This is a genomic window from Lacticaseibacillus salsurae, assembly GCF_045862175.1.
Classification (GTDB): Bacteria; Bacillota; Bacilli; order Lactobacillales; family Lactobacillaceae; genus Lacticaseibacillus; species Lacticaseibacillus salsurae.
This window is the reverse complement of sequence record NZ_BAAFZI010000016.1, coordinates 1-43,640: the sequence shown is the minus strand read 5'-3', so window position 1 is coordinate 43,640 and position 43,640 is coordinate 1. Positions and strand designations below refer to the sequence as shown.

General features: G+C 48.9%; 41 protein-coding genes and 2 pseudogenes. 21 read left to right on the top strand and 22 right to left on the bottom strand.

All coding sequences use genetic code 11. From position 1 onward, the window contains the following. The 3 genes and pseudogenes from ACKTSG_RS06740 to ACKTSG_RS06730 all read left to right on the top strand — a co-directional run. Positions 1 to 253, top strand: a 253-nt coding sequence (locus tag ACKTSG_RS06740) for a transposase (RefSeq protein ID WP_407891817.1), incomplete at its 5' end; no start/stop codon positions are given. Positions 254 to 434: 181 nt separating this feature from the next. Continuing rightward, positions 435 to 821, top strand: a pseudogene (locus ACKTSG_RS06735) (MGH1-like glycoside hydrolase domain-containing protein); the annotation flags it as partial. A 126-nt stretch (positions 822 to 947) separates the two neighbouring features. After that, positions 948 to 2,348 carry an LPXTG cell wall anchor domain-containing protein gene (locus ACKTSG_RS06730; protein WP_407893207.1) on the top strand — a complete coding sequence of 467 codons (1,401 nt, stop codon included), beginning with the start codon at positions 948 to 950 and terminating at the stop codon, positions 2,346 to 2,348. Positions 2,349 to 2,536: 188 nt separating this feature from the next. Here the strand turns inward: ACKTSG_RS06730 and ACKTSG_RS06725 are convergent, their stop codons facing one another. Next, the gene (locus ACKTSG_RS06725; RefSeq protein ID WP_407893203.1) at positions 2,537 to 4,375 is read right to left on the bottom strand and encodes a sensor domain-containing diguanylate cyclase; all 1,839 of its coding nucleotides are present in this window, start codon (positions 4,373 to 4,375) and stop codon (positions 2,537 to 2,539) included. Positions 4,376 to 4,531: 156 nt separating this feature from the next. Next, positions 4,532 to 5,986: an ABC transporter substrate-binding protein/permease gene (locus tag ACKTSG_RS06720; protein WP_407893201.1), complete on the bottom strand. Its 1,455-nt coding sequence runs from the start codon at positions 5,984 to 5,986 to the stop codon at positions 4,532 to 4,534. A 187-nt stretch (positions 5,987 to 6,173) separates the two neighbouring features. On the opposite strand from ACKTSG_RS06720, the gene ACKTSG_RS06715 reads away from it, so the two are divergent. Together ACKTSG_RS06715 and ACKTSG_RS06710 are read left to right on the top strand one after the other, a co-directional pair. After that, positions 6,174 to 7,289: a GGDEF domain-containing protein gene (locus ACKTSG_RS06715; protein ID WP_407893199.1), complete on the top strand. Its 1,116-nt coding sequence runs from the start codon at positions 6,174 to 6,176 to the stop codon at positions 7,287 to 7,289. Between the two features lie 144 nt (positions 7,290 to 7,433). After that, positions 7,434 to 9,611: a Tex family protein gene (locus tag ACKTSG_RS06710; protein WP_407893197.1), complete on the top strand. Its 2,178-nt coding sequence runs from the start codon at positions 7,434 to 7,436 to the stop codon at positions 9,609 to 9,611. 69 nt (positions 9,612 to 9,680) lie between these two features. On the opposite strand, the gene ACKTSG_RS06705 is transcribed toward ACKTSG_RS06710, so the two are convergent. Both ACKTSG_RS06705 and ACKTSG_RS06700 read right to left on the bottom strand, forming a co-directional pair. Further along, a complete protein-coding gene (locus tag ACKTSG_RS06705; RefSeq protein ID WP_407893195.1) occupies positions 9,681 to 10,553 on the bottom strand; it encodes an SDR family NAD(P)-dependent oxidoreductase in 873 nt (290 codons plus the stop codon). A gap of 13 nt (positions 10,554 to 10,566) precedes the next feature. Beyond that, positions 10,567 to 11,007: a MarR family winged helix-turn-helix transcriptional regulator gene (locus ACKTSG_RS06700; RefSeq protein WP_407893193.1), complete on the bottom strand. Its 441-nt coding sequence runs from the start codon at positions 11,005 to 11,007 to the stop codon at positions 10,567 to 10,569. A 111-nt stretch (positions 11,008 to 11,118) separates the two neighbouring features. Between ACKTSG_RS06700 and ACKTSG_RS06695 the strand changes: the two genes are divergently transcribed. The 3 genes from ACKTSG_RS06695 to ACKTSG_RS06685 all read left to right on the top strand — a co-directional run bounded on the left by ACKTSG_RS06695 (position 11,119) and on the right by ACKTSG_RS06685 (position 12,721). Beyond that, complete coding sequence (locus tag ACKTSG_RS06695; RefSeq protein ID WP_407893192.1) at positions 11,119 to 11,418, top strand: DUF2316 family protein; 300 nt, start codon at positions 11,119 to 11,121, stop codon at positions 11,416 to 11,418. Positions 11,419 to 11,427: 9 nt separating this feature from the next. Further along, a complete protein-coding gene (locus ACKTSG_RS06690; protein WP_407893190.1) occupies positions 11,428 to 12,009 on the top strand; it encodes a nuclear transport factor 2 family protein in 582 nt (193 codons plus the stop codon). Positions 12,010 to 12,118: 109 nt separating this feature from the next. Continuing rightward, a complete protein-coding gene (locus tag ACKTSG_RS06685; protein WP_407893188.1) occupies positions 12,119 to 12,721 on the top strand; it encodes an FMN-dependent NADH-azoreductase in 603 nt (200 codons plus the stop codon). 39 nt (positions 12,722 to 12,760) lie between these two features. Here the strand turns inward: ACKTSG_RS06685 and ACKTSG_RS06680 are convergent, their stop codons facing one another. Next, positions 12,761 to 13,195, bottom strand: coding sequence for a MarR family winged helix-turn-helix transcriptional regulator (locus ACKTSG_RS06680; RefSeq protein ID WP_407893186.1), 435 nt, complete (start codon positions 13,193 to 13,195; stop codon positions 12,761 to 12,763). 136 nt (positions 13,196 to 13,331) lie between these two features. Between ACKTSG_RS06680 and ACKTSG_RS06675 the strand changes: the two genes are divergently transcribed. Then, the gene (locus tag ACKTSG_RS06675) at positions 13,332 to 14,306 is read left to right on the top strand and encodes an amidohydrolase family protein (RefSeq protein ID WP_407893184.1); all 975 of its coding nucleotides are present in this window, start codon (positions 13,332 to 13,334) and stop codon (positions 14,304 to 14,306) included. 54 nt (positions 14,307 to 14,360) lie between these two features. Here the strand turns inward: ACKTSG_RS06675 and ACKTSG_RS06670 are convergent, their stop codons facing one another. After that, positions 14,361 to 16,178, bottom strand: coding sequence for an EAL domain-containing protein (locus ACKTSG_RS06670; protein WP_407893182.1), 1,818 nt, complete (start codon positions 16,176 to 16,178; stop codon positions 14,361 to 14,363). Between the two features lie 285 nt (positions 16,179 to 16,463). Here ACKTSG_RS06670 and ACKTSG_RS06665 point away from each other — a divergent pair, with 285 nt between their 5' ends. Further along, positions 16,464 to 17,000 carry a MarR family winged helix-turn-helix transcriptional regulator gene (locus ACKTSG_RS06665; RefSeq protein ID WP_407893180.1) on the top strand — a complete coding sequence of 179 codons (537 nt, stop codon included), beginning with the start codon at positions 16,464 to 16,466 and terminating at the stop codon, positions 16,998 to 17,000. Here the strand turns inward: ACKTSG_RS06665 and ACKTSG_RS06660 are convergent. The 6 genes from ACKTSG_RS06660 to ACKTSG_RS06635 all read right to left on the bottom strand — a co-directional run bounded on the left by ACKTSG_RS06660 (position 16,978) and on the right by ACKTSG_RS06635 (position 22,419). After that, on the bottom strand, positions 16,978 to 17,715 hold the full coding sequence (locus tag ACKTSG_RS06660) for an SDR family NAD(P)-dependent oxidoreductase (RefSeq protein ID WP_407893178.1): 738 nt from the start codon (positions 17,713 to 17,715) through the stop codon (positions 16,978 to 16,980). The genes ACKTSG_RS06665 and ACKTSG_RS06660 overlap by 23 nt on opposite strands. A 117-nt stretch (positions 17,716 to 17,832) precedes the next feature. Next, positions 17,833 to 19,824: an FtsX-like permease family protein gene (locus ACKTSG_RS06655; RefSeq protein ID WP_407893176.1), complete on the bottom strand. Its 1,992-nt coding sequence runs from the start codon at positions 19,822 to 19,824 to the stop codon at positions 17,833 to 17,835. Next, positions 19,824 to 20,621 carry an ABC transporter ATP-binding protein gene (locus ACKTSG_RS06650; protein WP_407893174.1) on the bottom strand — a complete coding sequence of 266 codons (798 nt, stop codon included), beginning with the start codon at positions 20,619 to 20,621 and terminating at the stop codon, positions 19,824 to 19,826. Before ACKTSG_RS06650 ends, ACKTSG_RS06655 begins: the two co-directional genes overlap by 1 nt. Before the next feature lie 124 nt (positions 20,622 to 20,745). Continuing rightward, positions 20,746 to 20,979: an ATP-binding protein gene (locus ACKTSG_RS06645; RefSeq protein ID WP_407893172.1), complete on the bottom strand. Its 234-nt coding sequence runs from the start codon at positions 20,977 to 20,979 to the stop codon at positions 20,746 to 20,748. Further along, positions 20,889 to 21,719: a sensor histidine kinase gene (locus ACKTSG_RS06640; RefSeq protein WP_407893171.1), complete on the bottom strand. Its 831-nt coding sequence runs from the start codon at positions 21,717 to 21,719 to the stop codon at positions 20,889 to 20,891. The genes ACKTSG_RS06645 and ACKTSG_RS06640 overlap by 91 nt, the downstream gene beginning before the upstream one ends. Next, complete coding sequence (locus ACKTSG_RS06635) at positions 21,712 to 22,419, bottom strand: response regulator (RefSeq protein ID WP_407893169.1); 708 nt, start codon at positions 22,417 to 22,419, stop codon at positions 21,712 to 21,714. Before ACKTSG_RS06635 ends, ACKTSG_RS06640 begins: the two co-directional genes overlap by 8 nt. 328 nt (positions 22,420 to 22,747) lie before the next feature. Between ACKTSG_RS06635 and ACKTSG_RS06630 the strand changes: the two genes are divergently transcribed. Continuing rightward, positions 22,748 to 24,208, top strand: a complete 1,461-nt coding sequence (locus ACKTSG_RS06630; RefSeq protein ID WP_407893167.1) for a 6-phospho-beta-glucosidase — start codon at positions 22,748 to 22,750, stop codon at positions 24,206 to 24,208. Positions 24,209 to 24,281: 73 nt separating this feature from the next. Here ACKTSG_RS06630 and ACKTSG_RS06625 read toward each other — a convergent pair whose 3' ends face one another. Beyond that, complete coding sequence (locus ACKTSG_RS06625) at positions 24,282 to 25,340, bottom strand: amidohydrolase family protein (RefSeq protein WP_407893165.1); 1,059 nt, start codon at positions 25,338 to 25,340, stop codon at positions 24,282 to 24,284. A gap of 193 nt (positions 25,341 to 25,533) precedes the next feature. On the opposite strand from ACKTSG_RS06625, the gene ACKTSG_RS06620 reads away from it, so the two are divergent. Continuing rightward, entirely contained in the window at positions 25,534 to 26,139 is a 606-nt protein-coding gene (locus tag ACKTSG_RS06620; RefSeq protein ID WP_407893164.1) for a TetR/AcrR family transcriptional regulator C-terminal domain-containing protein, read from the top strand. Positions 26,140 to 26,325: 186 nt separating this feature from the next. On the opposite strand, the gene ACKTSG_RS06615 is transcribed toward ACKTSG_RS06620, so the two are convergent. From ACKTSG_RS06615 to ACKTSG_RS06600, 4 genes are all read right to left on the bottom strand, one after another. Beyond that, positions 26,326 to 27,084: a sulfite exporter TauE/SafE family protein gene (locus ACKTSG_RS06615; protein WP_407893162.1), complete on the bottom strand. Its 759-nt coding sequence runs from the start codon at positions 27,082 to 27,084 to the stop codon at positions 26,326 to 26,328. Positions 27,085 to 27,173: 89 nt separating this feature from the next. After that, the gene (locus tag ACKTSG_RS06610) at positions 27,174 to 28,025 is read right to left on the bottom strand and encodes an aldo/keto reductase (protein WP_407893160.1); all 852 of its coding nucleotides are present in this window, start codon (positions 28,023 to 28,025) and stop codon (positions 27,174 to 27,176) included. A gap of 64 nt (positions 28,026 to 28,089) precedes the next feature. Further along, complete coding sequence (locus ACKTSG_RS06605; protein ID WP_407893158.1) at positions 28,090 to 28,509, bottom strand: MerR family transcriptional regulator; 420 nt, start codon at positions 28,507 to 28,509, stop codon at positions 28,090 to 28,092. A gap of 10 nt (positions 28,510 to 28,519) precedes the next feature. Next, positions 28,520 to 29,074 (bottom strand): TMEM175 family protein, encoded by a 555-nt coding sequence (locus tag ACKTSG_RS06600; protein WP_407893156.1) that lies wholly within the window; start codon positions 29,072 to 29,074, stop codon positions 28,520 to 28,522. Positions 29,075 to 29,239: 165 nt separating this feature from the next. On the opposite strand from ACKTSG_RS06600, the gene ACKTSG_RS06595 reads away from it, so the two are divergent. Together ACKTSG_RS06595 and ACKTSG_RS06590 are read left to right on the top strand one after the other, a co-directional pair. After that, entirely contained in the window at positions 29,240 to 29,860 is a 621-nt protein-coding gene (locus ACKTSG_RS06595; protein WP_407893154.1) for a flavodoxin family protein, read from the top strand. A gap of 18 nt (positions 29,861 to 29,878) precedes the next feature. Then, complete coding sequence (locus ACKTSG_RS06590; protein ID WP_407893152.1) at positions 29,879 to 30,535, top strand: NAD(P)H-binding protein; 657 nt, start codon at positions 29,879 to 29,881, stop codon at positions 30,533 to 30,535. Positions 30,536 to 30,900: 365 nt separating this feature from the next. On the opposite strand, the gene ACKTSG_RS06585 is transcribed toward ACKTSG_RS06590, so the two are convergent. Further along, a complete protein-coding gene (locus tag ACKTSG_RS06585; RefSeq protein ID WP_407893151.1) occupies positions 30,901 to 31,941 on the bottom strand; it encodes a zinc-dependent alcohol dehydrogenase family protein in 1,041 nt (346 codons plus the stop codon). 30 nt (positions 31,942 to 31,971) lie between these two features. Next, a complete protein-coding gene (locus ACKTSG_RS06580; protein ID WP_407893205.1) occupies positions 31,972 to 32,544 on the bottom strand; it encodes a DapH/DapD/GlmU-related protein in 573 nt (190 codons plus the stop codon). A gap of 107 nt (positions 32,545 to 32,651) precedes the next feature. Between ACKTSG_RS06580 and ACKTSG_RS06575 the strand changes: the two genes are divergently transcribed. Further along, positions 32,652 to 33,527 (top strand): LysR family transcriptional regulator, encoded by an 876-nt coding sequence (locus ACKTSG_RS06575; RefSeq protein ID WP_407893150.1) that lies wholly within the window; start codon positions 32,652 to 32,654, stop codon positions 33,525 to 33,527. An 838-nt stretch (positions 33,528 to 34,365) separates the two neighbouring features. Here ACKTSG_RS06575 and ACKTSG_RS06570 read toward each other — a convergent pair. Then, positions 34,366 to 34,698, bottom strand: coding sequence for a hypothetical protein (locus tag ACKTSG_RS06570; RefSeq protein ID WP_407893148.1), 333 nt, complete (start codon positions 34,696 to 34,698; stop codon positions 34,366 to 34,368). 169 nt (positions 34,699 to 34,867) lie between these two features. Here ACKTSG_RS06570 and ACKTSG_RS06565 point away from each other — a divergent pair. Both ACKTSG_RS06565 and ACKTSG_RS06560 read left to right on the top strand, forming a co-directional pair. Continuing rightward, positions 34,868 to 35,134, top strand: a pseudogene (locus ACKTSG_RS06565) (ABC transporter permease); the annotation flags it as partial. 133 nt (positions 35,135 to 35,267) lie between these two features. Then, positions 35,268 to 36,599 carry an RNA-guided endonuclease InsQ/TnpB family protein gene (locus ACKTSG_RS06560; RefSeq protein ID WP_407893146.1) on the top strand — a complete coding sequence of 444 codons (1,332 nt, stop codon included), beginning with the start codon at positions 35,268 to 35,270 and terminating at the stop codon, positions 36,597 to 36,599. 358 nt (positions 36,600 to 36,957) lie between these two features. On the opposite strand, the gene rpsD is transcribed toward ACKTSG_RS06560, so the two are convergent. Together rpsD and ACKTSG_RS06550 are read right to left on the bottom strand one after the other, a co-directional pair. Further along, on the bottom strand, positions 36,958 to 37,569 hold the full coding sequence (gene rpsD, locus ACKTSG_RS06555; RefSeq protein ID WP_407893144.1) for a 30S ribosomal protein S4: 612 nt from the start codon (positions 37,567 to 37,569) through the stop codon (positions 36,958 to 36,960). Positions 37,570 to 37,740: 171 nt separating this feature from the next. Beyond that, on the bottom strand, positions 37,741 to 38,223 hold the full coding sequence (locus ACKTSG_RS06550) for a GAF domain-containing protein (protein WP_407893142.1): 483 nt from the start codon (positions 38,221 to 38,223) through the stop codon (positions 37,741 to 37,743). 188 nt (positions 38,224 to 38,411) lie between these two features. Here ACKTSG_RS06550 and ezrA point away from each other — a divergent pair, with 188 nt between their 5' ends. The 4 genes from ezrA (at position 38,412) to ACKTSG_RS06530 (ending at position 43,466) form a co-directional block, all read left to right on the top strand. Continuing rightward, a complete protein-coding gene (ezrA, locus tag ACKTSG_RS06545) occupies positions 38,412 to 40,115 on the top strand; it encodes a septation ring formation regulator EzrA (RefSeq protein WP_407893140.1) in 1,704 nt (567 codons plus the stop codon). A gap of 144 nt (positions 40,116 to 40,259) precedes the next feature. Further along, positions 40,260 to 41,414, top strand: coding sequence for a cysteine desulfurase family protein (locus ACKTSG_RS06540; RefSeq protein WP_407893138.1), 1,155 nt, complete (start codon positions 40,260 to 40,262; stop codon positions 41,412 to 41,414). Between the two features lie 24 nt (positions 41,415 to 41,438). Next, the gene (thiI, locus tag ACKTSG_RS06535; RefSeq protein WP_407893136.1) at positions 41,439 to 42,656 is read left to right on the top strand and encodes a tRNA uracil 4-sulfurtransferase ThiI; all 1,218 of its coding nucleotides are present in this window, start codon (positions 41,439 to 41,441) and stop codon (positions 42,654 to 42,656) included. Positions 42,657 to 42,899: 243 nt separating this feature from the next. Further along, positions 42,900 to 43,466: a WxL domain-containing protein gene (locus ACKTSG_RS06530; protein WP_407893134.1), complete on the top strand. Its 567-nt coding sequence runs from the start codon at positions 42,900 to 42,902 to the stop codon at positions 43,464 to 43,466. Positions 43,467 to 43,640 lie beyond the last annotated feature (174 nt).

Sequence of the window (43,640 nt, the reverse complement as noted above, 5' to 3'; positions counted from 1 at the left end):
CTCAACTTTTGCACGGAACACTGCACGAGCCTTGATCACCGGTATTGCCTATAACCTGGTTCAGCTCTTTAAACAGCTCTTTGTCTCGGAAGACCGTCGTTCAACCATCTCCTCGCTACGGTTCAGTCTCTTTCACATCGCCGGTAGGATTACTTGGCACGCCCGTCGTGTGGTGATTCATCTTGCTTCTAACTATGTTTACAAGAACTGGTTTAGTCGGCTCATGGACGAAGTCCATCAGTTGGCGACCTGAACTGAATAACTGAATAGGTCGTGCGTCGAGCCGAAAACTGGGTCGGTCTGTTCGTGGTGCATCGATCACCAACTTCTCCGCTCAGTCAGTATTCGCAACGCTCCAAACGTTGCTTTCAGACCGGCCAGATGCGATTTCATGTCCCCAATACCGAGGTGAATAATCCAGGAATAAGTATAATTGGGATCCTACTGACGGTCAGTATTACGAAGTTGATAAGGACGGCAAGTTCTTTAAAGTGGATAGTATTGCTGGATTCTGGCCGTTGATTGCTGGGGTGGCAAATGAACAACAGGCGCAGTCTCTGCGAGATAAGCTTTTTGACCCAGATAAGTTTTATACTGATATGCCGTTTGCGGCCTTAGCCAAGGATGACAGTCGATACTCAACCACTGGGAACTACTGGAAAGGTGGCGTATGGGCGCCAACCAATTACATGGTGATTAAGGGATTGGATGCGGCAGGATTAAACGATGACGCGCAGAAAGGCGCTCAGCGATATATTGATGCCATAGATGAAGTTTTCAAGAATACAGGCACATTCTGGGAAAACTATGCCTCGACAAAGCAAGATGGCAAATATTTGCAAAATTCCTTAACGGAGACAGGTGGTTCTCAGCCTGTCCGTTCACCTTTATTAGACGGCGTGACTGTTGATCCAAATGGGTTGTACTTCTCTCCAGGGATAACATCTATGAGTGATCAGTCGGCGGCATCAGTGAAGAAAGATGACAAGACGACGAACATGGTCAAGTATGACTTTGTCGGCTGGACAGGTAACGGCCCAATTTCATTCATGATTGAGGATGTCCTAGGAATTACGCCGGATACTCCTGACGGACAGATCAATTGGGACCTGAAACGTCTTGATGAAAATGGTATCAAGCGTCTTGGGTTAGGCGAGTATGGTGACGTTAGTTTTGTCGCAACCAAACGTGATCGTGCAGATCAGGGAGTCTTTGTGACTGTTGATGGGAACGTCACTAAGGAATTTACCTTAAACGTCACTCTGGACGGAACGGTATACCATGTGCGGATTCCTGCTGGGGAATATCACGCAGTCGTGCCTTTAGGTTTCAAGACGGCAGTGTCTGTCACCAAAGATCAGCTTGCAGCGTCTGGTTATGATGAGAATGGTTTGCCATTGGTTAAGGCGGAGAGTAGCACTCAAGTGGCCACGCCGCTGTCAGTCACCAAAGAACAACTTGCAGCGTCTGGATACGATGAGAACGGTTTGCCATTGGTTAAGGCGGAAAGTAGCACCCAAGTTGGCACGCCACTCTCTGTCACCAAAGAACAGCTTGCAGCGTCTGGATACGATGAGAATGGTCTGCCATTGATCAAGACGGAAAGTAGCACCCAGGTTGGCACACCGCAGTCTGTCACCAAAGAACAGCTTGCAGCGTCTGGATACGATGAGAACGGTTTGCCATTGATCAAGACGGAAAGTAGCACCCAAGTTAGCACGCCCCTCTTTGTCACCAAAGAACAGCTTGAAGCCGCCGGATACGACGAGAATGGTTTGCCACTGATCAACACCGAAGTTAGCACGCCAGTATCAGTCACCAAAGAACAACTTGAAGCGTCTGGCTACGATGAGAACGGCTTGCCATTGATCAAGACTGAAGTTGGCACGCCAGTATCAGTAACCAAAGAACAGCTTGAAGCATCTGGCTACGATGAGAACGGCTTGCCATTGATCAAGACTGAAGTTGGCACGCCAGTATCAGTAACCAAAGAACAACTTGAAGCATCTGGCTACGATGAGAACGGTTTGTCATTGATCAAGACTGAAGTTGGCACGCCGCTCTCTATCACAAAAGAACAGCTCCAAGCCTCCGGTTACAACGAGAACGGCTTGCCGTTGATCAACATTGAAGTAGATACGCCACTTTCCACGACAACTGGGAAGCGTTTCGGCAATGATCTAGGTTCGAGCAAGGAAGACAAGCAAAGCGATACTGTTAAGTCTGGTGAGAATAGCAAATATCCATCAACCGGTAATACCTCCAATGCAAATATGGTCGTAACGGGTTTGTTAATGCTATTCGGAATTACATCAAGTGGATTTGCATTCAAGCGTAAGCATAACTAAATGCCGCAGAAATGCACGTAAAAGCCACAGGCAGGCGCCTGTGGCTTTTTTGAAGTTCTCGAATTTATGAATGGGTAGACTGAAGAGGATTCAGTGAAAAGTATGAAGCGGCAAACACTTATCTGTCGCGATATTTTGGCGTTCGAAATGAGAAAGCTGTGCCCCCGTGCTAAATTGGACCACCTTCTTTAGTTATGGTGCGGGTCGCTAGGTTTGTCAAAATAGTATCCTTGCACATGATCGATTTTCAATGATTCAGCCATGGCCAAGTCTTGCTTGGTTTCCACGCCTTCCAAAATGAAGCGCAAGTCATTTTCTGAGGCGATTTGCCGCCAGAACTTCACCCGTTCGGTCAATTGTTCGTCAGTGGTGGTTTTGCGCAAGTTTTGCATCGCAAATTTGATGCCGTTGATGTATGGCAAGCAGCTGCGCACCACTTCAAAGGAATTATCTGAGCCGACGTCGTCAATATACAACTTGATGCCAGCGGCGCGGTACACGGAACTGATCCGGCGCGTGGTTTGCGAATCGGTCAGATCCATGATCTCAACAGTCAGTGCTTCTGGACCTTCAGGGCTTTCCGCAAATTGGGTCAAGGCATCGGCGATTTCCAAGTCTTGGAATTGATCAGCGGTTAAATTCAAGTTGAAGCGGTGTAAGGGATCGTGTTTCATGAAATCTTGCATCAACGCGATGCTCATCCAAATCGGCAACTCAAATGAATCTGGTAAGATCCAGCGCTTGAGTTGGGGGTCATAAGTTCGCAACAACAGCTCATGATAGTCTTTAGGGTGATCGGGTGCGTCAACGGCATAAACGCCTTGGGCAAAATAGCGATAATCGGCAAGGCGCTTTTCGTTGCGATCGATGCCAGAAACGATCTGTTGGTCAAACGTGATGGTATCGCGGCCAGAGCGTTTGGCTTTGGCTAAGGCGTCATCGGCGCGCTGGTAAATGTTATTGATCGAGCGGTCGTCTGGATGCAAAGCGGTCATGCCAATGGAAAGTGTCACGTCGATGCTGCGATTTTCATAAGTGAAGTCGCGCTTGCGGATCCCTTGCCAACATGCTTTGATCAAAGGCATCACTGATTCTGGGGTGCGGATTGGGAAGATCAAATTATATTCTTCACCAGCGGCTAAGTAGAGTTGATGGGGGACTTTGGCGTTATTTAAGATCTGATTCAGCGTATCGGTCACTTCGATCAACACGGCGTTACCGGCTAAATGCCCGAAGCGGTCATTGACTTGTTTGAAGTGATCTAAATCAAGCGTCGCAAAGCTCAACACGCCACCTTGTTGCTTGATCTTGGTGAACAACGCTTGTAAGGATTTTTGTTGTTGGGAATAAGTATTGGCACTGGTGCCTTTTTCATAATCAGCCAAGCGCTCGAGTTGACGTTGCTTGCGGTCAAGACGTTGTTGCCGAAGCCAATAGCCCAGCACAAACGCCAACATCAAGGTGTAAAGCAACACGGCTTGAACGGCTAATTTCAACGGGACATGCATCCCCATGGAAACCGGCGGGACGGTGAACCAAAACAAACTTGCGGCCACAAATGCCGCCAAAACGCCAGTCCACCACCGCTTCAAGATCTTTTCGCGGCCAAGTTTGATCAACACCAACACGCTAGCAAACGCCAACATCGCGGTTAAAGTCGTCGGTGCATAAAAGTTCGGCGCATGGTGCATTTGCCACACGATCAAGATCGCGCCGCCTTCTAAGGCCATTTCATACCAGCGAAACCCGCCAAACAACAGCGGCAAAGTGAGCACAAATAGCGCCCAGTTGTGGTACAAGATCGCTGAGTTGTTGTGGATAAACGTCATGGCGCCGTAATGAATAAACAAACCCATGCCAACGCTGATCGTCAGTAACATCACCCGCCGCCAAATGCGGCCGATTCGTTGGGTGTGTTGATTCTCAAAAGCGTCATACCAGATCCGCTGAAAAAAGGCGATGAACCCGATGCTAAAAAAAGTGACTGTTGCCACGCGGATCAAAAATAGCGGTAGTTCTATCGACATTTCAATCCCCCACAATTTATCGAAATATTCGTACTATTTGTATCCTACCATAATGCCGCGCCATAAAGGCAAACATTATGAAATCAAGCTTTTGCCAAGAAATCACGGCTTTAAGCGCAAAAAAAACCGTCAAGCGAACTTGACGGTGTTGACGCGTTAAACGGCCATCCGTTTTTCGACCCATTTACTCAACCAAGTCAACGCGGTGATGATGATCAAGTAGATCAACGCGACCATGGTCCAGATCTTAAAGCCTTCCATGTTGCGAGCGATAATGATCTTCCCAGTTTGGGTCAATTCTAGCAAGCCGATCACGCTTAAAATCGAGGTATCTTTTAAGGTGATGATGAATTGGTTGATGAAACTTGGCACCATGATCTTTAAGCCTTGCGGTAAGATCACATGCCGCATCGCTTTGGACCAAGGTAAGCCAAGACTGCGAGCGGCTTCCATTTGACCTGGGGCGACGGCATCGATACCGCCGCGGACAAACGCTGCGGTATAGGCACCTTCGTTTAAAGTCAAGGTGATGATCCCAGCGATAAAAGCAGGGATCTTGGTGCCCGTCAAACTTGGCACCCCAGTGTAAACAAACAAGGCTAAGACTAATAATGGCAAGCCACGGAAAATATAAATGAATGTCGACGACATCCCTTGAGCAAAGCGATTTGGCATCACGCCTAGCAAGCCGACGACGATTCCTAAAATTGTTGCGCAGATAATGCCGACTAACGTCAAGATCACGGTTTCGCCTAAGCCACTCATTAAAGTCGACCAGTTGGCTTTCAGCAAACCTAAGAAGCTGCGGTCAGTTTCTTGGGTTTTGGCATTTTTCTTTTTTTGCGAGGAAACAGTGCCATTGCCTAAATATTTGGCGACAATCTTGTCGTATTCGCCAGATTTTTTGACTTTGGTGATCCCATCATTGATCTTGTCGATCAAATGATCATCGCGGCCTTTGTTGACGGCCACGCCATAATATTTCACCGTCGTTGGTTTGGCCACGATATGCAACTTCATGCCAGTGGCAATGGCATATTGCAACACAGGTTGATCATCAAAACAAGCCACTGAGTTGCCAGTCAACACATCTTGGTACATGTTGTTGGAGTCATCAAAGGTGACGGTGCTAAAGCCGTATTTTTGCTTGATCGAGTTGGCATAGTCTGCGGCTGCAGTCCCAGTTTTGATCGCGACGCGTTTGCCGCGCAGATCTTTTAAGGATTTAATGTCAGAACCTTTTTTAACCGCAGCAACTGGGCCAGTGGGATAATAAGGCTTAGACATATCAAATTTCGCCGAGCGTTCTGGGGTGATGGTCATCCCAGCGATCACGCCATCGATTTGTTTGGCTTCCAACGCTTGCACTGCAGCATTGAAGCCAACTGCTTTGACGGTGACGTTGAAATGCTCTTCTTTGGCAATGGCGTGGATCAAATCGATATCGATGCCGACGTATTTGTTTTGCTTGTTGGCAAATTCAAAAGGCGCATAGGTATTGTCAGTGTAGAAGGTATACGTCTTTTCAGCCGCATGGGCAGGCGTTGGCGTCAGTAATGCCAACGCGGTAATGAAGGCAAACAGTAAAGTTATGATGGCAGGTTTTTTCATAATGGACTCCATTTCCTGAAAACACAATTAAGTCTAGGATAGAGAACCAAGGCGCACTTGTCCAGCGCTGATGTCAGCTTTGCGAACATTCCAATTATATTGAAGAAAAGTTGTCAAAAATGTCGTTTTTACCCAGCATTGGCGGTATATTAGAGGTACGTCAAAACATGGGCAAAGGTTGATCTGCATGGCAATTGTGATAAATGAAGCGTTTTGGATGTTCTTTTTTATGATCGGTTTTGTTGGCACAGTTGACATGATCAATTCATTTGGCCCAGATGCCATCAAGCGGGTCTTTCATCGCGACGTGTCAGCGGCGGCGTTATTGGCTGGGTATTTGTGGCTGGTGTTAGTGGTGGTGGCGATCTTGCGCCATGACGATACCACCAGCGCGATGACGGCTTCGGTGTTGCGCAATGGGGCATTGTTGTATGTAGCCACTCGGATCAAAAAGCCGCAAGTGCATGCGTTGATGTTAGTAGGCGTGTATTTGTGTTATTGGCCTTGGTGGGGCTATAACGTGTCGGAAATGTTGGGCTTGGCCTTGGTATTTGGCGGGTTGCAGTTGATCAATCAAAATCGTCAATGGGTCAGTGCCAAACACTGGCGCTACTTTGTCACCATCGCGTTGATGTCAGTGGCGCTGTGGGGGCTGGCGGCAATGATCCATCACTATGACCGATGGGAGACGCTGGAAGTTGGCGTGATCAGCATTTTGTTGTTAGGGGTGGCAGATCTTTATGATCGCTTGTTGCGCTATCGGCGCAAGCAAACCAAAACGCTCACCTATGGCAACAATCATGATGAGCTCACTGGGGTGCGGAGTTTGGCGCTATTTCGCAAAGACTACCAGTGGTTTCAAAGTCAGCTGGCGGCAGGTCATGGCGACAACTTGCATTTGGTGATGATGGATATCGATCATTTCAAAGCCATTAATGATACTTATGGGCATTTGATCGGGGATGAAGCCTTGATCAACTTTGCTCGCGACTTGCAAGGCTATTTTATTCCCATGGATTATTACGCTGCGGTGTATCGCACTGGCGGGGAAGAATTCAGTATTTTGATCTTTGGCTTAAATGATGATCAAGCGCGTTTGGCCATTGACAATTATTATCAGCGGCTGAAAAATCTCGTGGTCTTGCGCGAAAATCCAAAGTTGCGCTTGACTGTTTCAGCTGGGATCTCGTCGATCGCTGACGCAGAAGTGGTACTAAAAGACTTCATTCAGCGCACCGACATCAACTTATACGCTGCTAAACACCGCGGGCGCGATCAAGTGGTGCAAACTCGCAGTGCTTAAACATCAGGCAGATCGGCGGAACCGTCGCTCTGCCTATTTTGTTGCACTTAAAACCGGTGGAATTAGCGCGATCTCACCTAGATGGTATAATGACTATACGCCAGGCAAAGCGCTTGGCGACATCGGCCAAGTAAAGGAATGATCATGATCGATACGCAAACATTGCAACTGATGCAACCAGATCTTGACGGGATCGCCACGCGCCAAGTCAAAACCGTTTTAGAGTTGATGGACGCAGGCAACACGGTACCGTTTATCGCGCGCTACCGCAAGGAAATGACTGGCAGTTTGGATGAAGTGCAGATCCAAGCCATTGAAACCAGCTATGCGCGGGTGACGGCTTTACAAGATCGCAAACAAGCGGTGATCAAAGCCATCGACGAGTTGCAAAAACTCACCCCGAAACTCAGATCCGCGATCCAAGCCGCCACTAAACTGCCAGAAGTGGAAGACTTGTATTTACCCTACAAGCAAAAACGCCAAACCAAAGCCAGTTTAGCCAAGGCTCACGGTTTAGAGCCATTAGCTCGGTGGATCTTGCAACTGCCAACAGGGAATCTGACGGCCCAAGCGCGAAAATACCTCAATAAAGACGTGAAAACTGTCGATGAGGCCTTAGCTGGGGCGACTGAGATCTTAGCCGAAACCTTCAGCGAAGTCAGCTCTTATCGCCACTGGATCCGTCAATTCACGCAGCGCACTGGGAAGGTGAAAACCAAGTTACGCCCCAAAGCCGAAGCCTTGGATGAGAAGCAAGTTTATCAGCAATTTTATGACGCGCAGATCAGTGTGCGGCATTTATCAGCGACGCGCACCTTAGCCATCAACCGCGGCGAAAAAGCCAAGATCTTATCGGTTAAAATCGTGGTCGACAATGAAGCTGTGGCCAACTTTTTCCATTTTCGCTTGATCGGGCATCATCCGGAAAATCAAGCCACCGCGTTTGTTGAAAATGCTTATGGTGAGTCGTATAAACGCTTCATTGGCCCGGCCATCGAGCGGGAGTTGCGCAATGAATTGACTGACAAAGCCAACGCCCAATCCATCGACGTGTTCGGGCAAAACTTGTACAACTTGTTGATGCAAGCGCCGATCAAAGGCAAAGTGGTGCTTGGCTTTGATCCCGCTTATCGCACCGGCTGCAAGCTAGCCGTGGTGGATGAAAATGGCAAGTTCTTAGCCAAAGCGGTGATCTACCCGCACAAACCTGCGCCGCAAGCCAAACGCGATGCAGCCGCCGGTGAGTTCAAAGCCTTACTGGAAAAATATCAAGTGACCATGATCGCCATTGGCAATGGTACCGCCAGCCGCGAATCGGAACAATTCGTCGCCGAAGTGTTGCGCCAGATCCCGCGGGATATTTACTATGTGATCGTCAATGAAGCTGGGGCGTCAGTATATTCTGCTAGCCAAGTGGCCCGCGATGAATTTCCTGATCTGCATGTTGAACAACGCTCTGCCATCAGTATCGCCCGCCGCTTACAAGACCCATTAGCAGAACTGGTCAAAATCGATCCAGAAGCAGTCGGCGTTGGCCAATATCAACACGATCTGCCGAGCAAAGACTTGGCGGCGCAAGTGGATGCCGTGGTCGAGCGTGCCGTTAACCGCGTGGGTGTGAATGTCAACACTGGCTCGGTGCAATTGCTGACACGGATCTCCGGTTTGAACAAAACCATTGCAAAAAATATTGTCGCTTACCGCGATGAAAATGGGCGCTATGACAATCGCCGCCAATTATTGAAAGTTCCCCGTCTTGGCCCTAAAGCCTATGAACAAGCCGTTGGGTTTTTGCGAGTCATCAACGGGACGCAACCTTTGGATAATACGGATATCCATCCGGAAAGCTATCCTGTGGCCAAACAAATTTTGGCCCAAGCTGGGGTTTCAGAAGCGCAACTGGGCACCCAGGCCTTGATCCAAAAAGTGCAAACTGTGGACGTTACGCCGCTCATCTCACAAAAAGTGGGGATGGAAACGTTAAAAGATATTGTCGCCAGTTTGCAAAATCCTGGTCGCGACTTGCGGGATTCCTTGCCTCAACCATTATTGCGCCAAGATGTGTTGACCATGGCCGATCTACAACCGGGGATGAAGCTTCAAGGCACCGTCCGCAATGTGGTGGATTTTGGTGCGTTTGTCGATATCGGCGTCAAGCATGACGGCTTGGTGCATGTGTCGCGCATGGCTAACCGCCGCGTCAGCGATCCCAAATCTGTGGTGGCAGTTGGCGATATCGTTGAGGTGTGGATCGTGTCAGTGGATACGAACCGTGAGCGCATCCAGTTGACCATGATCGATCCAACGCCTAAACACGACTAAAACAAAATCGCCTTTCAACTTTGACTGCCATGCCAAAGCTGAAAGGCGATTTTTAATGAAGCGGTGTGGCTAATCAGCCAACCCCACGGCGTGCAGGCTAAAGTCCCACAGTTCTTTGGCGACTTGTTGGTCATAAGACAGCTTGGAAGAGGGGATCGGGTTGTCACTTCGGCGATCAAAATATCGCGCCGGACCTTGGGCAAATGCTGAGTTGCACATCAAATCAGCCAGCATCCGACCAGAATCTTTGGCAGTGCTAAGAATATCAGCGTTTTGTGCCAGCATTTCTGGGGTGAAGCGCGATTTGTCTTTAGCCAAACCAGTTTCAGTCATCAAGCCAGGATTAGCGGCATTGAACACGATGTGGCGCGGATCTTGGGCGAGTCGGCGTTCAAGTTCATAGGTGAATAAGATCATGCAAAGCTTTGAATAAGGATAACTGCGGCTATCGACCAAAGCGTCGATTCCAACATGAGCCACGGTTTTGGCGCCTGGCCAAGGCATATCTTTGATGGCGTCATGCCGGTCACTGCTAACAAAGATCAAGCGCGCGTCGTTTGCCAAAGTCGGCAACAGGAGCTGCGTTAACAAGAAATGACCTAAGTAGTTGGTTTCAAAAATATTGTTGAATCCGTCGTCAGTGGCATGCACCACGCGCCCGGCGATCCCAGCGTTGCAAATCAAGCCATCAAGTGGGGTGTTCAAGGCTTTAAACGCGTCAACAAAGGCGCGGACTTTGGCCAGTGATGACGTGTCTAAGGCCAAGCACAACAAGTTGGCATTTGGCACTTCTTGTAAAATTGCCTTTCGCGCAGCAGTTGCTTTTTGCATATTGCGACACGCCATGATCAGCTGGTAATCGTCATGGCGTTGGGCGATTTGTTTGGTGGCTTCAAAGCCTAAACCGGAATTGGCACCGGTGATGATGATCGTTTTTTGCATTGATAAGCCTCCATTAAGCGTTAGGTGTGTCAGTTAAGCGCGCTTGCACTTTATCCAGCAGTGCCATCAGCTGAGTTTGTTCGGCTTCAGGCAAGCCGACGCGAATACGATTTTCCATTTCAACAAAGATCTGGCGCACCGCTTCGGCAGTGGCTTCACCAGCTGGCGTTAGCGACAGCAACTTTTGGCGTTCGTTACTTTGCGGGCGAGTGCGCGTGATCAAGCCGTCTTGTTGCAACACCTTCATGATATTGGTGGTGGTGGCACCGAGTTTGCCGAGATGCTCAGAGACAGTTTTTTGCATGGTGTTCGGGTGTTGGGCGATGTAGTTCAAAGCGCGCGCTTGGATCGGATTTAACCCCACGTCTTTGAGTTGATGATTGATCACACTTTTTTCAATTTGGGACAGTTGAAAGATCTTATCGACGATTTGGTCATCTGTGCCTAGATTCATGATTTCCTCCGTGTGAGTTAAAAAGATGTATTTGCAAGTCATTCATTGACATTCATTCTGACACCGACTATTATAACAGATGCAAATACAACTAATCAAGCGGAGGTCATCATGTCATTAACTATTGCCCAACAAGTTGCCACGAAAAAAGAATTCAAACAAAACCTTGCCATTAGCGGCTTAGACCTCGCAACGATCGCCCAAGCCCTTGGAACCACCCAAGCGACGATCGAAGCGAACTTGCGACTTGAGCCAGATCGCTTAGAAGACCCTTGGATCTTGCGCAACTATTTGCTCAAACAGATCCAAGCCCAAGGCCAAGAGCCAGTCACGTTCACCGCGTTAAAAGGTGATTATCATCAATATTGGTTTTTAGACGGCGGCTATATCGACCGCGGGATCATCGCTTAGGAGGCAATCATGTCAGATATTGAAGCGATCAGTCAGTTAGTGTTAAACGAACGCGCCGCTCGGGGACGCCATTTGGATCAGCAATTAGCCGCCAGCTATTGGCCAGACGCTACGGTGACCACCAGTTGGTCCACAGGCAAAGCCGCCGATACCTTTGTTGGCAAACACCCAGTGGATTTTGATTACAGCTTGCCGCTAGTCGGTCGCTACGGGACGCCGATCGTGCATGTCAATGGGAAGCGTGCTTATGCTGAAATGAGTTCAACGACCAAGCACTGGATGTATCTTGGCAACGCGGAAGTGATCGTGCAGTCGTATATGACATTGATCTATCGCGTTGAAAAGCGCGACGGGCAGTGGAAAATCAGCGACATGACTGCCATTTGTGATGCTGATACGTTGACGCCAGTGATTCCTGGTACGGATTTGAAGCTGGATCTGGCGCTATTGAAACAACTGCGCGTGTCCTATCGGTTCTTGGCTTATACCCGCATCAAAGCCGGCGGTACCATCAGCAATGACGGCATTGGCATGGATCGGCCAGAAACCGTGGCGCCAGTTTATGCCAAAGCCCAAGACTGGATCAAATAACGGGCTGTGAGGCTTTTTTAGCGAAAAAGGTTGCCGGCGACCTTTTTTGATGGTAAGCTATTTAGGTAGCCGGCAACCAAAATGCCGCCATGAAAAGGAGAACCTTAAGATGAGTCAAGTATTAGTGATCAAAGCACATCCGTTTGGACCAGACCGTTCCCGCAGTATGAAGGTGTTGGACACGTTTATGCAAAGCTATCAAGCGGCGCATCCAGATGATACCGTGACTGAGCGTAACTTATACCAAGAAAACTTCCCAGAATTGGATGGCGAAATGATGGCGGCTTTTGCGCCTAACGCCACCCCAAGCGCGACGGCTGCCGCAAAGCTTGGCATGTTTGGCGCCGCTTTAGAAGAATTTAAAGCCGCTGACAAAATCGTGATCGCCAACCCCATGTGGAACCTTGGCATTCCCACCAAGCTGAAGTCTTGGATCGATGCCATCACCATGGTCGGGCAAACCTTCCGCTATACTGCCACTGGCCATATTGCCTTATTACCAGGCAAAAAAGTTGTGCATATCCAAGCTGCTGGTGGCAAGTACGCCGGCCAAGACCCAGCCACGCAATACATTCATGCCGCGTTGGAATATCTTGGCAGCCAAAAAGTGATCGATCTGCCAGTTGAAGGCATGGACCATTTCCCAGAGCAAGCCCACGACATTGTAGCCGCAGCGCAAAAGCAGGCTCAAACCCTCGCTCAAACCTTCTAAGCGTAAAACAATAGCCATCACGCTAAAATCGCGTGATGGCTATTGTTTCAACGCGGCAGTCATTTTCGCTGCCAGCTTGATATATTCGGCTTGTTCAGTTGGTGACAAAGCTGCCGTCGATTGTGCCTCGACTGTTTGACACACGGTTTTGACTTTTTTGGCTAAGGCGAGGCCTTGAGCCGTCAAGGTGACTAAGGTGACGCGGCCGTCTTGCGGTGAAGGTTTTGTGGTCACCACACCAGCAGTGGCCAAGCGGCGCACCGATTTGGCCACAGTGGAATGGTTGACATCTAGCAACGCGGCCAATTGATTTTGCGGCTTTGGCGCGGCGTCGTCAGTCAATAGCGCCATCAACAACATTTCTTGGCCGGGATAAACGCCTAATGCGCGCAATCCGGATTCGGTTTTGGCATGGTGGGCAGCAACTAAGTTCAATGTGGCTGCGCCAACTGGAAATTCATTAAAGATGATCATCTGGGGGCCTCCTTGTATGTTGCCGGCTACCTACTAAGCATATCAGGCTTTGACAGTTTTACAAGCACCAGCTGCTTTACGCCAAGATTTTATCGACAAACGTTGCGCATTTCATGATGCGCTAGGAGGACTTAACATGAAATTGATCACCGTTGAAGAACATTTCGATACCAAACGCAATATCAAAGAGTTCAATGAGTATTCAGAAGTGAAAAATAACAATCCGCGCCAAGCACAATTGGAACCAGATCTGGTGGATTTTAGTAAAAAAATCGCCTACATGGACCAATATGGCATCGACGTTCAAGTGGTTTCTGACGCCGGCAATTCGGCGCAAGTGCTGCCGGATCAATACGCGATTGACGGCGCCCATGCCCAAAACGAAACATTAGCAGAAAACATCAGCCAGTATCCAACGCGTTTTGCCGGCTTAGCCACATTGCCTGCCAACACGCCAGAAGCCGCCGCCAGAGAACTAGACTATGCGGTGTCGACTTTGGGGTTAAAAGGCGGGATCATTTCTGGCAGTGTCAATGGCCAATTCTTAGATGATCCGCGCTTTGAAGCGATTTTTGCCGAAGCCGACAAATTAGGCACCACGCTGTATCTGCATCCAGGGGTCATCACCAATGATCAAAAAGCGCAACTTTATGACAGCAAAGCCTATTCCGCCTTAACGGCGACGATGATGGCTGGGGCGATGTGGGGTTGGCACATGGAACAAGGCATTCAAATGCTTAGGATCATCACCGCTGGGCTGTTGGAGAAATACCCACATGTCAAACTTGCTTCAGGGCATTGGGGGGAGTTCATGCCAATGTTTTTGCAACGCGTTGACGGCTTTGGCGCCATGGTGTCAGACCTGCCACTGAAATTCTCCGACTACTACAAGCGCCAAGTGTACTTGTCACCATCTGGCATGTTCACCGCGCCACAAATGCAATTGGCGTTAACCGAAATGGGCGCCGATCATATCATGTGGTCTGAAGATTTTCCTTATGTGCAATCAAAAAACGCCACGCGCACATTCTTGACGCAAGCGGACCTTACTGACGCGCAGCGCGAAGCCATCGCTCATGGTACCGCCGAAAAAGTCTTCAACTTAAATTAACTGTCAGCCGACTAAAAAAGAGACCAGCACTTGGTCTCTTTTTTGTGTCTGACGTTATTTATCTTGTGGTAGCGTCGGTTTGCCGAAGTAGTAGCCTTGTTGCCGGAAAATGCCGCTTTTAGTCAGCGCAAATTGAGATTCTTCTTGGTTTTCCACGCCTTCTAGGACGAATTCTAGGTGATGTTTATCAGCAATCTTCTTCCAAAAGTCGATGCGTTCCAGCAGTTGCTGAGAATCATTGGTTTGACGCAAGTTTTGCATGGCAAACTTGATGCCATCGATGTAGGCAAACATGTTCAACACCAATTCATAACTATTGTCGCTGCCAACATCGTCCAAATAGATCTTGATGCCAGCTGGCCGATACAGCCCGCTGATGCGCTCGACGGTGTTGAGGTCAGGCACATCCATGATCTCGATGACAAATTTTTTCAGCCGCGGTTCGTGGCGCTTGAAATGCACGAACTCTTTGGCAACTTCAGGATCGCTGAATTGCTTGGCAGTCAAGTTCACCGTGATACTAGGCACTATGCTGTGATTAAGGACCCGTTTGATCAAGCTGATCTGCGTGGTGGTCGGGATCTCGAAGCTATCAGGCAAGCGCCATTCATTGCGGTCGTATGCTCGTAGCAACAATTCGTTCATCAGCACCGAATGGTTGTTGGTGCGTGCGTCGACGATTGGCTGGGCAAAATAAGTATATGATGGCAACCAATTTTGGGCTTCGCGGGCATGTTGCGCAACGCCTTCAACGGTGATGGCATCGCGACCGCTGTGTTTGCTTTGGATCATGCTGGCAGTTGCGCGTTTGTATAATGGATCAACATTTTTATCCACGGTTTGGATCTGCGACAAGCCAGCTGAGATCGTCAAGGTTAGATCATTATCTTGATAAGTAAACTTATGCGTGCGGATCGTGTCCCAGCAGTCTAAAATGATCGGCGCCGCCAGTGTGGTCGGGGTGTTGGCAAAAATAATGCTGAATTCTTCACCGCCGGCTTGAAATAAATGGCTTTCAGCACTGTATTGTAGTAACACATTTTGCAACACTTCGATCACTTGCGTCAAAATCGTGTTGGCGCCTAGGTGACCATAGCGTTCGTTGATATCGGCGAAGTGATCGACATCGATCACCGCCATGGTCAGCGGTTGGCGGCTTTGTTTGGCGCTTTCAAACAAACTGGTGACGTTGCGGGCATATGAAGCGTAAATGTTGTTGACCGTCAGATCTTCGCTTGCCGCTTGGCTTGCCGCCAGTTGCCGCTGCCGCTTGACGATCCAATATTGGCAGGTTAAGGCAGTCATGATCAAATAAGCGCCGATGTTGACGTACAAATATGCAGCCGTCAAGCTGACATTTGGCACTGTGAGCCAATAGGCGATGGCAATATATCCGCCAGCGGCTAAACAATACCAAAAGCGGTAGCGCAGATCCCAACCACGCAAGCGAATGGCGATCAACAAAACCACTAAACCAGCTAACGTTGCCAATACAGGCAAAGTGGCTAAGTTCGCCCAATGACCGGCGACCCAAATCGTCACCAAAGCCAAGCTCCGCAACGCGTATTCGCCTCGGCCCAGTTGATTATCCAATACAGGAAAGGCGACTAAAAATAGCCCGATCAACGCATACAACCAAGCATTTTCAATACCGGTGAGGCTTGTGGCGGTCAATAGCGCCCCTAAGATCCAACTGGCCAGTGGCAAAGCGGTGCGAATCGCAAGTTGTTGCCCTTTGGACAGCTTGGTGTTGCCGACGACTTGTTGCCAAATGCGCGAGTAGCCGATCACCAAGGCGCAAACAAACCCGATCGAAAAAATCAAAAGCACGATCTGCGAAAGCAAGATCGCTGAATCATTGGTAACAAACATGATGTGAATAACCTCCAAAAGCGCACCACGGGAAAAATATCGTTGAACTTTACAAAACGTGTAATATCCTTCATGTCAACTGTATAACCTTCTGCGTGATCGAACAAGGGGACAAGTGGGATCTTTGATCGATTTTTGCGAAGATTTTGTGAAATTTGCGACAAGACTATAAATTTGCGTGGTTGAAGCCAAGCATTTATGATCAAGACACTAAGCGAACGTATTGTTTTGCTGCGCGGTGGTGGTGCAGATAGTTAGCCGGCTAACTACTTTGGAGGGATCTGCATGGAAAATTTTACTTTCAACGATCAGCCTGATGCCATTCGCTTGGCGTTTGAGATCAGTACAATGGGTACTCAAATCGATCCAGAACTGGTGTTGCAGTTTCATCATTTTCAGCAAGCTTATCGACGCATGCAACAGGCGTATGATCAAGTTCTGGCTGATGCCGATTTGTCTGAATCCCGCTTTATCATCTTGATGTTGTTAGATCAAGCGCCACATCAGCGGCTATTACCGTCAGAAATTGCCGATATGCTGGGGTCAACGCGCGTCACTGTCACGAAGCTATTAAATCGGATGGTGGCCGCGCATCTAGTCGAAAAGCAGGCGTTACCAACGGACAAACGTAAGCGCCGCATCCACTTGACTGTCGCTGGCGAAAAACGGTTGGCCACATTTTTGCCGAAGCACTTTGCGGTCGTTCAAAGTTTACTTGGCGAATTCACGCAAGAAGAGCTTGTCACTTTGCACCAGCTGTTGCAAAAAATCGAAGGCGGCACGCAAAACCTCACCAACATCAATGATGACGTTGGTGGCTGAGGGCCACCCGTTTGACCATTTTGCCAAACCCGTAGTCGGTGACGACTTTGCCTTGATGATGCCGGCCATCAGTCGCGATTTTCACGACTGCGGCAGCGCCTTCTTCAACTGGTCGCACGAAGGGACTTTGCAGATGGTGGTTCAAGTCGGTTGACACGCCACCAGGCATGATGCAAAAAATATCGACAGGAAGATGTTGACTGGCAAAGTGCTGGCCGAACATTTTCACCATTTGATTCATGGCAGACTTGCTGATGATGTAGCTGAAAGGATGCCAAAAGCGGCTGGAATTGACGGGAATGGTCATGTTCGCGATGCGACCGTGATTACGTTGTAAAAGCGGGGTGAAGGCTTTGATCATCTCAAATGTGCCGACGACATTCACGTTCAAAGTCGCTTGCAAGTCTGCGGTGTTGGTCGCCATTGGGTCAGCCGCCATGTCGCCAGCGATGCCAGCGTTGTTGATCAGCAAGCTGAGTTCTGGAGAATGGTGGGCAACGAACTTGGCGGCAGTGTGCACGGTAGCCAGATCATCCAAGTCAATGTGCAACCACTGCGCTTGGATATGTTCTTGGGCCAAACGCGTCACCGCGGCTTGACCGCGCTGCTCGCTGCGAGCGCCTAATAAGATCAACCAGCCTTTTTGCCCAAGTTGGCGGGCCACTTCAAAGCCGATACCGCGATTGGCACCGGTGATCAATACAGTTTTTGTCAAATCTAACGACCTCCAGATCATGTTCAACCCGCATTATAACATGCGGACCAAGGTGCCAAGGCGTGGCCAAAAAAACTGGCCAGCCCGAAGCCAGGCTGGCCAGTTTTTCGCTGCCTTTTAGTTGACGATCTTGTAGTAAACTTGCGCAGTGGCTTTGTAGATCACGACATATAACCCTGCAAATACTGCCAGGGTGCCAGCGATGATGGCAGCGAATTGGCCCCAGTTGAAAATGCCAAACAAGGTGAGCAGCCGCTGGATGAACGGCGCGGCCACGGCGGTGTGTACCGCCGCTACGATCAGCGGCACATAAAACAGCGTCAGCAACTGAGAGTTGATCGTTTTGCGGACTTCGCGTTTGGACAACCCAACTTGTTGCAGAATTTGATAGCGTTTGGCGTCAGCCAGACCTTCAGACACTTGTTTGTAGTAAAGGATCAAAGCAGTGGCCAAAATAAACATGATGCCCAAAAGCACCCCCATAAATAAGAACGCACTCATCCAGTGCAGGACCACTTTGCGATTATTGGCGGCACTGGTGACATTCAAAGCACCTAGGTTGGCTTGTTGAAGCGCTTTGGCCATGGCGATCTGATCGGCATCTTGACCTTTAAGGTTCAAGTAGACCGTGGTTTGCGGATGGCCAAGTGCTTCGGCGGAAAGTTTCTTGGGACTGATGGCGCCAATCGCGCGCAGGATCGCATCATGATCTTTGAACACCAGCAAAGCCTTGCCCATGGCCACGCTATTGGTGATGTATGGCATTTTGGCAACGCCTTGGACGGTCATCGACTGGTGACCAAACCTGAGCTCGGCAAAGGTTTCTTTTTTGGTGGTGCCTAAAAGTATGCTATTGGCGTTAAGTTGGATGTGTTTTGCCGTCATTTGGTTATAGTGGGCTAAAGTCATGATGTCTGCAGTGATCAGATGTTTGTTCGGGCCAAATGTGCCTGCATAATCACGATCAGATGCGAGACGCACGTGCGTTGGCCCGAGTTTGATGGGGATGGTGCCAGAAATCGTCGCGACAGTGGTTTTAGTGATGCGCACACGGTGTTGGTTGGCGATCGCGGCGACTTGGGCCTGATTTTGCTTAAAGGTGATTGGCGTTTGAGCAGTGGTCGCGCGCAAATACTGAAGATCTGCAGGGTTGGAAGTGTTGACGATTTGCGGGACCCCTAAGTACAAGGTGATGGTCGAAGCGATGGTCACCAAGGTCATAGTGGCCAAAATGGCAATCGAAGCCAAACCGGCGCCGTTTTGCCGCATGCGGTGGATCATGTTCGCGACGTTGATAAAGTGGGCTGGCTGATAGTAGTAATGCTTATTTTGGCGCAGACGCTTGTAGATGAAGACGGACCCAGCGATGAACAACGCGTAAGTGCCAATTATGACGAAAACAACGGCGACGAAAAACCATTGCAAGGCGCCTAGTGGATCGGTGATCCCAATGGCGGCTGCATACCCGGCACCTAAAGTGACTAGGCCGATCGTCAAAAGCAGCCAGCGGGTCTTTGGCTCGCGTTCACCAGCGCTGACGGCTTGCAGCATCGCCAAAGGCCGATGCTTGCGCAACCAGTTGGCATCAAGCAGCATCAGCAAGCCAAAAATCAAGCTCATGATCGCGAAAGCTTGGGCTAAAGGCGTAGGGTCTAGGCCAAACGGTACCTGCCCAGGTACGCCTAACATTTTACCCAAAATCAAATAACTCAGCCGCGCAAAGGCCACACCAAACAGCTCGCCTGATAGGATACTGATAGCCGCACAAATCGCCAATTCACAAGTGACCATCAGGCGCAATTCCCGCTTGCCAAAGCCGATCACGCTGTATAAGGCGAGCTGTTTGGTGCGCTGTTTAAGCAAGAAGCTATTGGCGTAACAAGCCAAAATAACCGCAAAGATGATCATGACATAAGCGCCGTATTTAAACATTTCCGTGGCAACTGCTTGCGTGCCATCGTCGCTATTGGCGAAGATCGCATTGGCATCAGCATGCACAGACAACATGATCACATTCATCATCGTCAGCAAAGTCATGGCCAACAAAAACGGCACAAAAATACGTTTGTGGGCGCGAATGTTGGTGGTCGCTAAACGGAAGTAAAACATTAGTCTGCCTCCGTATTGGTTTTAGCCTCAGCTGTTGATGGGTTGGGGTTGGCAAGCATAGCGGTCATGGTGTCGCTGATTTTGACCAGCATCGCGTCTTTGGTGAGATCCCCGCGGTATAGCTGATGAAACAAACGGCCATCGCGAATGAACAAAACGCGCCGAGCATGACTGGCAGCCACTGCAGAATGGGTGACCATTAAGATCGTTTGGCCTTTGGCGTTGAGGTTGGCGAAGCGTTCAAGCAGTTCATCGGCGGTGTGTGAGTCCAAAGCGCCGGTGGGCTCATCTGCCAGTAACAACTCAGGCTCTGTGATCAAAGCGCGGGCTGCGGCGACGCGCTGTTGTTGACCACCAGATAGTTCATAAGGGAACTTGGCCAGTTTATCGGCGAGTCCCAGTTGTGGCGCGATCGCGGCGACGCGCTTTTCCATTTCCGGAACCGGCGTTTGACTTAAGACTAACGGCAACACGATATTGTCTTTAACATTAAAAGTGTCCAGCAAGTTAAAATCTTGGAAAACAAAGCCTAAGTGTTCCCGTCTGAATTTGGCCGACTGGCTTTCGGCGATGGTGCTAAGTTCGGTACCATTCAAGTCGATACTGCCTGCAGTTGGTTTATCCAAAGCGGCGATCAAGTTGAGCAAGGTACTTTTGCCCGAGCCTGATTCTCCCATAATCGCGACATATTCACCGGCTTCGACTGACAATGAAATATCGCTCAACGCATGAACCGCATTGGCGTTGAAGCGGGTATGGTAAGTTTTGGCAACATGGTTAAGTTCCAGAATTGGCATGACGTTTCCTCCTAGGTCGTTGACACAAATCGCCAACGGGATGCTTTAAGCATAATGCGGTTCGCCGCCAGAAAATACTTACGATGCTTGATGCCACCTTACGCTTTTGTAAGGCAAGTCGTGGTTACTCACTCGGCCAAGTTTGCTGGGCCATGTGGATAAACACTTTGGTCCCGACGCCAACTTGTGAGGTCACACTGAGCTTCAACCCGATTTTTTCGGCGATGGATCGACTCATTGCGAGGCCCAACCCGCTGGCCTTTTGGTTCATGCGCCCGTTGTAGCCGGAAAAGCCTGGCTCAAATAAACGCGGCAAGTCGCTAGCCGCAATACCGATGCCGGTATCTGCGATCGCCACGGCATCACCTTAGCATAAATGTGGACCCCACCAGTTTGGGTATATTTGGCCGCGTTCGTCAAGAGCTGTTCAAAGATGAAGCGCAGCCACTGAGTATCTGAAACCACCGTGGGCAGTGGGGCCACGTCAACGGCTAAATTCTTACCAATAAAAAGATCCGCTAAGTCACGAACCACGTGATTCAACAGTTTGGTCAGTGAGACTGGTTTCAACACCAAGTCGCGGTTGACATCGTTTATTTTGATGTATGTCAGCATCATTTGCACATAGCGGTCGATGCGCTTGACTTCACTGCGAGCGGCGTCAAGGTCGACAGGTGGCACCTGTAGCAACAAGTCCAGCGCTGCCAGCGGGGTTTTCATTTGATGACTCCACAAGCCGAAATTGTCACTAAGCGCTTGCGCTTGCTTTTTCGCGTCTGCTTGCGCCGATACTCGTGCTTGATTTTGGGTGGTGATGATTGCTTGGTAATATGCGGCAAGGGCATCTATGGGTGCCGGCATTTGGCCAACAGGATCATCTTTAGGGGTGGCTTTCAAGTTGCGGTAATTTGTGCACCAGCGCCACGCATCAAAGCCGATCAGTGGCACTAACAAGGCAGCGCTGATCACCAACACGTCGATCAAGGCGGTGATGGGCAGATCTTCGAGGAAAACGATTACCCCAACCACCAGCAAAACGATCAAGATTGCGGCCCAAGTCAGGGCTTTGGCGCGCAAGTAAGCGACCAGATCATGCATTTGCTGGCACCGCCAGTCGATAACCTTCACCGCGAACGGTTTGGATAACGGTATCCAAGCCGATTGGGGCCACTTTTTGCCGCAAGCGATTCATGGTGACGGCCAAAGTGTTTTGATCGATAAAAGCATCGTTTTCCCAAAGTTTGTGGATGATCGTTTCGCGCGCCACCACTGCACTTGGGGTCTCAAACAACAAGCGCATGATGCGCGTTTCTGTCGGGGACAAATCGACGCTTTGTGCAGACTGCTCGCCTTGAGCGGTTCGCGACACCCGGTTGTCTAAAGCAGACAGCTCAAAGGCGCCGGCGTGATAGATGCCATCGGCTTGCTGATACTCATAAGCGCGCCGCAGCAAGCCTTGAAGCTTGGCGAGCAGTACCGGCAACTCGATGGGCTTGGTGAGATAATCATCAGCGCCCATATTCATCGCCATCACCAGGGTCATATCGTCGTTGACACTCGTCAAGAAAACCACCGGTACCTTGGAAGTGCGCCGCAAGACTTCCAGCCAGTGGAACCCATTGAAAAAAGGCAGGCGAATGTCCATCAAGACCAGATCTGGTGAGCAGGCCGCAAATTCGCGATCCACATGGGCAAAATCTTGTACAGTGTGAACGTCGTAGCGCCATTTGGCTAAGTATTCGGTAATCGTATCGGCAATGGTTGGGTCATCTTCAACCATCAAAATCGTTTGGCTCATGGCTTCCTCCAAAAAATTGAATCGGGTTAAAACAGCTGATTTCAGTGTAGCAGTTTTGGCTAAAGTTGGCGCCAGACGGAAGGCTGAAAAATCAAGCGATTATAGCCCAGGCACACAAATTCTTGGCAACACGATTTGGCCTAATATCACGGTGCGAGGGTATTCGAGGAGGTCTCTTGGAGATAGTTAGCCGGCTAACTACCTCAGTGCAAGCTGATGATTTTCGATGGTTTCGCTGGCAAATGAAAAGGCTACGTCATTTTTCATTTTGCGGACTATAATGAACTTGAGTACAAATTGTAGTAACAGCTAAGGGGGAATTGCGTTTATGGCAAAATTACCAGACGGATTTTTATGGGGCGGCGCAGTGGCGGCCCATCAGCTTGAAGGCGGCTGGCAAGCAGGCGGTAAAGGCGTGTCGATCGCCGATGTGATGACTGCCGGCGCCAATGGGGTGGAGCGAAAGATCACCCCAGCTGGGGTGCAACCAGGGTTGAATTACCCTAATCATGACGCTATCGACTTTTATCACCACTATAAAGAAGACATCAAGTTGTTTGCGGAAATGGGCTTTAAAGCCTTTCGCACGTCGATCGCTTGGACGCGGATCTTTCCGAATGGGGATGAAACTGAGCCGAATGAAGCCGGGTTGAAGTTTTATGACGATGTGTTTGCTGAATGCCACAAATATGGTATTGAGCCAGTGATCACGTTAAGTCATTTTGAAATGCCGCTGCATTTGGTCAACGCATATGGCGGCTGGCGGGATCGCCGCTTGATCGACTTTTTCGTGCGGTTTGCCACCACTTGCTTCAAGCGCTACAAAGGCGTGGTCAAATACTGGATGACCTTTAATGAAATCGACAACCAGTGTGATTATAACCGCGAGTTTTCCATGGCGACCAACTCTGGCTTGTTGTTCCCCAAAGACGCCACTGACGCCGATCGCGCCAGCGCCATGTATCAAGCGTCGCATTATGAACTGGTGGCATCGGCTTTGGCAGTTAAAGCTGGGCATGAAGTCGATCCCACTAACCAAATCGGTTGCATGATCAACTTCACGCCCATGTTTCCGGCTTCCAGCAAGCCAGAAGACTTGTTCATGGCCGAAAAAGCCATGCAAAAGCGCACTTGGTGGAGCGACGTGCATGTACGTGGCCACTATCCTGCCTTCATGGAAGCTTACTTCAAGCGCACCGGCTATCGTCCAGACATCACCGATGCTGACCGCAAAGCTTTGGCAGCTGGCACGGTGGATTATATCGGCTTTTCTTACTATTCCTCAAACACAGTGGCCCATCAAAGTGACAACTCTGATTACGATTTTGTCGGCGAAAAAGAAATCGTGCCAAACCCTTATCTCAACACCACGCAATGGGGCTGGACCATTGATCCACAAGGCCTGCGCTGGAGTTTGAACTGGCTTTACGAGCGCTATGAATTGCCTTTGATGATCGTTGAAAATGGCTTAGGCGCCGTTGATAAAGTTGAGTCAGATGGTAGCGTTCACGACCCATACCGCGTAGCTTACTTGCGCGCACACATTGCCGAAATGGAAAAAGCCGTTGATGAAGATGGTGTGGACTTATTAGGCTACATGCCATGGGGATGCATCGACTTGGTATCTGCCGGCACTGGCCAAATGGACAAGCGTTATGGCTTCATTTATGTTGATAAAAATGATGCTGGCGAGGGCACGCTGGCCCGCAGCCGTAAAGATTCCTTCTATTGGTATCAGCACGTGATCCAAACCAATGGTGAAGATCTTAGCGACGTGAAACCTCAATAACTGAAAAAATGTCCTGCTCACAATTTGTGAACAGGACATTTTTTCAGGTCACGCGACAAACAAAGGGGCTAGTTCACAGTTGTAGCAAGGCTTGGGCATTATCGGTGAGGATCTCTTGCTTCATTGTTGGCGTCAAGATCTCAGCACCGTTCATCATTTTGACGAGCATGTCCAAAAGCGTTGGGATCTGGGCAAGGGGTTTGTGTTGTTCATAAAAATGGTCAAAGTGATGTGCCGTTTGAACGAGCTTTAGCTTGCGCACCGCCTTTTTATCATTCGCATTGACGATCACACTCAGTAATTGGCTGGAAGCTTTTAGATCAGTATAAGGAATATCACTACCATAGAGAATGTGATGCTCATCGGCTAACGTCAACAACATTGGCAACTGCCGTGGAAACACCGCGCCTGCTGTGTCGAAATAAACGTGTTTCATTGCCGCAAATAGATCGCTTTGATATTGGGCCTTCACAAAAGTTTCGTCGCGATCAGCGAGGATCCCTAAAAACGCGCCGGCATGCGGAACGATCAGTTTGATGTCTGGGAACCTGTCAAAGAAGTGGTATTTCAGCAGGTTCATGAAAGTCATCGTCGTATCGATGAAAAAGCCCATTAAAGGTGTCGGCATGTCGATGTTGACGTTTTGTGGCAGTTGCGAAGGCTGGTTTGGGTGCATCGCCACAATGGCTTTGTCTGCGTTCAACTGGGCATAAACTTCATCGAAAATTGGCGAGCCAAAATAAATGCCGCGGGTGTTAGTCGGAACCGTGAACCCGCGTGCGTGATGAGTCAGCGTCCAATTGATCTCAGCGATGGCATCGTTGACATAAGGCAGTGGTAGCGATGCCAAATAGCCGAGCTGATCGGGATGGGTGATCGCCAACTGTTCACCTTCTTGGTTGGCTTCACGGGCAATTTGTCGCGTTTCTTGGCGGTCGCCAAAATTGAAGTGTGGCGAAGACAAGGAAAGCAGCGAGTAGCTGATTTTATTTTTCTTCATGAACTCTAAAGTCGTCTCCGGCTGCCAATCTGGAGTCGGCCAGCCATCAGGGTTGCCGGGAATATGGCGTTTCAAGGCGTCTGTGTAGATCTTCGGCAGGTAGTGCGTATGGACATCGATAATACCAGTCATCAAATCAGCTCCTTATTTTCAAATGAACACTATGTCTATTTCAATTTCATGGTAGATCTGCTTCAGATCGCCTGCAATAAGCAGATTTGTGATAAGTGTTGATTTCAATATCCTGATCGTCGAAAGGCGCCCACTCAGTTGAATTATTGTGACTGGTGGGGAATAATAAATTCAAATTCAAGGAGGATCAGCCATGGATCAAAAAATCGTGGCAACTGAAGACAAGATCAAACAGGCCTTTATTGCCTTGATGAAGACGAAGCCGTTTGAAAAACTCACCGTTAGTGACATTACCAAAGCCGCCAAGATCAATCGCGGAACGTTTTATCTTCATTACGTTGATAAGTATGCCTTACTTGCGCATTACGAAGCCGACTTGACCACTCGGCTGGCCCAATTTTTCCAGGCCGACTTTGCCGACACGATGATCATGCCAGCCAAGTCGCAGGCAAAGACTTACCCAGTGGTTGAAGAAGTGGTGGGCTTGGTTGCCTCAGAGTTTGACTTATTCAAAGTGCTTTTGGGGCCAGCTGGGGATCCCCGTTTTGAGTATCAGCTGAAGAAAATGGTTCGTGCAGCCATCAGTCAACGGCTTCACCAACTAAAAAATCGCATCGCGTTGACGCCAGATATTCCGGTAGACTATGCGTGGGAGCTGATCATCTCAGGGCTGTTTAGTATCATCCAAACTTGGTTACAAGCCGCCGAGCCAGAAACACCTGAAACGGTCTGTGCGATCATCATGAAGACGCGCTTTTTGAGTCCTTATGACTTGCTTGGTATCCATGACGGGGTGTGATCGATCGGACGTTGATTGAATGAATTCTCGACGAATCAACGTTCATCAACGACTATTAGAGAATTCCTGAAGCCGACAAAAAGCCATGTCATCGTCTGCATTGATACAGGTGACAACATGGCTTACTTGAAGCACGGAAGGCTCATGATCGTGGCGTCTTAATGCTCTCTTCAGCGGTTTTTCCACTTAGCAATATGCCGTATAAAAGAAATATCCAGCCAACCCAAAGGCGGCGATGCCAATGATAATGCGAATCGCGCGTTGGGGGACATGGCGCACCACCATGGGCCCGAGCATGCCGCCGATAAACATCCCCAGCCCCAGCGGGATCACCATCAGCCAGTAAACATGCGTTGTGAAAGCGTAGATCACCAGTGACACGATGTTCGCCGCAAAAGTCGTGAAGTTCTTCAGCGCATTGGCCACGCCAAAAGTCAGCGGCAAGCTGACCGATAAAATCGCCAACATCACGATCCCAGCTGCTGCGCCAAAGTAGCCAAGATAAACACCGACCAAGCCGATCATCAAATTGCGAGCGACGACACGCCAACCGGTCAGTGTTGTGGTGTTGCCCGCACCACTAGGTCGATGCCATGCGGAATACAGCATCAAACCGCCAGCCAAAGCGATCAGAAATGGGACCACTTTGGCAAAGGTTGCCGCAGGGGCGATCGCTAAAATCAAGGCACCAATGATACTGCCGATGACGGTATAGCTGGTGACGATCAGCATCAAACGCCGGTTAGCTCGCAATTCCTTAGTCGAAGACAAGCCAGCGCCAACGCCGGTAAAGATCATTGCCGCAGAATTGGTCACATTAGCGGAAACTGGCGGCACGCCTAGCGCGATCAAAACCGGGTAGGTGATCAATGACGCCATTCCCGCCATTGACGACACCAAGCCGCCACCTAAACCTGCTAGTAACAAGATCAATGCTGTTTGCATGCGTACGCCTCGTTTTTCCCACTTGCTAGTTTTAGTATAAACCTGGCAAGGCGCTTTGAGCTGATTTCATCTGGATGTCAGTGAGCGCACTAGACGTTCAGTTTTCGGCCCGCCAGCGCTTTGATCATCGCCGGATCACTGTGGGAGAAGAATTGGCTTGCCCCTTCGTTTAGTGTGGCAATCTGTTTCTTGTCGTCGTCAGTTAGTTCGAAGTCGAAGATGTCCAGGTTTTGCTGCATGCGTTCAGGCTTGGTGGACTTTGCCAAGACGATGATGTCTTGTTCAACCAGCCACCGGAGAATCACTTGTGCGACTGACTTCTGATATTTTTCGCCAATCGCAGTGAGGACGGGATTGTGGAAGACGTCGTTCTTACCTTCTGCAAACGGCGCCCAGGCCTCGATGGCGATACCTTCCTGGCGCAGGGCAGCGATGCTCTCGGTTTGCTGCTGGAAAGGATTGACCTCGATTTGGTTGATTTGCGGGGTGACATCGTTGAAGAGGGATAGATCGACCGCGCGATCGACCGCAAAGTTTGAGATGCCGATGGCGCGCACCTTACCAGCCTTCTGCAACTCTTCCATTGCCCGCCAAGCGCCGTAAACATCGTTATACGGCTGGTGGATCAACAGAAGGTCAACATAGTCTAGCCCGAGGCGCTTCAAGGACCGTTCGAATGAAGCCATGACACCGTCGTAGCTGGTATTTTCGATCCAGATTTTCGTGGTGACAAACAACTCTTGGCGGGCGATGCCGGAAGTGGCGATGCCACGACCAACGGCTTCTTCGTTTAAGTAGCTTTGAGCGGTGTCGATGTGCCGATAGCCAGCCTGAATGGCGTTGCGTACCGCGTTTTCTGCTTCAGTCGGGTCGGTGATCTGGAACGTGCCGAAGCCCAGGACCGGAACTTCGATGCCATTGTTTAATTTAACAGTTTTCATTTTTGTGCTTCCTTTCTTGTTCAACATGGAGAGTGTAAACCCTGGAGTTGACTTCAAGGCAAGCCTATTTTTCAAATTGTTTCCAGAGCGGCTCAACTTCTTGCTTTTTCGGGTTCGTGACATACTTCGCGATGTGATCATCGTAGGTATCGATCTTGTACTGAAGCAGCGACTTGGTTTTCTGGAGTTGTTGAAGCTTTTCCTCGAGGCGGTCGAGCTGTTCTTGCAGGATGGCCTTCTGGGCAGTTTGGTCGGACTGATTGCGGTCCCCTTGTGATAATGTAGCAAAATCGATCAGCGATTCCACTGAAACGCCGGCATCGCGCAGACATTTGACTAGGTAGATCCAGTTTAAATCGCTGGTTTGATAGTCACGATAACCGCTGGCGTTGCGCGTCACCGGTGGCACGACGCCAATGCGCTCATAGTACCGTAGGGTGTCAGTGGTTAAATCAAACAGATCAGCAGCTTGTTTTATATTCATATTTTTCTCCTTAGACTTGGGTAAAACCGATCATCAGCATCGCACTGGCAAGAAAGATGGTAATCATCATGGCAGGCGGATAGACGGTGATTGCCAGCAAGAGACCGGCTAGCTTAAGCCCAAGATCCGGATAGACAATATAGTTCGGTGTCGTGTATAGAAGATGGAAGTTAGCCTTGGGATTAAGCTTGCCTAAATTGACCGAAATGGCGACGTTGAGCAACGAGATGACGATGGCGCCATAGAACGTCTGCGCCGTGATGTTGTTGAAATTCTCAGACACAAGACTGGTCGTGTACGGGAATAGTGATGCGAAGAAGAGCAGAACCAGGGTCAGCATAATGGTAGACATATTGATCTGTTTCACTTTTTGCCAATTATTGTGGTGCGAGACCCACATGACACCAAGCCAGAAGAATGACAGGGCGTAGGCGAAGAAATTCGTGCGCAGTGCCCACAGTCTTTGAGGTGAGACTTGGCTCGGTTTGCGAAGCTCTAGGACTAGGATCGTCATGATAATTGCCAAAATCGCATCTTCAAATGCAATCAAACGTTCCTTGTTCATCGTGTCACCATCTCCTATTCATCATGCTAAAACGATTGTAAACCTTGGAGCAGGGTTCAAGGCAAGACCAAAAGTTATTTTCAGAAGGGCTTGCGTTGGAGTCCGCTTCAAGGTTTATCCTGTGGTCATGTTAAGAGAACAGGACAAGATTGGAGGAGCGATAGTTTGAATCAATCATTTAATGAAGCGGTGGTGCCGCAACTTGCCAAGTCCGACCCTGAGTGGGGACACGGACGCGGGACGCGATCTGATGGGAAAGATACGAACAGCAGCGTTGCGCCAACTCGCAAGTTCACACCATCGGCTAAACAGCTGATCATCTATTTTTCCCGCTCGGGCAGCACCGAACTACTTGCGCAGAAGATCGCCCAAGCGACTGGGGCCGATATTCTAGAGATCGTCGTCAAGGAGCCGTATGCGGGTGATTACTTCAAGACGCTCGCGCGAGCCAACCAAGAGCGAGAATCGCAAAGCTGGCCCGAGCTCAACATGGAGATGCCGGACCTCACGCAATACACGACTGTCTATTTAGGATATCCCATCTGGGCGATGACGCTGGCACATCCGATGACCGCGTTCTTAACGGCGTATGGCTCGCGCTTGGCTGACAAGACCATAGCCCCGTTCATGTCACAAGGCGGCTATGGCGCTGGCGAAAGTATCGACCAGATCCGGCACATGGTCGGCGGCCAGACGACGCACTTCACCACACCATTGATCGTTGCTGGCAACAGGGTCGATCGGGCCGACCGTCAGATCACCAAATGGCTTCAGAACATCAGCTAATCAAAGGGAGCAAATACAATGACAAAGAATGTTTTAATCATGGCCGCTAACGGGCAGATCTCACGCATCGTGGAACAGCGTATCTTGAATGAGGAACAGTTTAACGACGTTCACCTCACCTTATTCCTGCGCAATCAGGCACGGTTGGCGGATTTGGCTGACAATTCGTGTGTGACCCTAATTGAAGGCAGTTTAGACAGCGCAGATGATGTGGCCGGGGCCATGAAGAATCAAGATCTGGTTTTTGTCGGCGTGGTAGATCACGGCGCAGATAATCGCCAGACTAATAACGTGATTGCCGGCATGAAACTGGCCGGAGTGAAACGGGTCGTTTATACCAATGTCCTGGGGATTTATGACGAAGTCCCGGGCAAATTTGGCGCGTGGAACAAAGCATCAGTTGGGAGTGGCTTGAAGACCGCGCTGAATTCTGACCAACTCCTAGCCCAATCTGGCCTGACTTACACAACGCTGCGGCTGCCCTGGCTGAATGACCGTGATGAGGTGAAATATACCGTCACACATAAGGATGAGCAATATGTCGGCGTGTCAGGTTCGCGTCAGAGTATCGCTGATGTCGTACTTAAGATTGTTGCGGAACCGAGTTTTGCGGCAAATGACAGTATCGGGATCGCCGACCCGGCGACTCAAGGCTCAGACCGACCAGTTTACTGATTGTATCCAAAAAGCATTTGACCAAACGGCCAAATGCTTTTTCCATATTTCGATGAAGTATTTGAAATCGAATATTACAGTTTCTGGTAATAAAAAACAAAACTGAGCCTATCTCTGTCATCAATTATCTTGAAGTATCAGTGTTTTGTGGAAGTGTTTCTTGAAAATTATTGATACTGGTCGATGGCCTTTGAAGTTATTTGCACCTTGTTGCACCACTAATTTGGCAAATGAGGCTGCTGGCTTTCGTCGCAATTCCAGGGAGCCTATCATCAACAAAGTTGATCTGTGGAGATCGACTTTGTCGTTCGTTAATACTGCAGCAAAATCTTTATATGGAGATGAGGTTAGTAATTGTGGTTGAATCAGTCGACGACCACATAGGACTTGATGGCTTCTCGCTTGTCCATGGCTTCATAGGCGGCTTGGATGTCATCGAGTTGATAGGTTTTAGTGAAGACCTTACCAGGGTGAATGTCACCCTTCAGCACCGCGTCCAGCAGGACTTGCTTGTCGTAAGTCGTGACAGACGCAGGGCCCCCAGCAATCATCGTGTTGCGGAAGAAGATGGGGCTCATATCCATTTTAGGATTGTGAGGCACACCGACGCGGCCAATGATTGCGCCAGGGCGACCACATTTAACAGCGGTGTCGACAGATTGTTCTGTACCCACACATTCGAGAACGGCGTCGCCCCCGTGACCATTAGTCAATGCCATGACCTTAGCCACACCTTCGTCGCCGCGCTCAGCAACGATGTCGGTGGCACCGAATTCCAACGCGAGCTTCTGCCGGTCTTCGTGGCGGCTCATGATGATGATTCGCTTAGCGCCACGCATTTTCGCTGCGATGACGCCGCAGAGACCAACAGCACCGTCACCAACGACCACGGCGGTATCGCCAACTTTGACGTTTGCGGTCCGTGCGGCATGATAGCCCGTGGCCATAACGTCTGCTAAGGAGAGCAGCGACTTCAGCATATCTTCACTGTAGTCCTCGGGCTGGCCTGGCACTTTGACAAGAGACCATTCTGCGTGCTGATAGCGCATGTATTCAGCCTGGGCCCCATTGCTGAAATTATCTTCGTGGTTAAGGCAACTGCCATCATAGCCTGCCAGGCACGCAGCGCAATGGCCACAACCATGGCTGAAGGGAGCAATGACAAAATCGCCGGGGATCACGGTCGTAATCGCAGAGCCGACTGCATCAACGATTGCAATCGCTTCGTGTCCAGTATTCTCAGAGTGCTCAGCCGTCTTGTCGAGGCCGCGAAAGTTCCATAGATCGGAGCCGCAAACACAAGCTCTGACGATGCGAAGAATTACGTCGTCAGGTGCCTGAATAGTTGGCTTGTTGACATTTTCAATGGTCACTTGGCCAGGTTTAATAAAGATTGTATCTTTCATAGTGATCCTCCATAAATTCATAATTAATAATTATCCAATTGAGTGATGAATAGGGCGCAATATCTTAGCTGGGACACCAGCAACCACAGTGTTGGCTGGAACGTCCTTGGTGACGACGGCACCGGCACCAACGATCGCGTTTTCGCCGATTGTCACGCCGGGATTAACGGTGACGTTGGCGCCCAACCAGGCGCCTTTTTTGATGCGGACCGATTTGAGCACTAGGTCGCGGCGATGCGCGGGATCCTCATTGTGACCAACAGAAATAAGCATGGTTCGGGGGCCGATCAAAGCATGATCTTCAATATAGATTCCACCGAGATCCACGAAGAAACAGTCGCGGTTGATAAAGACGTGCTCCCCGATAACCGTGTGCCGGCCGAAGTCTGTTTGAAACGGCGGATTGATCACCGAGCTACTTGAAAGTGGCTTACTTAACAGGTGCGTCAAGAGGCGGCGCCGCTCGTTTTCGTCGCGACTCTGGTTAAAGGCAATCAATTGCGAACTGGTTTCAGCGACGATCGCATCGACTTGTTCAGGCAGCGTTCCAGTCCAACTGACCGGACCGGCATTGATCAGTTGTGCTAGTGGTATAGTCACGATAAGACCTCCTTCCTGATGACAATAATTAGCTTAAGGGCTACAGTGCAATCTGTCGAATACCTATATTGAATGCTAAACTATAGTCAAAACGTATGGAGGGTTGGCTAATGGAGCTACGAGTTTTGCGGTATTTTCTGATGGTAGTGGCAGAACGCAATATTTCCCGAGCAGCGGACAAGCTGCATGTGTCGCAGCCGACGATTTCGCGGCAGCTCAGCGATTTAGAAGATCAACTCGGTGTGACCTTGTTTGAGCGCGGACAGCGCCGCATCGCCTTAACGAAAGCAGGCGAATACTTTGCCAATCAAGCCAGACAGATCATCGGCTTGGCGGATAAGACTGTGGCAAACGTACAGCGCACGCATGACGTCAGTGGCAGTATCATGATCGGTAGTGCAGAGCTACCGATGATGGCAGGGGTGGTGGCAGCGATCAGGCATATGCGCGAGACAGCGCCGAAAGTCGTTGCAAATATTTACAGTACCGATGCTGAGGACGTATACGCACGCATGGCGGCAGGCTTCTTCGACTTTGGGGTGGTGCTGGAACCCACAGACAAGTCCGATTACAATTTTGTTAACCTGGCGGGAACTACTCGCTGGGGTGTGTTAGTCAGAGATGACTCGCCTTTAGCTCATCAAGTGACGGTTGCCTTTAGTGACTTACAGGATCAATCAGTAATCATGACTAGACAGCGCGGCAGTGTTGACAGGCTGCGCGATTGGCTTGGGTCTAGCGAGCAACAGCTAAATGTGGTGGCGACGTATAACCTGCTCTACAACGCATCGATCATGGTCAGTCAAGGTGTCGGGATCGCGATTTGCCTTGATGGGATCGTCAATACGGCAGACACTAACTTACGCTTTGTGCCGCTTTCACCGAGCCTGGAAGGGCGTGCCAGTTTGATTTGGCCAAAAACAACGCAGCTTTCGCCTGCTGCGCATGTGTTTATCGACGCGATGATGGCCAGCCTGCAGCACTAAGGAGGGTAATTGCTGGTAGCCGACAGTTTTGATGCCTTACGCAATAGAACTGTCCAGTTTTGACCTACTACAGTATTCAGACGCGCCGTATGTTCCATAGGAGACGGAACTTGCGTCAGCAGTTAATTTGATTATTTGGTTGACGTTTTTCAGCTTTTGAGGTGTATGAATAAAGGTGAGTCTCACGACTTTTAAAAGCATTGCCACGAAAACACCCTCGTAAGCCATGAAGAGATCTCACAGTTTAGTCTCTAAATGAAAAGGGGAAACACATGGCCAGTGCGTCAAAATGCTTTTTGGGGATGGCGAGAAAAATTTCCCCGAAAAAAAGCCTTATGCACGAAGCATAAGACCTTTGGCCCAAAAAACAATAATAAATTACCGCTTCTAGTAATAAGGAGCAAAACTGAGACTATCTCTGTCAGCAGGGGTTCTAATCTATCAGTCTTTTGTAAGGCTGATTCTTGAAGATCATTGATAGCTCATGAAATAGTTTGCACCTAGATGCACCATTGAGCGGGTTTCAATACATACGTAAGATAACAAGCAGAAATGTGCTTTGTACACAAATCTAAATCGACGACTGAGAAAAGTTTTAGACTATCGAAGTCTATCTGAGGTGTTCTTTGATAAAGTATTGCACTTAGTTTGATAATCCGTCCGCACCAAAAAGGCAATGCAAAATCAAGAGTTGCGTGTTTGGTGCGTGCAAAACATGCTGGTGTTAGCAATGCCAATATTCCGGTTTGTCTGGTCAATATGCATCTGGTAATTAGAGCCACCAAAAACAACGGCCGTAGAAAAATGGAGTGAAATTTAGCCAATGCTATCTTTGAAGTCAGTAACGTGATTGCTTCAAGGTTAGGACTGCTCGTTCAGCATCACTTGTATCAATCGTGTAAAGATTAAGGATTCTTTCGTTAATCTCAGTCTCTTGTGCATCCTTGCCCTTGAATGAGCGAAATATTCTGTTTAAGACGAATTCTACAACGGTTAATACGCCTCTACTACCGACATCGAATCCGAGTCGATCACGATCAGTAAGTTGGCGCTGCTTCAGTTGCTGCATTTTCCCAACTAGAGGACCTATAACCGTTATGGTTGAATCTTTTCGCCGAAGTGCCACCAGCAGATCATTTTCATCGAGAACATTTTGACCAGTTGTTGACATAAATTACACCTCCATAATATGTTCATATAACATTATCTTTTCGCGCCCCCCAGACATAACTATCGATGAAACTGACGTCATAATAAATCTTTCAAGAAATACTGGCAAGATATTATGAAACAAAATGTTACATAGAAAAAAGCTAGATTAAAATCTAGCTTTTTTCGTCCGCTTATTGCTGGCTGGCATTGTGGCGTTGATGACGGCCTTTGCGATGGGCTGGCGTCCCAGCGTCAGCTTGCCAATGCTCGCGGCCGCCTTGTTCTTGGCGCTGTTCATCGGCTGGGCCACTTCCTGGATCTTCGCTTTGGTTGGGCTTCTGGTCAAGAACGCAGAACTGATCGGCAGTCTATCGATGATGATCATCTTGGTGCTGACCTTCTTATCCAACGCTTTTGTGCCCATCAAGACTCTGCCTGGCTTCATTCAGTTGGTGCCAGCCAGTGGCTATTGAGTAAGAATTATCTCAATATTTGCACACCAAAGAATAAGCATGATTTCACGCCAATCACAAACATACGTTCTAGTTGCTTGGTATAATCAATCCCATACGTTAGGAGGTGACAACAATGGCTCGATATCGTTCGGGTAAAGCGCGAAAACCACGAAAACCAACAACAACCATTCGCAGTTTACCCTACCACCTTGGAGTTAAGATGACGGCATATCCATCTTCACGGCAGAAAGAAATCATTCGTCAGAACTCAGACGCTTCGCGATTTATGTACAATCGCTTGGTTGCATTAGGCAATGAACGCTGGCGACGCACTCGCGCACTAAAACTACTCCTTCAAATCTCTCGGCACATTGGTCGATCAGTGATCAGTAACCAAGAAAGCTACGTGAAGCGCCAATTACAAGTAATTGCTTGGTTATCCGAGCAGATTTACAATCCTACCCGAATCAAAGAACAATACAAGTGGTTGGATAAGAATCGAAATCTGGATGCCTTCGTATTTGTCAGAGCGCGTGCGAACTATCAACGTGCCTGGAACCGATTCGTCAAAGTTCCGGAGGCACGCGTACCAAATTTTCATAAAAAGTCAATGTGTCAAAGCTATCAGACCAGCCGCATTACCAATCGTGGCAAAACCGACACAGTACGAATCATCGACCATAATCATGTCAGGTTGCCAAAGCTTGAGACGATTCGCGTGCAACCACTGCCCGAATGGTTATTGGATCGAGAAGATATTAAGATCAGCACAGTCTCAGTGAAGCGTGACGCCGCTGGCAGGTATACAGTCGGATTCCAACTGTCAGCGCCGCTTCCATTCAAAGCAGCCTTACCAAAAACTGCAACAGCTATCGGGATCGATCTTAATATATCCAACTTCTTAGTCGATTCTAATGGTTATACGATCGCCAATCCTAAGTACTATGATGCCAGTGCTCAAAAAATTAGCCTCGCACGTCGGAAGCTCCACAGACGTGCTCATCGTGCGAAGAAAGAAGGACGCGCTTTATCGACCGCCAAAAATTACCAACGTCAACGCCAATATCTCGCCTTTCTTGAACGACGCGTCGCCAATCAAAGGAAAAACTTCCTGCATAACGTCAGCAAAACATTGATCAAAAGCCACGATCTGGTTGTTGCTGAAGAATTGCGGAGCAAGTTAATGATGAAAAATCACGCCTTTGCATTACGCTTAGCAGACAATGGCTGGCGACTTTTTCTAACTTTTCTTGAATACAAAGCACAATTATATGGCAAATGCTTCCGAACCGTTTCGCCGTATCACACCTCGCAAACGTGCTCTAACTGTCAATTCGTGATGGGAACACTGGGTACTAGTAAATTAACATTGACGGACCGAATGTGGTCTTGCCCACAATGTGGCATATTTCACGTTCGCGACCAAAACGCAGCAAAGAATATTTTAATAAGAGGATCGGACTAAATATCACCATGGGGGTATGGCGACTCACCTCCTCAGCTCTGCTAACTACCCGGCGTGTACAGCAGCGTGTGGTAACACACACTGCCGAGCCAAGGCCTATCTGAGTAAGTTGCAGTCACCGTAGAGGCTTCAAGAGCTACGCTTCCTGCAAGTACAACAGCCAACTGTTGTGTAGCCGATTACAACCAGATCCTGTAAAAAGCAGAATTACCAAATATGTATAAAAGGGCATGTCGCCACGCAAACTTCTAGATGAAGTTTGCGTGGCGACATGCCCTTTTAATTGCACGATTTAGAAAATAAAAAAAGTCTGTGCATAGCACACAGACTTTTCATAATCATAAAATTATAATAAAAATTATAAAATTTGATTGTAGTATTCAACGACAAGAGATTCGTCAACTTCTGGTTCGAGTTCGTCACGTTGAGGTAAGCGAACAAGGGAACCTTCCTTCTTGTTATCATCGAAAGTTACGAAAGCAGGACGGGAAACCGTTGCTTCGATGGCTTCGTTAACGATAGTCAAGTTTTGGGAGCGTTCACGCAAGCCAATCACTTGGCCAGGTGTTACTTCGTAAGAAGGAATATCAACGCGTTTGCCGTCGACCAAGATGTGACCGTGGTTAACAAGTTGGCGAGCTTGTGGGCGAGTGGTTGCCAAGCCCAAGCGGAATACCATGTTGTCAAGACGGGTTTCAAGAAGGATCATGAAGTTTTCACCATGAGTGCCTTCAGTGATCTTGCCGGCGCGAACGAATAAGTTACGGAATTGGCGTTCGTTCATGCCGTACATCCAACGAAGCTTCTGCTTTTCGCGAAGTTGTTGGCCGTATTCGGAGACCTTACGGCGGTTGTTGGCACCGTGATCACCAGGGGCATAAGGACGACGAGCTAATTCTTTACCAGTACCGGAAAGCGACAAGCCAAGACGGCGAGATTGCTTCCAGCGAGGACCAGTATAACGAGACATATTGAAATTCCTCCAAAAATTTTATTTGGAGTAAGTTAATGTGTGAATTCAACACACGGACAGTTTCGCTAAGTCTTTCACCATTGTGCAGCCGCGGTTACTAAACATACCAATAGGTTGCAAAACTGGAGCCGACCATGCCATTCACTGCTGCATTAAATTACTCGCCGACTAGTATACCAAAGCCAAAGCCGCTAAGTCAAGATGTTTCGCCAAGGCAGCCGCGGCGTCGACCAAGACGTCTTGGTCTGCTTGGCTGAAGCGGTCCAACTTAGGTGAATCGATATCCAAAATGCCAACTAATTTGCCATCGACATGGATCGGCACCACCACTTCAGAGTTAGATGCCGCGTCACAAGCGATGTGGCCAGCAAATTCATGGACATTGGGCACGATCATCGGGGCATCGTTTTGATAAGCGGTACCGACGACGCCAGCGCCTGGCTTGATGTGAGTACAAGCGACTTGGCCTTGAAAGGGACCAAGGTCTAAAGTACCAGTGGCTTCACTGTAGAAATAAAACCCGCACCAGTTCAAATCAGTCATCGCTGCGTTGATCAGTGCCGAGGCATTACTTAACACGGTGATGGGATTGGGTTCATTTTCGAGCAAAGCGTCAACTTGGGCGACTAAAATGGGATCAAGAGTGGACATATTGGGACCTTCCTTTACAAATTCGCGTCATATCAGGATATTTTCCTATAAAAGGTTTCAAGTTTTAACAGTTTTTGAGATACTATGAACTAAGGACGTGAAACCGCATGACAGGCTTACTGAAGTATAGTGAACTTAACCGGATTTTGCAATGCGGAGTTCAGTGATCGTGGAAGGTGTTTTGGAAAATGATGTGGATAATCGTTGTGCTAGTGGTATTGGTCGTCATCATTGGCGGCATCTGGGGATTGCAACGCTATAATGCCGTCAAGTTGCATCAGCTAGATCAAGAAGTAGAAAAAGTCGACAATGGTGAGTTGCGCGGGTTGATCCGCACGATCGCCAATTTAGGCTTGGCTGGCGAATCGCTACGGGCGTTCACCAAATCGCAGCGTGACTACCAACACGTGGTAGAAAATGAACTGGCCGGGTTACAAACGGCGTTATTGGACGTGGAATTGGAAAACAAACAGTTCCAATTCGTGAAAGTACGCCAATCCCAAAGCCAGATCCAAGCGGCGATCATTGACGCTGACGCCAAGTTGACCAAGATCAAAAAGGCGCTCACAGCGATCCAAAGTGCCGAAGTGTCGGTGCGCAACCAACTTAAAACCTTACGCGAAGATTACCAAGCCGCGCGCAAAACCATTTTGGCGAAATCCTATGCCTTTGATTCGGCGATGCCAGCCTTGGAAGCGGAGTTGCAAACCATTGCCACATCGTTACATGAAGTGGCCACAGTGTCAGAATCTGGTGACCATGCGGCCGCTTCTGAGCAAATGGACAGTTTGACGGTGGCAGTGTCGACGTTACAAGATGAAGTCGCGCGCTTGCCGAAGTTAGTCAATACGGTGGTCAACGAATTTCCTGGGCAGTTGGAAGAACTTGATGCCGGCTATCACGAATTAGCTGCGCAACATTTCATTTTCACCCAAGATGTGCCAGCGGGGATCGCCAAAGCCCAAGCCGGCGTGAAGTTGGCACATGATCAAATCACAGACTTAAAAGTCGACGATCTGGCGGATAATGTCGCCGCCACTGCCGAAAATATCGACGGCTTATATGCCACCATGGAAAAAGAACTCAAAGCCAAAACTGCCGTGCAAAAACAAACCGGCGATTTGCGGCAATTCATTGGCCATGCCCAAAAGCAAAACCACACCTTATTGTTAGAACTCGATCACCTCAACCAGTCTTATACGTTAACGCATCACGAAGAACAAGACGCCGAAGACTTGCATCATCAACTTGATGCCATTGCCGAAAGCTTCACCGATTCCCAACATCAGATCCAAGACAACACGGCGATCTACTCGCAAGTGTTGAGCTTTTATAACCAGACTCGCGAAGATCTGCATACCATTGAAACCAAGCATCAAGCCATCAACGCTGGCGTGTCGGATCTGCAAGCGCGCGAACACCAAGCGGTGGCATCGGCTGAAGATTTCGCCAATGCCTTGCGCGATATCAAATATGAAGTGTCGCGCCATCAACTGCCTGGCTTGCCGCGACCATACTTGGATTTCTTCAATGTGGTGACCAAAGAACTCAAACAGTTGGAAAGCGATTTGAACCAAGTGAAGATCAACTTGGATGAGATCGCCAAATCCTTGATCAAAATCGGCGAAGATATCGATCAGCTCAAAGATCAAAGCCGCACCGTGGTCGATTCTGCTGGCATGTGCGAACAATTGTTGCAATACGCCAACCGCTATAAAACCACGCACGAAGAAGTGGAAGCTGCCGCCACTCAAGCCAAAGACTTGTATCAACACTACAACTACTCTCAAGCCGCAGACGTGATCGCCGCAGCGTTAGAAAAAGTCGAACCAGGCGCGTACCAAAAAGTTGAAAATGATTATCTGAAGTCGCAATCCGCTGCCTTGTTTTAACTCATTGCCGAGATGTCGTTGATGTCTCGGTTTTTGTTTGGCCATATCGCAGCCGACTGACTTCTGGCAAACAGTGGCACAGCGACTCAAGACTATGTTATAATCGCAAACAGCAACTTACAATTTGAAAGGGAATGGCGACTCATGATTTATTTTGATAACTCCGCGACCACCAAAATCGATCCCGCGGCGTTGGACACGTATAACAAAGTTTCCCAAAACTTTGCTGGCAACCCGAGTTCACTGCACGCGCTAGGCGATAAAGCATTTCAAATGCTAGAAGGGGCGCGCAAACAAATCGCCGACTTGATCCAAGCTAAACCATCAGAGATCTTCTTTACTTCTGGCGGTACGGAAGGGGATAACTGGGTAGTCAAAGGCACCGCCATTGAAAAGCGTCCTTTTGGCAAGCACTTGATCACCACCCAAGTGGAACATCCGGCGATCATCAATTCAATGAAGCAACTGGAAAGCTTAGGCTTTGACGTGACCTATCTGCCAGTGGATCATCGCGGATTCATCGACCCAGCGGATTTAAAAGCGGCATTGCGCGATGATACGATCTTAGTGTCAGTGATGGCTGTTAACAATGAAGTTGGCGCCATGCAGCCGATCGATGCTGTCGCCGACATCCTTAAAGACTATCCCACGGTGCATTTTCACGTGGATGCAGTGCAAGCCATTGGCAAAGGGTTAATGAAATCCCTACGCAATCCGCGTATCGACTTCATTACTTTTTCCGGGCACAAGTTCCATGCGCCTCGTGGTACCGGCTTTATTTATGCCAAAGAAGGCAGGCACATCGCGCCTTTGATGACTGGCGGCGGCCAAGAAGACAACTTGCGCTCTGGTACAGAAAACACCCCAGCAGTTGCCGCCATGGCCAAAGCCTTGCGCTTGCACTTGCAAGATGAAGCCAGTAACGTCAAAAAACAAGCGGCGATCCGCCAACGCATTGCTGAACACGTGCAACAATTTCCTAATGTGCACCTGTTTTCTGAATTAACGCCTGACTTTGCGCCACATATTTTATGTTTTGCCATTCGCGGGGTGCGCGGGGAAACCATCGTGCATGCCTTTGAACAATATCAGATCTACATTTCCACGACCAGCGCTTGTTCTTCTAAGAAAGGCACCGAATCGTCGACTTTAGCGGCGATGCATGCCGATCCGCATTTGGCCACTAGCGCCATTCGCGTCAGCTTAGATGAAAACAACACCTTAGCAGAAGCTGACGAATTCAATGCGGCTTTTGATAAGATCTACAAGCAGTTTGAAAAATTAATGCCTAAAGAATAGTTCTTGAAATAGAAAGGAATTTTTATGCAATACGACATGATCATGGTGCGCTATGGCGAATTGTCTACCAAAGGCAAAAACCGCAGCGCCTTCATCGGCCGCTTAAACGGCAACATTACCAAAGCTTTGCATGAATACCCAGGCCTCACCATTCGCCCTAAGCGCGACCGCTTGCACATCGAACTCAATGGAGAAGATTCAACTGGCGTCATGAACCGCTTGCGCCAAGTGTTTGGGATCCAAAACTTCTCCCCGTCAGTCAAAGTGCCTAAAGACATGACTTTGGTGCATGAAAAAGTCCTAGAGTTAATGAAGGAAACTGCCCCAGCCGGCTCGACTTTTAAAGTCGCGACCAAGCGTTCAGATCACACCTTTGAGTTGGACACCAACGGCATGAACTTGAATATCGGCGATTTGTTGACTGAAGAACGCCCAGATCTCAAGGTGCAAATGAAGCATCCTGATATCACCTTGCGCGTAGAAGTCCGCCGCGAAGCCATTTATTTGTCCACCACCACCATTTTAGGTGCCGGCGGGTTACCGGTTGGCACTGCTGGCAAAGCGGTGTTGATGCTTTCTGGTGGGATCGATTCACCAGTGGCCGGCTATCTGGCGTTAAAGCGTGGGGTGGATATTGAAATGGTGCATTTCTTCTCGCCACCATACACATCTGAAAATGCGTTAGCCAAAGCTAAGCAATTGACTGCCAAGTTGACGCCTTATGTCGGCAGTATCAAATTTATCCAAGTGCCATTCACTGAGATCCAAGAAACCGTTAAAGCTGGCGTGCCAGAAGGGTACTTAATGACCATTCAACGCCGCTTCATGTTGCGCTTGGCGGAAATGATCGCCAAAAAGCGCCGGGCTTTAGCGATCTTCAACGGGGAATCTGTCGGCCAAGTGGCGAGCCAAACTTTGGAATCCATGGTGGCGATCAATGATGTGACCACCATGCCGATCATTCGACCAGTGGCGACGATGGATAAAAACGAGATCATCAAAGTCGCTGAAGATATCGACACCTATGATCTGTCCATCATGCCATTTGAAGACTGCTGCACGATTTTTGCGCCACCGCGTCCTAAAACCAAGCCAAACTTGGAAAAGTCTCGATATTATGAAAGTAAATTGGATATCGATGGCTTATTGCAACGAGCCATGGATGGCATTGAGATCACGGAGATCCGCAGTTCTGATGAGTTCATGAACCCACAGCAAGAGGTTATTTCGGAATTATTATAGAAAATTCTGAAAAAAGATTGTATACAACTTAATGCATCGAATTGAGACTTTATGCAGATGCGAAGCGCATTCGTGAATGATTATATAGTCCCAATTCAAAAGCCTTGATAATCAAGGCTTTTTTTATTGGGCAACCAGTTTCTCTAATCGATTTCTTATTGTAAATCATTTCAATCACCCTTATAGTATTAATTGTAAGTAACAAGTCGAGTGTACGTTAATGTGAAAGGTGGAAATTTACCCATGAAAAAAGTTATTGCAGGTTTGATGATGAGTGTCACTGTATTAGGTTTGGCGACGGCTACTACCGGTGCTCTTAGTGTGCACGCGGCTACGACCGATCCAGCTAAGACCGAAAACAAAGCGACATTGACGGTTGAAGCTGGCACGTTATCTTTGACACAACCCGCAGATGTTGACTTTGGTAAGGCCAATGTTGGTGATGTGTATACGAATGGTTTAGAAAACGTTGCGGGCACTCCTGATGGCACAACTACGGTTTCAGACTTCTTAGGTGACAACGGGGAGTGGACGCTGAATGTCACCGCCTCAGGTTTTAATGGTGCATTAGGGGCTAACGACGCGTCAACAGTGAGTGTCACACCAAACACTGCTACTAAAGCAATCACAGTAGGCACTGAAGCAACGCCGGTTACCACTGGTGGTGCTGGTGAAACTCCTGTAACGTTAGGTTACAAGTTGGATGTCAAGAAACACACTTTGCTGACTGCAGGCACATATACCAACACCTTGACTTGGAACCTTTCCAACACGCCAGGTGCCAATGCTGATACGCCAACAGATAACTAAATTTAGCCGATGAAAAATAAAAACAGTATGACCTTAAAGCAGCTCATGATTGACCTTTACCCCTAAAGTTGGAACACAACTTTGGGGGTATTTGTATGACTAAGATTTCAGTAGAAACTTATATCGAAGCCGTAGAGTGTTATCTTACCAGCAACGAGTCAAAGAGACGGGTTG

Coding starts and splice junctions, on each gene's coding strand:
- ACKTSG_RS06730 (WP_407893207.1), top strand. CDS start 948: ATGAGTGATCAGTCGGCGGCATCAGTGAAGAAAGATGACAAGACGACG.
- ACKTSG_RS06725 (WP_407893203.1), bottom strand. CDS start 4,375: ATGTCGATAGAACTACCGCTATTTTTGATCCGCGTGGCAACAGTCACT.
- ACKTSG_RS06720 (WP_407893201.1), bottom strand. CDS start 5,986: ATGAAAAAACCTGCCATCATAACTTTACTGTTTGCCTTCATTACCGCG.
- ACKTSG_RS06715 (WP_407893199.1), top strand. CDS start 6,174: ATGGCAATTGTGATAAATGAAGCGTTTTGGATGTTCTTTTTTATGATC.
- ACKTSG_RS06710 (WP_407893197.1), top strand. CDS start 7,434: ATGATCGATACGCAAACATTGCAACTGATGCAACCAGATCTTGACGGG.
- ACKTSG_RS06705 (WP_407893195.1), bottom strand. CDS start 10,553: ATGCAAAAAACGATCATCATCACCGGTGCCAATTCCGGTTTAGGCTTT.
- ACKTSG_RS06700 (WP_407893193.1), bottom strand. CDS start 11,007: ATGAATCTAGGCACAGATGACCAAATCGTCGATAAGATCTTTCAACTG.
- ACKTSG_RS06695 (WP_407893192.1), top strand. CDS start 11,119: ATGTCATTAACTATTGCCCAACAAGTTGCCACGAAAAAAGAATTCAAA.
- ACKTSG_RS06690 (WP_407893190.1), top strand. CDS start 11,428: ATGTCAGATATTGAAGCGATCAGTCAGTTAGTGTTAAACGAACGCGCC.
- ACKTSG_RS06685 (WP_407893188.1), top strand. CDS start 12,119: ATGAGTCAAGTATTAGTGATCAAAGCACATCCGTTTGGACCAGACCGT.
- ACKTSG_RS06680 (WP_407893186.1), bottom strand. CDS start 13,195: ATGATCATCTTTAATGAATTTCCAGTTGGCGCAGCCACATTGAACTTA.
- ACKTSG_RS06675 (WP_407893184.1), top strand. CDS start 13,332: ATGAAATTGATCACCGTTGAAGAACATTTCGATACCAAACGCAATATC.
- ACKTSG_RS06670 (WP_407893182.1), bottom strand. CDS start 16,178: ATGTTTGTTACCAATGATTCAGCGATCTTGCTTTCGCAGATCGTGCTT.
- ACKTSG_RS06665 (WP_407893180.1), top strand. CDS start 16,464: ATGGAAAATTTTACTTTCAACGATCAGCCTGATGCCATTCGCTTGGCG.
- ACKTSG_RS06655 (WP_407893176.1), bottom strand. CDS start 19,824: ATGTTTTACTTCCGTTTAGCGACCACCAACATTCGCGCCCACAAACGT.
- ACKTSG_RS06650 (WP_407893174.1), bottom strand. CDS start 20,621: ATGCCAATTCTGGAACTTAACCATGTTGCCAAAACTTACCATACCCGC.
- ACKTSG_RS06640 (WP_407893171.1), bottom strand. CDS start 21,719: ATGCATGATCTGGTCGCTTACTTGCGCGCCAAAGCCCTGACTTGGGCC.
- ACKTSG_RS06635 (WP_407893169.1), bottom strand. CDS start 22,419: ATGAGCCAAACGATTTTGATGGTTGAAGATGACCCAACCATTGCCGAT.
- ACKTSG_RS06630 (WP_407893167.1), top strand. CDS start 22,748: ATGGCAAAATTACCAGACGGATTTTTATGGGGCGGCGCAGTGGCGGCC.
- ACKTSG_RS06625 (WP_407893165.1), bottom strand. CDS start 25,340: ATGACTGGTATTATCGATGTCCATACGCACTACCTGCCGAAGATCTAC.
- ACKTSG_RS06620 (WP_407893164.1), top strand. CDS start 25,534: ATGGATCAAAAAATCGTGGCAACTGAAGACAAGATCAAACAGGCCTTT.
- ACKTSG_RS06615 (WP_407893162.1), bottom strand. CDS start 27,084: ATGCAAACAGCATTGATCTTGTTACTAGCAGGTTTAGGTGGCGGCTTG.
- ACKTSG_RS06610 (WP_407893160.1), bottom strand. CDS start 28,025: ATGAAAACTGTTAAATTAAACAATGGCATCGAAGTTCCGGTCCTGGGC.
- ACKTSG_RS06605 (WP_407893158.1), bottom strand. CDS start 28,509: ATGAATATAAAACAAGCTGCTGATCTGTTTGATTTAACCACTGACACC.
- ACKTSG_RS06600 (WP_407893156.1), bottom strand. CDS start 29,074: ATGAACAAGGAACGTTTGATTGCATTTGAAGATGCGATTTTGGCAATT.
- ACKTSG_RS06590 (WP_407893152.1), top strand. CDS start 29,879: ATGACAAAGAATGTTTTAATCATGGCCGCTAACGGGCAGATCTCACGC.
- ACKTSG_RS06585 (WP_407893151.1), bottom strand. CDS start 31,941: ATGAAAGATACAATCTTTATTAAACCTGGCCAAGTGACCATTGAAAAT.
- ACKTSG_RS06575 (WP_407893150.1), top strand. CDS start 32,652: ATGGAGCTACGAGTTTTGCGGTATTTTCTGATGGTAGTGGCAGAACGC.
- ACKTSG_RS06570 (WP_407893148.1), bottom strand. CDS start 34,698: ATGTCAACAACTGGTCAAAATGTTCTCGATGAAAATGATCTGCTGGTG.
- ACKTSG_RS06560 (WP_407893146.1), top strand. CDS start 35,268: ATGGCTCGATATCGTTCGGGTAAAGCGCGAAAACCACGAAAACCAACA.
- rpsD (WP_407893144.1), bottom strand. CDS start 37,569: ATGTCTCGTTATACTGGTCCTCGCTGGAAGCAATCTCGCCGTCTTGGC.
- ACKTSG_RS06550 (WP_407893142.1), bottom strand. CDS start 38,223: ATGTCCACTCTTGATCCCATTTTAGTCGCCCAAGTTGACGCTTTGCTC.
- ezrA (WP_407893140.1), top strand. CDS start 38,412: ATGATGTGGATAATCGTTGTGCTAGTGGTATTGGTCGTCATCATTGGC.
- ACKTSG_RS06540 (WP_407893138.1), top strand. CDS start 40,260: ATGATTTATTTTGATAACTCCGCGACCACCAAAATCGATCCCGCGGCG.
- thiI (WP_407893136.1), top strand. CDS start 41,439: ATGCAATACGACATGATCATGGTGCGCTATGGCGAATTGTCTACCAAA.
- ACKTSG_RS06530 (WP_407893134.1), top strand. CDS start 42,900: ATGAAAAAAGTTATTGCAGGTTTGATGATGAGTGTCACTGTATTAGGT.